General features: G+C 68.4%; 53 protein-coding genes (2 of these 53 cut by a window edge). 21 read left to right on the top strand and 32 right to left on the bottom strand.

Going from position 1 to position 55,607, the window contains the following annotated elements:
* A protein-coding gene (locus ACZ6SF_RS26450; RefSeq protein ID WP_466065442.1) for a phosphohydrolase crosses the window boundary here: on the top strand, nt 1-1,303 show its 3' portion. 179 nt of this gene lie to the left of the window's left edge; only the last 1,303 of its 1,482 coding nucleotides appear in the window; its start codon lies beyond the left edge, outside the window; its stop codon occupies nt 1,301-1,303.
* Between the two features lie 10 nt (nt 1,304-1,313).
* Here the strand turns inward: ACZ6SF_RS26450 and ACZ6SF_RS26445 are convergent, their stop codons facing one another.
* Complete coding sequence (locus ACZ6SF_RS26445) at nt 1,314-2,372, bottom strand: glycerophosphodiester phosphodiesterase family protein (RefSeq protein WP_466065440.1); 1,059 nt, start codon at nt 2,370-2,372, stop codon at nt 1,314-1,316.
* Between the two features lie 189 nt (nt 2,373-2,561).
* On the opposite strand from ACZ6SF_RS26445, the gene ACZ6SF_RS26440 reads away from it, so the two are divergent.
* On the top strand, nt 2,562-3,494 hold the full coding sequence (locus ACZ6SF_RS26440) for a LysR family transcriptional regulator (protein WP_466065438.1): 933 nt from the start codon (nt 2,562-2,564) through the stop codon (nt 3,492-3,494).
* Here the strand turns inward: ACZ6SF_RS26440 and ACZ6SF_RS26435 are convergent.
* From ACZ6SF_RS26435 to ACZ6SF_RS26410, 6 genes are all read right to left on the bottom strand, one after another.
* On the bottom strand, nt 3,487-4,323 hold the full coding sequence (locus tag ACZ6SF_RS26435; RefSeq protein ID WP_466065436.1) for a carbohydrate ABC transporter permease: 837 nt from the start codon (nt 4,321-4,323) through the stop codon (nt 3,487-3,489). The two genes, ACZ6SF_RS26440 and ACZ6SF_RS26435, sit on opposite strands and share 8 nt — an antisense overlap.
* Nucleotides 4,313-5,269 (bottom strand): carbohydrate ABC transporter permease, encoded by a 957-nt coding sequence (locus ACZ6SF_RS26430; protein ID WP_466065434.1) that lies wholly within the window; start codon nt 5,267-5,269, stop codon nt 4,313-4,315. The genes ACZ6SF_RS26435 and ACZ6SF_RS26430 overlap by 11 nt, the downstream gene beginning before the upstream one ends.
* 4 nt (nt 5,270-5,273) lie before the next feature.
* Entirely contained in the window at nt 5,274-6,101 is an 828-nt protein-coding gene (locus ACZ6SF_RS26425; protein WP_466065433.1) for a metallophosphoesterase, read from the bottom strand.
* The gene (locus ACZ6SF_RS26420) at nt 6,098-7,483 is read right to left on the bottom strand and encodes an ABC transporter substrate-binding protein (protein WP_466065431.1); all 1,386 of its coding nucleotides are present in this window, start codon (nt 7,481-7,483) and stop codon (nt 6,098-6,100) included. The genes ACZ6SF_RS26425 and ACZ6SF_RS26420 overlap by 4 nt, the downstream gene beginning before the upstream one ends.
* Complete coding sequence (locus tag ACZ6SF_RS26415) at nt 7,480-8,613, bottom strand: ABC transporter ATP-binding protein (protein WP_466065429.1); 1,134 nt, start codon at nt 8,611-8,613, stop codon at nt 7,480-7,482. The genes ACZ6SF_RS26420 and ACZ6SF_RS26415 overlap by 4 nt, the downstream gene beginning before the upstream one ends.
* A gap of 291 nt (nt 8,614-8,904) precedes the next feature.
* Nucleotides 8,905-10,545 carry a DEAD/DEAH box helicase gene (locus ACZ6SF_RS26410; protein ID WP_466065427.1) on the bottom strand — a complete coding sequence of 547 codons (1,641 nt, stop codon included), beginning with the start codon at nt 10,543-10,545 and terminating at the stop codon, nt 8,905-8,907.
* A 480-nt stretch (nt 10,546-11,025) separates the two neighbouring features.
* Here ACZ6SF_RS26410 and ACZ6SF_RS26405 point away from each other — a divergent pair, with 480 nt between their 5' ends.
* The gene (locus ACZ6SF_RS26405; RefSeq protein WP_466065425.1) at nt 11,026-11,706 is read left to right on the top strand and encodes an NPCBM/NEW2 domain-containing protein; all 681 of its coding nucleotides are present in this window, start codon (nt 11,026-11,028) and stop codon (nt 11,704-11,706) included.
* Here the strand turns inward: ACZ6SF_RS26405 and ACZ6SF_RS26400 are convergent.
* Together ACZ6SF_RS26400 and ACZ6SF_RS26395 are read right to left on the bottom strand one after the other, a co-directional pair.
* Complete coding sequence (locus ACZ6SF_RS26400) at nt 11,696-11,950, bottom strand: TfoX/Sxy family DNA transformation protein (RefSeq protein ID WP_466065574.1); 255 nt, start codon at nt 11,948-11,950, stop codon at nt 11,696-11,698. The genes ACZ6SF_RS26405 and ACZ6SF_RS26400 overlap by 11 nt on opposite strands.
* Before the next feature lie 3 nt (nt 11,951-11,953).
* On the bottom strand, nt 11,954-12,757 hold the full coding sequence (locus tag ACZ6SF_RS26395) for a hypothetical protein (RefSeq protein ID WP_466065423.1): 804 nt from the start codon (nt 12,755-12,757) through the stop codon (nt 11,954-11,956).
* Nucleotides 12,758-12,945: 188 nt separating this feature from the next.
* Between ACZ6SF_RS26395 and ACZ6SF_RS26390 the strand changes: the two genes are divergently transcribed.
* The 3 genes from ACZ6SF_RS26390 to ACZ6SF_RS26380 are packed head-to-tail and all read left to right on the top strand — an operon-like array spanning nt 12,946 to nt 17,227.
* Entirely contained in the window at nt 12,946-14,532 is a 1,587-nt protein-coding gene (locus ACZ6SF_RS26390; RefSeq protein ID WP_466065422.1) for an N-acyl-D-amino-acid deacylase family protein, read from the top strand.
* Between the two features lies 1 nt (nt 14,533).
* The gene (locus ACZ6SF_RS26385; RefSeq protein ID WP_466065420.1) at nt 14,534-15,766 is read left to right on the top strand and encodes a YgeY family selenium metabolism-linked hydrolase; all 1,233 of its coding nucleotides are present in this window, start codon (nt 14,534-14,536) and stop codon (nt 15,764-15,766) included.
* An 18-nt stretch (nt 15,767-15,784) separates the two neighbouring features.
* Nucleotides 15,785-17,227: a sodium:solute symporter family protein gene (locus tag ACZ6SF_RS26380; protein WP_466065418.1), complete on the top strand. Its 1,443-nt coding sequence runs from the start codon at nt 15,785-15,787 to the stop codon at nt 17,225-17,227.
* 58 nt (nt 17,228-17,285) lie between these two features.
* Here ACZ6SF_RS26380 and ACZ6SF_RS26375 read toward each other — a convergent pair whose 3' ends face one another.
* Nucleotides 17,286-18,059 (bottom strand): GntR family transcriptional regulator, encoded by a 774-nt coding sequence (locus tag ACZ6SF_RS26375; RefSeq protein WP_449995590.1) that lies wholly within the window; start codon nt 18,057-18,059, stop codon nt 17,286-17,288.
* Between the two features lie 145 nt (nt 18,060-18,204).
* On the opposite strand from ACZ6SF_RS26375, the gene ACZ6SF_RS26370 reads away from it, so the two are divergent.
* From ACZ6SF_RS26370 to ACZ6SF_RS26355, 4 genes are all read left to right on the top strand, one after another.
* Nucleotides 18,205-19,329, top strand: coding sequence for a diaminopropionate ammonia-lyase (locus ACZ6SF_RS26370; protein WP_466065416.1), 1,125 nt, complete (start codon nt 18,205-18,207; stop codon nt 19,327-19,329).
* Nucleotides 19,330-19,341: 12 nt separating this feature from the next.
* Entirely contained in the window at nt 19,342-20,616 is a 1,275-nt protein-coding gene (locus ACZ6SF_RS26365; protein ID WP_466065414.1) for a M20 family metallo-hydrolase, read from the top strand.
* A 268-nt stretch (nt 20,617-20,884) separates the two neighbouring features.
* Nucleotides 20,885-21,790 carry a cyclase family protein gene (locus ACZ6SF_RS26360; RefSeq protein ID WP_466065572.1) on the top strand — a complete coding sequence of 302 codons (906 nt, stop codon included), beginning with the start codon at nt 20,885-20,887 and terminating at the stop codon, nt 21,788-21,790.
* A 43-nt stretch (nt 21,791-21,833) separates the two neighbouring features.
* Nucleotides 21,834-23,354 carry a class I adenylate-forming enzyme family protein gene (locus ACZ6SF_RS26355; protein WP_466065412.1) on the top strand — a complete coding sequence of 507 codons (1,521 nt, stop codon included), beginning with the start codon at nt 21,834-21,836 and terminating at the stop codon, nt 23,352-23,354.
* A gap of 95 nt (nt 23,355-23,449) precedes the next feature.
* On the opposite strand, the gene ACZ6SF_RS26350 is transcribed toward ACZ6SF_RS26355, so the two are convergent.
* From ACZ6SF_RS26350 to ACZ6SF_RS26320, 7 genes are all read right to left on the bottom strand, one after another.
* Nucleotides 23,450-23,986: a VOC family protein gene (locus tag ACZ6SF_RS26350; RefSeq protein ID WP_466065410.1), complete on the bottom strand. Its 537-nt coding sequence runs from the start codon at nt 23,984-23,986 to the stop codon at nt 23,450-23,452.
* Between the two features lie 130 nt (nt 23,987-24,116).
* A complete protein-coding gene (locus ACZ6SF_RS26345; protein WP_466065408.1) occupies nt 24,117-25,484 on the bottom strand; it encodes a phosphotransferase family protein in 1,368 nt (455 codons plus the stop codon).
* Complete coding sequence (locus ACZ6SF_RS26340) at nt 25,475-26,662, bottom strand: acyl-CoA dehydrogenase family protein (RefSeq protein WP_466065407.1); 1,188 nt, start codon at nt 26,660-26,662, stop codon at nt 25,475-25,477. The genes ACZ6SF_RS26345 and ACZ6SF_RS26340 overlap by 10 nt, the downstream gene beginning before the upstream one ends.
* The gene (locus tag ACZ6SF_RS26335) at nt 26,662-27,066 is read right to left on the bottom strand and encodes a nuclear transport factor 2 family protein (protein WP_466065405.1); all 405 of its coding nucleotides are present in this window, start codon (nt 27,064-27,066) and stop codon (nt 26,662-26,664) included. The genes ACZ6SF_RS26340 and ACZ6SF_RS26335 overlap by 1 nt, the downstream gene beginning before the upstream one ends.
* Nucleotides 27,067-27,092: 26 nt before the next feature.
* Complete coding sequence (locus ACZ6SF_RS26330; protein ID WP_466065403.1) at nt 27,093-28,001, bottom strand: hydroxymethylglutaryl-CoA lyase; 909 nt, start codon at nt 27,999-28,001, stop codon at nt 27,093-27,095.
* Nucleotides 27,998-29,224, bottom strand: a complete 1,227-nt coding sequence (locus ACZ6SF_RS26325) for a CaiB/BaiF CoA transferase family protein (protein WP_466065401.1) — start codon at nt 29,222-29,224, stop codon at nt 27,998-28,000. The genes ACZ6SF_RS26330 and ACZ6SF_RS26325 overlap by 4 nt, the downstream gene beginning before the upstream one ends.
* On the bottom strand, nt 29,221-29,889 hold the full coding sequence (locus tag ACZ6SF_RS26320) for a TetR/AcrR family transcriptional regulator (RefSeq protein ID WP_466065399.1): 669 nt from the start codon (nt 29,887-29,889) through the stop codon (nt 29,221-29,223). The genes ACZ6SF_RS26325 and ACZ6SF_RS26320 overlap by 4 nt, the downstream gene beginning before the upstream one ends.
* A gap of 113 nt (nt 29,890-30,002) precedes the next feature.
* Here ACZ6SF_RS26320 and ACZ6SF_RS26315 point away from each other — a divergent pair, with 113 nt between their 5' ends.
* The 3 genes from ACZ6SF_RS26315 (at nt 30,003) to ACZ6SF_RS26305 (ending at nt 31,908) form a co-directional block, all read left to right on the top strand.
* The gene (locus tag ACZ6SF_RS26315; protein ID WP_466065398.1) at nt 30,003-30,569 is read left to right on the top strand and encodes a VOC family protein; all 567 of its coding nucleotides are present in this window, start codon (nt 30,003-30,005) and stop codon (nt 30,567-30,569) included.
* 58 nt (nt 30,570-30,627) lie between these two features.
* Entirely contained in the window at nt 30,628-31,266 is a 639-nt protein-coding gene (locus ACZ6SF_RS26310; protein WP_466065396.1) for a carboxymuconolactone decarboxylase family protein, read from the top strand.
* A 63-nt stretch (nt 31,267-31,329) separates the two neighbouring features.
* The gene (locus tag ACZ6SF_RS26305; protein WP_466065395.1) at nt 31,330-31,908 is read left to right on the top strand and encodes an MspA family porin; all 579 of its coding nucleotides are present in this window, start codon (nt 31,330-31,332) and stop codon (nt 31,906-31,908) included.
* A gap of 26 nt (nt 31,909-31,934) precedes the next feature.
* On the opposite strand, the gene ACZ6SF_RS26300 is transcribed toward ACZ6SF_RS26305, so the two are convergent.
* Both ACZ6SF_RS26300 and ACZ6SF_RS26295 read right to left on the bottom strand, forming a co-directional pair.
* A complete protein-coding gene (locus ACZ6SF_RS26300) occupies nt 31,935-33,365 on the bottom strand; it encodes an alpha/beta hydrolase (RefSeq protein WP_466065393.1) in 1,431 nt (476 codons plus the stop codon).
* Between the two features lie 182 nt (nt 33,366-33,547).
* The gene (locus ACZ6SF_RS26295) at nt 33,548-33,847 is read right to left on the bottom strand and encodes a DUF1540 domain-containing protein (RefSeq protein WP_466065391.1); all 300 of its coding nucleotides are present in this window, start codon (nt 33,845-33,847) and stop codon (nt 33,548-33,550) included.
* 257 nt (nt 33,848-34,104) lie between these two features.
* On the opposite strand from ACZ6SF_RS26295, the gene ACZ6SF_RS26290 reads away from it, so the two are divergent.
* The 6 genes from ACZ6SF_RS26290 to ACZ6SF_RS26265 all read left to right on the top strand — a co-directional run bounded on the left by ACZ6SF_RS26290 (nt 34,105) and on the right by ACZ6SF_RS26265 (nt 38,520).
* Nucleotides 34,105-35,331 (top strand): cytochrome P450, encoded by a 1,227-nt coding sequence (locus ACZ6SF_RS26290; protein ID WP_466065390.1) that lies wholly within the window; start codon nt 34,105-34,107, stop codon nt 35,329-35,331.
* Nucleotides 35,328-36,050, top strand: coding sequence for a TetR/AcrR family transcriptional regulator (locus ACZ6SF_RS26285; RefSeq protein WP_466065388.1), 723 nt, complete (start codon nt 35,328-35,330; stop codon nt 36,048-36,050). The genes ACZ6SF_RS26290 and ACZ6SF_RS26285 overlap by 4 nt, the downstream gene beginning before the upstream one ends.
* An 84-nt stretch (nt 36,051-36,134) precedes the next feature.
* Complete coding sequence (locus tag ACZ6SF_RS26280) at nt 36,135-36,467, top strand: WXG100 family type VII secretion target (RefSeq protein ID WP_466065386.1); 333 nt, start codon at nt 36,135-36,137, stop codon at nt 36,465-36,467.
* Nucleotides 36,464-36,760 (top strand): WXG100 family type VII secretion target, encoded by a 297-nt coding sequence (locus ACZ6SF_RS26275; protein ID WP_466065384.1) that lies wholly within the window; start codon nt 36,464-36,466, stop codon nt 36,758-36,760. Before ACZ6SF_RS26280 ends, ACZ6SF_RS26275 begins: the two co-directional genes overlap by 4 nt.
* 3 nt (nt 36,761-36,763) lie before the next feature.
* Nucleotides 36,764-38,146, top strand: a complete 1,383-nt coding sequence (locus tag ACZ6SF_RS26270) for a hypothetical protein (RefSeq protein WP_466065382.1) — start codon at nt 36,764-36,766, stop codon at nt 38,144-38,146.
* Complete coding sequence (locus ACZ6SF_RS26265; protein ID WP_466065381.1) at nt 38,113-38,520, top strand: SCO4402 family protein; 408 nt, start codon at nt 38,113-38,115, stop codon at nt 38,518-38,520. The genes ACZ6SF_RS26270 and ACZ6SF_RS26265 overlap by 34 nt, the downstream gene beginning before the upstream one ends.
* A 484-nt stretch (nt 38,521-39,004) precedes the next feature.
* Here ACZ6SF_RS26265 and ACZ6SF_RS26260 read toward each other — a convergent pair whose 3' ends face one another.
* From ACZ6SF_RS26260 to ACZ6SF_RS26225, 8 genes are all read right to left on the bottom strand, one after another.
* Nucleotides 39,005-39,844: a mycofactocin-coupled SDR family oxidoreductase gene (locus ACZ6SF_RS26260; protein ID WP_466065379.1), complete on the bottom strand. Its 840-nt coding sequence runs from the start codon at nt 39,842-39,844 to the stop codon at nt 39,005-39,007.
* Complete coding sequence (locus ACZ6SF_RS26255) at nt 39,837-41,432, bottom strand: class I adenylate-forming enzyme family protein (RefSeq protein ID WP_466065377.1); 1,596 nt, start codon at nt 41,430-41,432, stop codon at nt 39,837-39,839. The genes ACZ6SF_RS26260 and ACZ6SF_RS26255 overlap by 8 nt, the downstream gene beginning before the upstream one ends.
* Nucleotides 41,432-42,133, bottom strand: coding sequence for an ABC transporter ATP-binding protein (locus ACZ6SF_RS26250; RefSeq protein ID WP_466065375.1), 702 nt, complete (start codon nt 42,131-42,133; stop codon nt 41,432-41,434). Before ACZ6SF_RS26250 ends, ACZ6SF_RS26255 begins: the two co-directional genes overlap by 1 nt.
* The gene (locus tag ACZ6SF_RS26245) at nt 42,130-42,918 is read right to left on the bottom strand and encodes an ABC transporter ATP-binding protein (RefSeq protein WP_466065373.1); all 789 of its coding nucleotides are present in this window, start codon (nt 42,916-42,918) and stop codon (nt 42,130-42,132) included. Before ACZ6SF_RS26245 ends, ACZ6SF_RS26250 begins: the two co-directional genes overlap by 4 nt.
* A 5-nt stretch (nt 42,919-42,923) precedes the next feature.
* Nucleotides 42,924-43,904 (bottom strand): branched-chain amino acid ABC transporter permease, encoded by a 981-nt coding sequence (locus tag ACZ6SF_RS26240; protein WP_466065371.1) that lies wholly within the window; start codon nt 43,902-43,904, stop codon nt 42,924-42,926.
* Nucleotides 43,904-44,779 (bottom strand): branched-chain amino acid ABC transporter permease, encoded by an 876-nt coding sequence (locus ACZ6SF_RS26235; RefSeq protein WP_466065369.1) that lies wholly within the window; start codon nt 44,777-44,779, stop codon nt 43,904-43,906. Before ACZ6SF_RS26235 ends, ACZ6SF_RS26240 begins: the two co-directional genes overlap by 1 nt.
* Nucleotides 44,776-45,978, bottom strand: a complete 1,203-nt coding sequence (locus tag ACZ6SF_RS26230; RefSeq protein ID WP_466065367.1) for an ABC transporter substrate-binding protein — start codon at nt 45,976-45,978, stop codon at nt 44,776-44,778. The genes ACZ6SF_RS26235 and ACZ6SF_RS26230 overlap by 4 nt, the downstream gene beginning before the upstream one ends.
* A 118-nt stretch (nt 45,979-46,096) precedes the next feature.
* Entirely contained in the window at nt 46,097-46,774 is a 678-nt protein-coding gene (locus tag ACZ6SF_RS26225) for a TetR/AcrR family transcriptional regulator (protein ID WP_466065365.1), read from the bottom strand.
* Nucleotides 46,775-47,031: 257 nt separating this feature from the next.
* Between ACZ6SF_RS26225 and ACZ6SF_RS26220 the strand changes: the two genes are divergently transcribed.
* Nucleotides 47,032-48,222, top strand: a complete 1,191-nt coding sequence (locus ACZ6SF_RS26220) for a hypothetical protein (protein ID WP_466065363.1) — start codon at nt 47,032-47,034, stop codon at nt 48,220-48,222.
* Between the two features lie 220 nt (nt 48,223-48,442).
* On the opposite strand, the gene ACZ6SF_RS26215 is transcribed toward ACZ6SF_RS26220, so the two are convergent.
* The 4 genes from ACZ6SF_RS26215 to ACZ6SF_RS26200 all read right to left on the bottom strand — a co-directional run bounded on the left by ACZ6SF_RS26215 (nt 48,443) and on the right by ACZ6SF_RS26200 (nt 53,960).
* Nucleotides 48,443-50,281: a GmrSD restriction endonuclease domain-containing protein gene (locus ACZ6SF_RS26215; protein ID WP_466065361.1), complete on the bottom strand. Its 1,839-nt coding sequence runs from the start codon at nt 50,279-50,281 to the stop codon at nt 48,443-48,445.
* A 383-nt stretch (nt 50,282-50,664) separates the two neighbouring features.
* The gene (locus ACZ6SF_RS26210) at nt 50,665-51,285 is read right to left on the bottom strand and encodes an antibiotic biosynthesis monooxygenase (RefSeq protein WP_466065359.1); all 621 of its coding nucleotides are present in this window, start codon (nt 51,283-51,285) and stop codon (nt 50,665-50,667) included.
* A gap of 101 nt (nt 51,286-51,386) precedes the next feature.
* Nucleotides 51,387-52,751 carry an NtaA/DmoA family FMN-dependent monooxygenase gene (locus ACZ6SF_RS26205; RefSeq protein ID WP_466065357.1) on the bottom strand — a complete coding sequence of 455 codons (1,365 nt, stop codon included), beginning with the start codon at nt 52,749-52,751 and terminating at the stop codon, nt 51,387-51,389.
* A gap of 12 nt (nt 52,752-52,763) precedes the next feature.
* Nucleotides 52,764-53,960, bottom strand: coding sequence for an LLM class flavin-dependent oxidoreductase (locus ACZ6SF_RS26200; RefSeq protein WP_466065355.1), 1,197 nt, complete (start codon nt 53,958-53,960; stop codon nt 52,764-52,766).
* A gap of 444 nt (nt 53,961-54,404) precedes the next feature.
* Here ACZ6SF_RS26200 and ACZ6SF_RS26195 point away from each other — a divergent pair, with 444 nt between their 5' ends.
* Nucleotides 54,405-55,208 (top strand): alpha/beta hydrolase, encoded by an 804-nt coding sequence (locus tag ACZ6SF_RS26195; RefSeq protein ID WP_466065353.1) that lies wholly within the window; start codon nt 54,405-54,407, stop codon nt 55,206-55,208.
* Nucleotides 55,209-55,286: 78 nt separating this feature from the next.
* Here the strand turns inward: ACZ6SF_RS26195 and ACZ6SF_RS26190 are convergent, their stop codons facing one another.
* Nucleotides 55,287-55,607, bottom strand: partial view of a TIGR03364 family FAD-dependent oxidoreductase gene (locus tag ACZ6SF_RS26190; RefSeq protein ID WP_466065351.1) — the end only. It continues 834 nt past the right edge of the window; only the last 321 of its 1,155 coding nucleotides appear in the window; its start codon lies off the right edge, out of view; the stop codon is at nt 55,287-55,289.

Here is a 55,607-nt window from a genome sequence, read left to right as displayed (position 1 = left end):
ACCCGACGCCATCGGGCGCTGGCGTCCGGTGGCCTCGGATACCGAATTCGCCCTCGGCCCGGCGGATTCACCGAAACCGCTGCCGGTCGTGCACTACGACAACACCCCCACTCCCTTCCACTATGTGGAGATCACCGGACTCGAACCCGGCCGCCGCTATCGGCTGGAGGCGCGATCGCGCGGTGTGCGGGCCGTTTCCGGATCGCCGCTGAGCTGGTGGAACGAGGAACCGGCGCACGAGTTCCGCACCCTGATACCGCCGCCGGGGCGGTTGCTGCGCACCCTCGCCCTGGCCAACGATGTGCATTTCGGCGAGGAGGTCAGCGGGCAGATCGTGCCCGGATTACCGACCGGCGTGCGCCGGGAACCCGGGATGCCGGCCTACCCGGCGGTGATGCTGGACGCTCTGCTGCAGGATGTGCGCGCACCCGATCGCGCGGCCGAACATCTGATACTCGCGGGCGATCTCACCAACGACGGCACGCCGGGCGAATCCCGCACCCTGCGCCGGCGTCTGGACAGCTGGGGTGAGTTCGGCCGGGATCTGCTGGTGTGCCGGGGAAATCACGACCGGCCACGGGTGGGCGCCGACTGGGAGTCCGGGGCGCGGCTGGCGGGGACCGGGCACCACGACTGCTGGGGGCCGCAGTTCCTGCCGCGCCAGCGACTGGCCGACTACGACCTGGGCGGGTTGCGGGTGATCGGCCTGGACACCACCCACCTCGACCACGCCGGTGGGCATATCGACACCGAGCAGTTGTCCCGCCTGCGCGGCCTGCTCCGGGACGAACCGGACCGTCCCACACTGGTTTTCGGCCATCATCCGGTGACCCGCGAATCCGGCCGCGGCAATATGGGCGGGCCCGGGTTCGTCCTCGACCGTGACAACGCCACCACACTGCACCGGCTCTACGAACGGGCGCCGGGGGTGTTCCTGCATCACAGCGGCCACACCCACCGCAATCGCCGGACCCGCCCGGATACCGCGCTCGCGGTGGAGTTCCTGGAGGTCGCCGCGATCAAGGAATATCCCGCCGGTTACGCGCTGCTGCGCCTGTACGAGGGCGGGTACATGGTGACGTTCCAGACCACCCGCCGCGCCGCCGCCCGGCGGTGGAGCGCGCGCACGCGCACCCAGCTGTTCGGGTTGCAGTCCCGCTACAGCCTCGGTTCGATCGCCGACCGCAACCACGTCGTGCGCCGGGATCTGTCCGGGATCCAGCGGGTACCCCACCACCGCACGCAGGGCCGGCCGCCGCACCGGCGCCGATATCCCGAACCGCGAACCGTCGCCCCGCGCTGAACCGGGCCGATCACGACCCCCGGACCGGCTCCGGCAGCGCGTAGCCCCGCTCCGCCAGCAGATTCCGCAGCAGATCGGGCCGGTTGGTGATGAGTCCGTCGACCCCGAGGTCGAGCAGTGCGGCCATGGTGGCGGGGTCGTCGACCGTCCACGGCACCACCCGCATCCCGTGCCGGTGCGCGGCGTCGACCAGCGCGCGGGTCGTGAAGGGCCGGTAGCCGGGGTCGCCGGCGACGCCGTCCTGCGGATCGCCGTGTACCGGTGACACCGTCGCGACGCCCAGCGAGGCCGCCGCCGCCACATACTTCTCCGGCAGCGTTCCCGGGAAGTCGTCGATATCCACACCGCCCAGCCACGGCGACCGGCCGGGCCGGTCCGCTTCGAGGAACTGCGCGCCGTTGGTGAGGGCGGCCAGCGGCAGTTCGGGGGCGAGCGCGCGGACCGAGGCGAGCGCCGCCCAGTCGAAACTCTGGATCGTGACCCGATCGGTCAGCCGGGCCCGCCGCACCTCGTCGACCACGATGCGCGCGAAATCCTCGCGTGGCGCGGTCTCCCGCGGGGCCGCGGCCTCCACCTTGGTCTCGATATCGAAGCGCACCGAATCGGCGCGGTAGGTCCGCACGAGATCGAAGACCTCCGACAGCAGCGGCATCCGGGCTCCGGGCACGATCCGCTGTTCCGGGTGGCCGGCCAGTTGCCGGGATCCGCAGTCGATCGTGCGGACCTGGGCGAGGGTGAGATCGCGGAGGAACGTCCTGCCCGGTACATAGGGAAATTCGGGATCGCCCGGGAACGCCGGGGCGGTATCGGCGCATTTGGCCGGATTCGGATCGCGATCGTGGGTGACCACCGGATAGCCGTCCGCGGTGATCTGCACATCCAGTTCGAGCGTGCTCACCCCGAGTTCGAGCGCGTTCGCGAAGGCGGCGAGGGTGTTCTCCGAAACCAGGCCCAGCCCGCCCCGGTGTGCCTGCAGATCGAACTCCCGCGGGCCGATCGCGGCGTGGTCGCCCGCCGTGGCGCAACCGGTGACGAGGACCAGCGATATCAGCGCGACAACCCACCGCATACCCGCATCGTGCCCCGCGCCCGCCGCCGCGTCGAGCCCCTCGGGGCCCCTGTACCAACTGGTTACGACCTGGTCGGATGGGGTTCACCGGCACGCAACGGTCCCGGCGCCGCCCGGGCGGCGCCGGTTCATCCTCGGTTACCCGGCCCCGCTACCGTGGCGGAGAGGGCGGGAGAAGGAGCCGGCGGTATGGAGTTCCGACATCTGATCTCGTTCCTCGCCCTCGCCGAGGAGTTGCATTTCGGCCGCGCCGCGCAACGCCTGCATCTCACTCAGCCCAGTCTTTCCGCCCAGTTGCAGAAACTGGAGAAAGCGCTGGGTGTGCAATTGGTGGCACGGAATTCCCACGAGGTCCGGCTGACCCCGGCCGGTCGCGAATTCGAGCATCAGGCCAGGCAGGTCGTCGCCGCGCTGGACCGGGCGGCCCGGGCGGCCAAGGCGACCGCCGAGGGCCGGGCCGGGTCGCTGGCCATCGGCTACAACCTGCCCGCCAGCCGTCATGTGCTGCCGAACGCGCTCGCCCGGCTCACCGACCGGCATCCCGCCATCGAGGTCTCGCTCTGGGAGAAACGCACCGGCCCGCAGCTGGCGGCCCTGGCCGCGGGCTCGCTGGATCTCGCTCTGGTGTACGGACACCCCGGTACCGCGGAGTTCCGGTACCGGCGGCTGCTGCACCGGGTGCCGATGGTCGCGGTGGTCGGGCGCCGGCATCGCTGGGCGCACCGGTCGCGGGTGTCGTTCGCGGAACTGGCGGATCAGGACTGTGTGCTGTTCGCCCGGGAGCAGTGCCCGGCCATGTACGACTCGCTGCTGCGGGCCGCGTCCGACGCGAAGATCACCCTGTCGATCGCCCACAGCGCCGACGATCCGGGCGCCACCGCGCATATGGTGTCGGTGCGACCGCTGGTGGGGTTCGCGTCGCTGCCGCGCGCGGTGTCGATGGGGATGGGCGCCGAGGGCACCGGCACCGTCGCGGTGAAACTCGCCGACCCCGTGCCGACGCTGGACCTGTACGCGGTGTGGCGGACCGATGAGACCAATCCCGCCGTGGACCTCTTCCTGGAATGCGTGGATACCCCGGAACCGGAGCGTGACGAGGCGCACCCGGCCGCCGTCAGGTGAGTCCGGAGCGGACGAACGCGTTCACGATATGGCGCTGTAGCAGCAGATACAGAATCAGGACCGGAAGGCAGGCCAGGCCCGCGACCGCCATGATCGGCCCCCACTGATCGCCCTCGGTGCCCATGAAACTCCGCAGCCCCAGTTGCACCACGCTGTTGGACCCGCGCAGGACGACCGCCGGCCAGAAGTACTCGTTCCACGCGTTGATGAACAGCAGAATCCCGAGCGCGGCCAGCGCGGGACGCAGATTCGGGACCACCACCGTCCACAGGATCGACCACGACGAGCGCCCGTCGATCTTCGCGGCGGCCAGCAGTTCCCGGGGGAAGCCGGCCATATGCTGGCGCAGCAGCAGTACGGCGAGCGCCGAACACAGGGTGGGGACGACGACGCCGATCAGTGAATCGATCAGGCCCAGGCGGGCCAGCAGGACATAGTTCGGCAGCATGGTCACCTGGAACGGCACCAGCCAGGCGCCCGCGAAGGCCAGGTACAGCGTGCGCCGGAACGGGAAGGTGTACACGGCGAAGGCGTAGGCGGCCAGCAGCGCGATCAGCAGCTGGCCCACCGCCGACAGCGCGGCCACGCAGAACGTATTGCCGATCAGCCGGGCGATATCGAGTTCCCGGGCGGCATCCCGATAGTTGGCGACCGAGAGCGGCCACGGGATGGGCGTCAGGGCGGTCACGTCCTCGGGCCGCCGCAGGGAGGTCGCGAACAACCAGTAGATCGGGAAGAAGCACAATCCCGCGGTGAACGCGAGGAGCAGGTGGCTCGCCGCGCTGCGGAGGCGGTCGATCGTCGCGCCGCGGGAGCGGTCAATCGTCATGGAAGCTCACCTTTTCCGAGAACCACAGCAACAGCGCCGCGATCACCGCGAAACCGGCGAACAGCAGCACCCCGGCGGCGGCGCCGAGCCCGGCGTCGAAACTGTGGAACGCGTAGTCCCACAGCAGGTAGTAGATATTCGTGGTGGCCTGTGCCGGACCGCCCTGGGTCATCGAGTCGATCAGCGGGAAGGTCAGGGCGGGGCCGAGCAGGACCGTGAGCAGCAGCAGGAACGCCAGGGTGGGGGAGAGCAGCGGCAGGGTGATCCGGCGGGTGATCTGTCCGGCGCTCGCACCGTCGACCCGGGCCGCCTCCTCGTAGTCGCCGTTGATCCCGGCCAGGCCCGCCCACACCACGACCACGGCGAATCCCAGCAGCTGCCAACCGGTGACGAGGACGATCACCCCGGGCGCGGTGTCCGCGTCGTAGACCCAGTTGCGGTCCGAGCCCAGGATCCGGCCCGCGAAACCGCTGCCGGGATGCAGCAGCCAGCGCCAGACCGCCGCGGCCGCGACCGGGGCGACCAGGAAGGGCGCGAAGACCAGGGCGTGGTACACGGTGCGCGCCCGGCGCCCGACCCGGCGGCCGGCCAGCGCGATGAGCACCGGCAGCAGCAGTGTGAACGGCAGCAGTCCGAGGACGAGGATTCCGGTGCGGGCGAGGGAATCCCAGAATTCGGCGAGTCCGAGCAGCCGCCGGTAGTTGTCCGCGCCGACCCCCTGCGCCGGCGCGGTCGGCAGCAGATTCCACGAATAGGTCGACAGTTCCACCGCCCGTACCAGCGGCCGGTACACCCACACCACGAGCAGTGCCAGGGCGGGAGCCAGATACAGGTAGGGGGCCGCGCGGCGGAGGATACGGCCGCCCCGGACGGCCGGCGCGCTCTTCCCGGGTCCCGGTGATCCGCTTCCGGACGGATCGGCCGCGGGTGATTCGATCACGAGCATCGGGTCAGCCCTCCCCGGAGTGCAGTGCCGCCAGCTGGTCCAGCGCGTCCTGTTCGGCCCGGTCGTAGACCGCGGTGGCGGGGGTCACCTCCACCGCCGTGGCCACCGGATCCGGCCCGAGCAGATCGATGCGGGTGAATCCGAAGCCGGTGCGGCCGCGGTGCCGCCCGGCGGGGGCGAAGGGGTCCATCCGGTAGGACAGCGCGGGACCCACCCATACCGGCACTCCGGCGAGCGCACCCGCGCCGGTGTAGTGGTTGTGGCCGCAGACGATCAGTCGCACATCCGTTCCGGCGATCACCGCGGCGAGCCGTTCCGGCCGGTGGAGCCGCAGGGCCTGGGTGGTCGCGATCGGCGACGGGATCGGCGGATGATGCAGGACCAGCACTGTGCCGTGGCGTGCGGGTTCGCGGAGTACGGCGGCCACCCATGCCAGCTGGTCGTCCTCGAGCCTGCCGTCGTGGCGGCCGGGGGTCGTGCTGTCCAGCGTGACCACACGCAGTCCGGCGATATCGTGCACATCGTCGAGCGGCCGGCCGAGTTCGGCGGTGAACGCCCGGCGCTCGTCGTGGTTGCCCATCACGTAGATCGTCCGCGCGCGCAGTTCTTCGGCCACCGGTTCGACCGTGTCACGCAGCCGCCGGTAGGCCTCCCGCGAGCCGGTATCGGTGAGATCGCCGGAGAGCACCAGCGCGTCGATCGGCTGCCCGAACGCGCGCAACCGCTCGAGCGCGTGGACCAGGTTGGCATGGGTGTCCACCGTGCCGTGCATCAGCTCGCCCGCGGGCCGGATATGGGTATCGGTGAACTGGACGACGGTGACCGTACTCATGACGCGGGCAGCAGGTCGGTGAGCCGGTCCCGGGCCTCGGTGAGGGTGGCCTGCGGCGGCGCCCCCTGGAAGACCACCGCTTCGACCGCCGCCATCATGCCGTCCCGGATCTGCAGATAGTTGTCGCCGGGCATCGAGATCCACGGTTCCATGGCGGCGAGCTGCGTGACGTTCGGCGTGAGCAGCGGGTTGCGCCGCGACCATTCCCGCAGGCCGGCCGGATCGTCGATCAGGCCGGTGCGCAGCGGCAGGTAGCCGATGGCCTGCGAGATCCGGGTGTAGGCGTGTTCGCTGGTGAGGAATTTGATCAGCTCCCAGGAGGCGCGTTGTTTCGCCGGGTCGTCCGACAGGATGTAGAGGGAGGCGCCGGAATTCGTCGGTACCGTGGGGCGGCCGGCGAAGGCGGGCATCGGCGCCGACCGGAGATCCCAGCTGTTCGCGGCGCCCTTGACGAAATTGCCCTGGATGGAGCTGGTTTCCAGGATCATCCCGATCTCACCGCGCGCGAAGGCCTCGTATCCCTGCTTCTGGTTGAACCGGGGCATCGCCCCCGATTCGACCAGTCGCTGCCCCATGGCGGCCACTTCGACGGCGGGCGCGTCGGCGAAGGTGAGACTGGCACGGTCGTCGGCGATCACCCGGCCGCCGTTGGACCGCACCAGCGACTGGAAGCACCAGTCCTTGGCGGATTCGGTGAGGCAGTCGATATAGACACCGCCGCGCCCGGTGCGCCCGGCGATCGCGGCGGCGGCGTCGTGCACTTCCCGCCAGGTGGCCGGCGGCCTGTCCGGGTTCAGTCCGGCGGCGGTGAACAGGGAGGCGTTGTAGTAGAGGACCGGGGTGGAGAACACGAACGGCACACCGTAGGTGTGGCCGTCCCAATCGGCCAGCGTGCGGGCCCGGGGCGCGTAACCGTGCCGCTCGCCGTCGAAATTCGCCCGTACCGCGTCGCCGCCGAACAGCAGGTCCAGCGGCCGCGCGCCGAGGCGGTTCACGGTGAAGTCCAGATCGCTGAAGCCGAGCTGCGCGACGTCGGGGGCGGTGCCGGCCACCATCTGGCTCTGGACGCTGGACACCGTATCGGTGGCCGGATTCGGGCTGTTGCCCTGCGGTTTCTGCGCGGTCACCGCGATATTCGGGTATTTCCGGCGGAAGTCCGCGATCAGGGAATCGAAGGTATCGGTCCAGGGTCCGGCGAGGCCGTAGTTGTAGGACTCGAACACGATGGACACCTGCTGACCGGGTGCGAGTTCCGGGACCGGCGCCGCATCCGGGCCGGCACCGGGGGTGCTGCCCGGCGCGCCGCAGGCGCTCAGGGCGAGGACGGCGGCGAACACCGGACCCAGCACGGCCACGATGCGTTTCACGGTGAATCTCCTCATCGGATGGTTCCTGAGACGCCGGCCTCGTGGCCGGCGGGTGTGTGGTTCCGGGGACGCCAGGTCAGGCGCAGACCGGAATCGGCGTGGAAGAGATGGATATCGGCCGGTGCGATGCGCAGTCCGATCGGTTCACCGGCGGTGACGCCCGCGGGCCGGCGTACCCGGGCGCACAGGGTGTGCGCGCCGGTGGCGCAGTGGATCAGCACCTCACCGCCCAGGTTCTCCACCCGGGTCACCACGCCGCGCAGGCAATCGCCGTTCGGGTCGAGGTGGAGTTGTTCGGGCCGCAATCCGACGACGACCGGGGTCGCGGCGTCGAATTCGGCGGCCGGGAAGGGCAGCGCCATATCGAGTCCGTCGCCGACCGCGCGGACGACGCCGTCGCGCACGGTGACCGTCGCGGGCAGCAGATTCATCGGCGGCGCCCCGAGAAATCCGGCGACGAAGGCAGAGCGCGGGTGGTCGTAGAGTTCGGCCGGGGTGCCGACCTGCTGTATCCGGCCCCGGTCCAGTACCGCGATCCGATCGGCCATCGTCATGGCCTCGACCTGGTCGTGGGTGACGTACAGGAACGTCGTCGCCAGCCTCCGGTGCAGCGCGACGAGCTCGGCGCGGGTGCTGCCCCGCAGGGTGGCGTCAAGGTTGGACAGCGGTTCGTCCATGAGGAACGCGCCCGGTTCGCGGACCATGGCCCGGGCCAGCGCGACCCGCTGCCGCTGCCCGCCCGACAGTGCCGCGGGTCGCCGGCGCAGCAGATCGGACAGATCCAGCGCCGCCGCCACCTCGGCCACCCGCGCGGCGACCTGCGCCCGGGGCATCCGCCGCGACCGCAGCGGGAATCCGATATTGCCGGCCACCGTCAGATGCGGGTACAGCGCGTAACTCTGGAAAACCATGGCGAGGTTCCGCTGTTGCGGGCCGGTACCGGTGATATCGGTATCGTCCAGCAGGATCCGGCCCGCGGTCGGCTCCTCGAGCCCGGCCACCAATCGCAGTAGCGTGGACTTGCCGCAGCCGCTGGGCCCGAGCAAGACCATGAACTCGCCGTCGGCGATATCGAGACTCACCTCGCGGACGGCATCCTCGGGCCCGAATCTCTTGGACACCCCGTCGATCCGCAGTCGCGCCATCGCGGTCACGCCACCGGTTCGGGGGTGGCCGGGCAGCCGCGCGCGGCCGGTTCCGTTCCGCGGATGTGTGCGGGATCGGGTTCGGTCGGTCGGCCGGGTGTACTCCCCACGCTGGTCATGGGGTCAGTGTGGGCGCCGGCCGCCGGGAACCGTCGCGGCGATAGTCACCGCCGATCGCGCGAGTGGGGAACCCGCTCGGGCTGGATTATCGGAACATCGCCGGATAGCCGCGGCGCACCGCCGCCACGCCGGCCCCGGTCATCCCGGGGCCGGCCGTCGCGATCCGGGAGGTCAGCCGGCGGGGCGGGTCGCCCGGCGGGGCCGTCGCGACCCGCGCGCGGAGTCCGTGTGGTGGGCGCCGCCGGCCGCGTTCCGCGCATTCGCCGATTGCTGGTTGCCGGTGCTCTGCTGCCGCCTGCCGGCGGACGCGGCCTGCCGGGTCGTATGCCCGGATGTGCCCACTCGTTTCGAGGTGCCGTCGGAGCCGTTGCCGCGGCGGGCGCCGGAACCGCGCGCTCCGGCGTGCTCCACCGTGCCGGTGTGTTCGCGCGTGCTGCTCGCCGCGCCGCCCCGGCCGCGCCGCCCGCCGCGCGGGGAGGTGCGCTCGGCGGACCCGCCGGTGGTGCCGTCGTCACGCCCGCGCGCGGCCGATCCACGTCCGCGACCACCCCGGGGGCGACCCCGCCCGCCGCCGGCGGTCCGGGCGCCGTCGCGTTCGGCGGTGGCCGGCCGGTCCGGGACCACCGCCGGTCCCGCGGCCACACCGCCGGTCAGTGCGGTGACCGCCGCCGAGGTGGCGGTCACCGGTTGCGGAGCGACGTCGATACCGGCCTTGCGCAGCAGCGCCGCCACATCCTTGCGCTGCTCCGGCAACACCAGCGTCACCACCGTGCCCTCGGTGCCCGCGCGGGCGGTGCGACCGGAACGGTGCAGGTAGGCCTTGTGTTCGGCGGGCGGGTCCACGTGCACGACCAGTTCGAGATCGTCGACGTGGATACCGCGGGCGGCGATATCGGTCGCCACCATGACCTTCGCGGTGCCCGCGGCGAACGCCGCGAGGTTACGGTCGCGGGCGGGCTGGGAGAGATTGCCGTGCAGGTCCACGGCCGCGATTCCGGCCTTGGTGAGTTCCCCGGCGAGCCGCCGGGCGTGATGTTTGGTGCGCATGAAGAGGATGCGCCTGCCCTCGCCGGCCGCCAGCGCCCGCACGAGTTCCTTCTTGGCCGCGGATCCGTCGACCTCGAAGACGTGGTGCTCCATCTTCGGGGGCGGCGCGGCCTCGTCGTCCACCGAATGCGAGACCGGATCGCTCATGAAGCGGTTGACCAGTTTGGAGACCCCGTTGTCCAGGGTGGCCGAGAACAGCAACCGCTGGCCGCCGGCCGGGGTGGCCGCCAGAATCCGGGTCACACCGGGCAGGAAGCCGAGATCGGCCATATGGTCGGCCTCGTCCAGCACCGTGACCCGAACCGCGTCCAGGGTCAGCGCCCGCTGTTTCATCAGGTCTTCGAGCCGGCCGGGGCACGCGACGACGATATCCACGCCGTGGGCCAGCGCCCGGATCTGCCGGTTCACCGGGACCCCGCCGAATACGGTGGTCACGCGGAGGCCGCCGATCTCGGCCAGCGGACCGACGGTGGCCGCGATCTGCGTGGCGAGTTCCCGGGTGGGCGCGAGGATCAGGCCGGTCGGCCGTTTCGGCACCCGGGTGGTCCCGGTGAGCCGCGCCACCAGCGGGATACCGAACGCGAGGGTTTTGCCGCTGCCGGTTTTCCCGCGACCCAGGACATCGCGCCCGGTCAGCGAATCGGGCAGGGTGGCGGCCTGGATGGGGAACGGGTCGGTGATGCCACCGGAGGCCAGCGCGGCGGCGATCTCGGCGGGTACGCCGAGATCGGGGAACGAGCGCGCGGCAGCAGTGTGGGCAGGCATGGAGATATGGGGGCCTTTCGGCATCGGAGGTGATACCGCGACGTCCGTTCGGACCGTTCGTCCGCGCCTACACGAGGGGGCGGTGTCGCGGGTCCCGACGCGAAAGGCTGGAATCCGCGACGGATAGTACGTGGGTGCGCATCGGGCGCGGGTACTACGGACACCCTACCGTACCGATCGGCCCGTTCCGATCATGGCGATCGTCACCCCCCGCGGGGCCCGGCGGTCACGACACCGGTCACCGGAAGCGGATCGAAATCCGGTTCGCCGGCCGTCCGTCCGGTCCGGACCGATGAAAGCCGAAAACATGCCGTCCATTTCATTGCCGAGGCGTTGCCCGCCGGTGTACTTGCGAACATCGGCTCCCCGGCGGAACAATCGAGTGAAGCGCTCCAATTCCATAGCCCTACCCGGCGTGGTATATCTCTGCTGCGGCGCCCGACCGGGTTCCGTCGAGTTTCGTCGAAGAAGAGTGTGCGCGTGTCCAATCCAACCGAACCCACTCGCGGGCCGATCCCGCGCCCCCATTCGCTGACGACGGGCGCCGAGCCCGGTCCGTCCGGCGGCGGAGCCGAGCGCGGAGTGCTGATCGTCTCGGGTGTGGGCATCGGGTTGGCGATCGTCGGGCTCGTCGTCTCCCTGATCGCCGGGACGGGCACCGGTGACGCGGATTCCGATACCGCACAAGCGATTACGACCACCACCTCCAGTGCGGCGCCGGTCCCGCCGCCCGCACCGCCGGTCCCCGCGGTCCCGCAGCAGTACCTGGCCGATATGACGCCCACCAGTGGTCCGGCGTATATGGGATCGATGCCGCTGGCCGGCGTCTCCTACCCGCATTCGATTTATCAACAGTTCAGCGGCTGCGATACCGAGGTCTCCCACACCTACAACCTGAACCGTGAGTGGTCCCGTTTCTCGTCGACCGTCGGCATCGCCGACGGCGGCAATTCGCAATCGGTGCTGCAGTTCGAAGTGATCGCCGACAACAAATCGATCTATAACTCCGGAAATGTCCGTGCGGGTGAAGCGCCGAAGATCGACATCCCGGTGACGGGTGTGCAGAATCTCACCATCAGTTTCCTGTTCGTCGGCGGCAATTTGGAGAGTTGCAGCCAGGCCGGAAACGGTATGTGGGGAGACGCGGGTCTCAGTAAGTGACGTCGCCGGCGGGCTCCGGCGAGCGGTGTAGCGCCGCCGCCAGTTCCCGCTTCCGCGCGGCGGCGAGATACCGGTAGTTGCTGCCGGAAATCGCGCATTCCAGCGCCCACAGCATCCGGATATCGAGTTGTTCGCCGCCGGCCGCGCGCATCCGCCGATACGTCTCCACCGCGCCGACCCGCCGCAACTCCTCGAAGCTGTCGATTTCCGCCTTCGTGAGCCAGGCCGCGGCGTGCCGGCCGATCTGCTACCGGTAGTTTCGCCACTCCAGGATTTTCAGGTGGGCCCGGCCGCGCACGAGATCGGCTTCCTCCCAGATCGCCGGGTCGAGTACTTCGGGATCGGTGGGGACGTCCGCGTGCCGTAACACCGACTCCCGGGCCCGGATGGCGGTGCTCACCAGGTGATGGAACCGCCGGAAGATCTGGATCTCCCCGCTGGTCCACCGGCCGGGTGAGTCCAGGTACGTGTAGTCGGTGCCGTACGCCCCGGTGTCGAGCCGGGCGGCGTCCATCGCCCATTCGCGGCATTCCGCCGGGGAAGCGGGTTTCACCAGGACGGCGCCTGCCACCCGCTCGGTATACCCGCGCCGCGGTTCCCAGTGCGGAGGGTTCGGCGCCCCGGCCAGGCCGCTCGTCCGCCAGCGCACCGTGCCCTCCGGCGTGTTCCGTAACGGCAGCGTACGCAGGAGATCGCGGGTGGCCCGGGTGGTGAGCCGGGTGCACCACCCCGGGACCAGCACGATCGGGTAGGCGGGGGCGGCCTCGAACGGTGTGGGATCGATGAACGGCCGGTCGATCACCAGTACGGTGCCGGGCCGGGCCTGATAGGCCAGGCCCCAGAACAGGGTGGCGAGCAGGCGGGCACCGTGATCGTCGGAGAGTACATGCCAGGTGTGGTGGAAATAGTTCGTGCTGAACCGGGCGGTGGTTCCCGGGCGCAACGAGATGACGGTGTGACGACGTCCGTCCAACCGCAGCGACCGGCGATGCAGCTTCAGCCCGTCACCCGCCGCGCGGGCGGTCCGGGGGCGCTGCCTGAGTGTGCTCATCGCTTTCCATGAAGCCGGACGCGCGTGGGTGATCTCAACCGGTTTTCCCGGCGCGGCCGATGCGTGTCGCGGGTGTGTCCCTGCCTGCCCGGACGTAACCATCATGTTTCCGTCTTTTCCCGATCTCTTCCGCAGTTCTGTCCCCTGTGTTAGAACTCATGTCAGTTGTCATACAAATTGGAGGAACTGTGGAGGCAGCCCTTCTGATCACCGGTGTCGATGTGGTCGACGAAACCGGTGTCCGGACCGCTGACGTCGCCGTGGAGGGCGGCCGTATCGCCGCGGTCGGCCCGCGGCTGCCGATCGAATCGGCCGGCGAGCGAATCGACGGCACCGGCCGGTTGCTGTTCCCGGGCTTCGTGGACCTGCACGCGCATTCCGCGCTGCGCCCGTTCGACGATCCGCTGCTCACGGCCAAGGTCGCGCAGGGGTTCACCACCGAACTGATCTGCCCGGACGGGCTGGGTCCCGCCCCGGTCACCGACGCGACCCGGGCGAGCCGGCGGCGCTATCTGCGGGGGCTGGAGCCCAGCGCGGCCGCACCCTGGAACTGGCGCGGGATGGGGGAGTATCTGGCGGCGCTGGCGGGTGCCCGGCCGGCCGCGAACATGGTCGCCTGTGTTCCGCACAGCGCGGTCCGGGAAGTGGTGATGGGCAACGCCGACCGCCGGCCCGATGCCCGGGAGATGGCGGCCATGCGCGATCTCATCGAGGAATCGCTGGCCGCGGGCTGCCGGGCGGTGTCGTTCGGCATGATCTACGCGCCCGGCCTCTACGCCGATACCGAGGAGCTGATCGGTATCGCGGAATGCGCGGCGAAGTTCGATGTCCCGCTGGTGCCGCATGTGCGCAACGAGGCGGCCGGGGTCATCGATTCGATCGGGGAATTCGTCCGGGTCGCCGAACTCACCGGAGCGGCGCTGCATATCTCGCATGTGAAGCTGGTGGGTGTCCCGGAGTTGCTGGCCGATCTCATCGACCTGCTGACCTCGGCGCAGGACCGGATCCGGCTCACCTTCGACCAGTATCCCTACGGCGCCGGCAGCACCCTGCTCAGCGCTCTGCTGCCCCCGTACGCCTTCGACGGCGGTCCCACCGCCACCCTCGAACGCCTCCGCGACCCCGCCGAACGCGAGCGGATGGGTCGCGATATGCATCGTGGTCTCCCGGGCTGGGAGAACCTGTTCGACGCCTGCGGGGCCGACAATATCGTCATCACCCAGGCCGGCGGCGCGCGTGCCGGTGAGATGAGCAAAACCGTCGCGCAGATCGCGGGGGAGACCGGCGCGGATCCGGCGTTCGCGGTGCTGGACCTGCTCTCCGATACCGAACTCGACGCCGCCATGATCGACCACTACTCGGCCGAATCGGTGGTCGAGGAGATCTTCGTCCGTTCCGGCGCGATGGTCGGTTCCGACGGGGTGTTCAACCCGCATCCGCATCCGCGGCTGTACGGGACGGCGCCGAAGGTGCTCGGCCGGTTCGCGTTGCGCGAAAACCTGATCACGCTGCCGGACGCGGTGGCCCGCCTGTCGGCCGGGCCGGCGCGACTGCTCGGTCTCGGCGACCGGGGCGCGGTCGCCGACGGGTTGCGCGCGGATCTCGTGCTGATCGATCCGGAACGGTATGTGGACACCGCCACCTACGCCGACCCGCACCGCACCCCCGACGGGGTGGACCTGGTGACGGTCGGCGGGACGCCGGTGTGGCGGAGTGGCGCGCACACCGGGGCCCGGCCGGGTGTCGTGACCGGTGCGGCCGGAGGTGAGCGCTGAGATGCGCGATTCCGATATCGTCCGCGAATCGCCCGGGCCCGCAGCGCCGTGCCTCGCGGACCTCGATCCGGATGCCGTGCGGGATTTCCTGCTGCGCCTGCTCGCCGCCCGCAGTCCGGCCACAGCCGAACAACCCGCGGCCGAGGTGCTGCTGGAAGAGCTGACCGCGCTCGGCTTCGGCGTCATCGTCGACGACTGGGGCAATGTGATCGGGACCCGGCGGTTCGGTGAGGGGCCGACGGTGCTGGTGGACTGCCACCTGGACACCGTGGATGTCACCGATCCGGGGGCGTGGTCCCACGATCCGTGGGGCGAAGTGGCCGACGGCGTGGTCTACGGGCGCGGCGCGGTGGATATGAAGGGCGCGCTGGCCGCCTGCGTCCACGGCGCGGCCATGCTCACCGGCAACCGGGGGACCGTGGTCGTCTCGGGAACCGTCTGCGAGGAACTGGTCGAGGGACCCGCGCTGAGCCGGGTACTCGACCGGGTCCGCCCCGATGTGGTGGTGATCGGGGAACCTTCGGCGAACCGGTTGATGCTGGGGCAGCGCGGCCGGGCGGAGGTCCGGGTCGAGGTGCTCGGCCGCTCGGGCCATTCGGCCTACCCCGAGGCGGGGGTGAATGCCGCCGAGGCCATGGCCGATGTGATGACCGCGCTGCGTGGGCTCGAGTTCCCCGCCCATCCGGAGCTCGGACCGGCGATGATGGCCCTGACCAACCTGAAATCCGAGCCGTATCCGAACGTCTCGGTGCTGCCGGACCGCTGCACCGCGACCTACGACCGCCGCACGGTGACCGGGGAAACGGCCCACGACGTGCTGGCACCGGTGCGCGCGGTCGCCGAGCGCGCGGCCGGCGCGTCGGGCGCCCGCGTTCGCGTCGGCCTCGCGCACAGCGAATTCACCACCTGGACCGGTACCGCCGTCCGCACCGAATCCTTCGCACCGGCCTGGTCCGTGCCCGCGGACCGGTGGCCCGCGGCGGACGTCCTGCGCGCCTTCACCGCGGCCGGCCTGGACCCGGATCCGGGCTACTACCGGTTCTGCACCAACGGTTCGGCCTCCGCGGGCCGGCACGGGATACCCACCCTCGGGTTCGGACCGGGCGATCCCGGCCGCGCCCACACCACCGACGAGTGCCTGCCACTCGACGACCTGTACCGGGGCGCATACGGCTTCGCCGTCCTGCTACAGGCACTGCTCACCGCTGAAGAGTCTGCGTCCGAGCAGATCTGAAATATCGAAGGATCGACAATGAACGCGACCGTTATCACCATCATGGTGGTCTATCTGGCCGTCATGATCGGGATCGGGCTGTACGCACGGACCCGCATCAAGGACAGCACCGACTATCACCTCGCCGGTCGCCGGCTGGGCGTCATGATGATGGCCGGAACCCTGGCCGCCACCGAGATCGGCGGCGGCAGTTCGGTCGGCGTGGCCAGTAAGGCCTACGGCGAGTGGGGTCTGTCGGCGGGCTGGTACGTGGTGGCCGCCGGAATCGGCATTCTGCTGGTGTCCTTCGTGGCGCCCGCGATGCGCCGGACCATGGCCGTCACGGTGCCCGAGGTCATCGGGCGGCGTTACGGCCCGGCCGCGCAGACGATGTCGGCGGTACTCGGCAGTGTCGCGCTGGTGGCGCTGACCGCCGTGCAGATCACCGCCACGGCCACCATCGTGTCCACCCTGGGAGGTGTGAGTCTGGTCTGGTCGATCCTGTTCACCGGGATCGCGGTCATCTTCTACACCTGGATCGGCGGGATGTGGAGCGTCACCCTCACCGATTTCGTGCAGTTCTTCCTGATCGTCGGCGGTTTCGCGATCGCGGTCCCGTTCGCGCTGCACAACGCGGGCGGCTGGGAGTCGGTGGTGGACAACCTGCCGGAGGGGCAGCTCGGCTTCACCAAGATCGGCTGGCCGACCATCATCGGCCTGGTGGTGCTGTACTTCATGACCTTCTCCACCGGACAGGAGGCCGTGCAGCGCTACTATTCCGCGAAATCCCCGCGCACCGCGGTACTGGGCTCGCTGCTGTGCGGTTCGCTGATGTCGATCTACGCGTTCATCCCCGCCGTGCTCGGCCTGATCGCGCTGGCGGTGTATCCCGATATCGATCCCAACAACGCGCTGGCCACGGTGTCGGTGGGTTTGCTGCCGTCGCTGATCGCGGGTCTGCTGCTGAGCGCGGTCGTCTCGGCGACCCTGTCCAGCGCCAGCGGGAACATGCTCGGTTCGTCCACCATCTTCATCAAGGATCTGCTGCCCAAACTGGGCAGGAAGGTCTCCGAGGACAACGAACTCCGCTACAGCCGCATCGCCGTACTGGTGGTCGGGGTGCTGGCCACCCTGATCTCGCTGTGGAGCCAGGAGATCATCCCGCTGCTGGTGTTCGCCTTCACCATGCGGTCGGCCGGACCCTTCTCGGCCTTCCTTTTCGCGCTGGTACTGAAGAAGACCAGCCGGCTGGCCGGTCCGGTGTCCATCGTGGTGGGCACGGTATGCGGATTCGTGTGGGAACTGCAGGACGAACCGTTCCAGATCGCGTCCATCATCTTCGGCAGTGTCTGCGGCCTGGCGGCGTTCCTGCTGATCCATGTGGTCGACGCGAAACGGGGGCGGCTGGTCGGTGACGCGTACGGTCCCGATGCCGAGGACGAGCAACCGGTTCCGGCGGCCGGTTCCGGCGCGGCACGCTGAAACCGCCCGGGCCCCGCCACTCGGTGACGGGGCCCTGGCTTCGGTGACGGCGTCGTGTTCAGCTCTCGCGGCGGCGGCGCAGCTGGAACCGGAAGGCCTCCGGCGACAACCACGCCTCGCTGCGATTCACCACACCCCCCACCGAATCGCGGGTGAGCTCACTGAGCTGCAGCAGCGGACTGCCCTCCTCGCAGCCGAGCCGCTCGCGGAGCTCGCCGGTCGCGACCACCGGTGTCAGGGTGCAGTCGGAATATTCGGCCAATCCTTCGGCGAGCAGCAGGTCCAGGATCGAACCGTCGAACCGGCGGCGGATCACCTCGGCCGGCAGCACCGATTCCGGTACGTAGTCGACGATCAGGGCGACCTTGCGGTCCCCGACCGATTTCGTCCGGGTCACCACCGTTACCGGGCCGGGTTCGAACACCTCGGTGAGCGGGTCGTCGTCGCGGTCGATATGGGCGAATTCGAGGTCCCCGGTGCGGAACTCCCGGCCCGACTGCGCGGCGAAGGTATCGAAGGAGGACAGCCGGTCGATACCCGAGCTGATCGATTCGGGCAGCGGCAGCACGATCGAGCCGGACCCGCGCACGATGCGGATGTAGCCCTGGTCCTTGAGGCTCTGCAGGGCGGCGCGGATGGTCACCCGGGAGGCGCCGAACAGCCGCGACAGCTCGCTCTCCGAGGGCAACCGCTCACCGGCGCCGAGGCGCCGGGACAGGATGAACTCGTTGAGGATCGCGTCGCGGATCTCCGCGTGCAGCTGACGCCGCGACCGGATCCGGGAGATGTCGTCGCCGATACCCGCGGAATCGCCGGGGGCGCTGCTGACCATCACGGAACCCTTTCGCAAGCGGTGGACGGAATTACGCGCCGAAACGCTCCGGCAGCTTATCAGGGCGATTTGACTTAAGTCACTTGACAGTTGTCATACAAATTTCTAGGCTGAGGCCGTTATCCGCAGGCCCGGGAGGAATGCCATGTCAGAACCGCGACTCGTACGGAATCCGTTGGTGGCCAAGGCGGCCGTGGGTTCGCTCGTCGACGAGAGCCGCAGCTTCCACCGGTCCATGCCGGACTACCGGCCCAGCCCGATCACGGCTCTACCGGCGGCCGCCGCGCGCCTCGGCGTGGGATCGGTGCACGCCAAGGATGAATCCCGGCGCATGGGGATGCCGTCGTTCAAGATCCTCGGCGCCTCCTGGGCCACCTACCGGAGCCTGCTCGCCCACCTCGGCCGTCCGGCCGGCAGCGGCATGGGGCTCGCGGAGCTGCGCGCCGAACTGGCCGCCGGACCGGCGCTGCGGCTGGTCTCGGCCACCGACGGCAACCACGGGCGGGCCGTGGCCCGGATGGCGTCGCTGCTCGGTCTCGCCGCCCATATCCTCGTGCCCGAAGATATGGTGCGCGAGCGTATCGATGCCATCGCCGCGGAGGGCGCCGAGGTCGAAATCGTGCCCGGCGGTTACGACGACGCCATTCGCCGCAGCGCCGAACTCGCCGATACCCACTCGCTCGTCGTCTCCGATACCTCGTGGGAGGGCTATACCGAACCGCCGTCCTGGGTGATCGACGGATACTCCACGATGATCGGCGAAATCCTCGACGAGATCGACGCCGGAAACCTGCCCCGGCCCACGGTCGTGGCCGCCCAGATCGGTGTCGGCGCCTTCGCGGCGGCGGTCGCGCGCGGTTTCGCCGGGCGTTCCGGCACCCGGTTGATCGGGGTCGAGCCCACCGACGCCGACTGTATGACCGCGAGTGTGGAAGCGGGCGGTATCACCACCATTCCCGGACCGCAGCGGTCGAATATGGCCGGGCTCAACTGCGGGACACCGTCGGTGATCGCCTGGCCGGACGTGTCCTCGGGTTACGACGCCTTCGTCACGGTCCCCGATTCCGCCGCCGAGGAGGCGATGCGGCTGATGTTCGGCGACGGACTGGTATCCGGGGAGAGCGGCGCGGCCGGGCTGGCCGGTCTGCTGACCCACGCCGGGGCGCTGGAACTCGGGCCGGACGACCACCTGCTGGTGATCTCCACCGAGGGCGCCACGGATATCGCGAACTTCAACCGGGTCACCGGCGCCGGTCTCACCGCGCAGTAGGAGGCAAATCAGATGACCACCCACGATTCCTCGCTCCGCGTCGATTCCGCGCGGCTGTGGCGCTCGCTGGACGATCTGGGTTCGGTAGGAGCGTATTTCGACGAGGACGCGGAATTGACCGGGGTGCGCCGGCTGGCGCTGACCGATGCCGATATCGCGGGCCGCGACCTGGTCACCGGCTGGATGCGCGAGGCCGGCCTCACCGTGACCACCGACCGGATCGGCAATATCTATGCCCGGCGCGACGGTTCGGACAACACCCTCCCGCCCGTGATGGTCGGCTCGCATATCGATTCCGTCGCGACCGCGGGCCGGTTCGACGGTTGTCTCGGTGTGCTGGGCGGGCTCGAGGTGGTCCGCACCCTGAACGATCACGGCATCACCACCACCCACCCCGTCGAGGTCGCGATCTTCACCGAAGAGGAGGGCGCCCGGTTCGGCACCGATATGCTCGGCAGCGCCGTGGCCGCGGGCCGGATCGGCCTGGACGACGCGCGAGCCCGTACCGATTCCGACGGTGTGACCGTGGGCGCCGAACTCGACCGGCACGGCCTGCCCGGTGCGGTCGCTGTTCCCATGCGGGCGCCCCACGCCTATCTCGAATGCCATATCGAGCAGGGGCCGATCCTGTCCGCCGGTGACACCCGCATCGGCGTGGTCCAGGGCGTGCAGGCCATCACCTGGCTGGAACTGCAGATCACCGGCCGCGCCGCGCATGCCGGCGCCACACCGCAGCGGCTGCGCCGCAATGCCGGCCTGGCCGCCGCGCTGATCACCGTGCGGCTCGACGAGATGGTGGAGTCGGGGGAGTACGGGCAACTGCTGGCCACGGTCGGGCGGCAGGTCAACTACCCCAACCTGATCAATATCGTTCCCGAGAAGTCGCTGCTCACCGTGGATCTGCGCAATCCCGACGGCGCAGCCATGCGGCGCGCGGAAGCCGATCTGGCCGCCTGCCTCGCCGAGGTCGAACGGGCCACCGGGGTCACGATCACCTCCCGGGTCACCGCCAAGACTCCTCCGGTGGCGTTTCCCGGGGCCATGCGTGATCTGGTCGAGAAGCATGCATTCAACCTCGGAATGAGCTGTGAGCGGCTGACTTCCGGCGCCGGGCACGATGCCGGGGAGATCGCCGCGCTGTGCCCGGCGGGGATGATCTTCGTACCCGGACTGTACGACGGCATCAGTCACAATCCGCGTGAATACTCGACGCCCGAGGCCTGCGCGGACGGCATCGACGTCCTCCTGCATGCCGTACTCGAACTGGCGATCGCTACCGCCGGGTGATCCCGGCCCCGGCCGATACCCGCCCGCTGTTCAGGTAGCGGGCGATCCGCCGCGTCACGGCCGTCCGCGACATCGCGGACGGCCGTTTCTCGTGCCGGGGCGACCCGGCTTCGTCGGGCGGGGTTCGGGCGTCGCATCCACTCTCACCTCCTGCGAAACCCGCTATTGACACCTCATAGTGCGGTCGGTCACACTGGCGAGGAAAGTTGACATGACTGTCACGTCATGAGATGCCCGCGAGGAGGCAACGGTGCCCGAACTACCCGATATGCGCACCCTGGGTCAGAAGGTCAGCAACTGGGGCCGGTGGGGGACCGAGGACGAACGGGGAACCACGAACCTCATCACGGCCGACCGGGTGGTGGCCGCCGCCGGGCTCATCCGCACCGGTGAGACCTTCAAACTGGGCATCCCGCTCGACGGTGACGGCCCGCAGCCCGGCGGCAACCGGATCAACCCCATCCGGCTGATGTCGGAAACGGGTCAGGAACAGGTGCTGCCCGGTGGTTTCAAATGGGCCGACGACTACGTCTTCATGCCGCTGCAGACCGGCTCGCAGTACGACTCACTGGCGCATGTGCACTACGACGAGCAGCTCTACAACGGCCACCCCGGCGCGGGCGTGACGGTCAAGGGCGCCGATAAATGCGGTATCCACACCCAGTCCGGTGGTATCGCCGGGCGCGGAGTCCTGCTGGATGTGGCGCGGGCCCGCGGGGTCGACTGGCTGGAGGCGGGTACCGCGATCGGGCCGGACGAACTCGACGAGATCGCCGCCGCCCAGGGCGTGACGGTCGGCGCGGGCGATATCCTGCTCATCCGCACCGGATGGCGTAGGAAGTTCCTCGCCGAGGGTGACCCCGCGGGTTTCATGGCCGGAGAACCCGGGCTGAGCCTGGCGTGCGCGACCTGGTTGCGGGAGCGGGACGTGGCGGTCGTCGGTTCCGACAACTGGGGTGTCGAGGTGATGCCCGGGGAACATCCGGGAACCGCGTTCGAACTGCATATGGTGCTCATCCGCGATATGGGGATGACGCTCGCGGAAATGCTCGATTTCGAGGAACTGGCGCAGGCCTGCGCCGCCGACGGGCGCTGGGACTTCTTCTACGCCGGTCCGCCGCTGCATTTCACGCGCGGCGTGGGTTCGCCGATCAATCCGCTGGCGATCCGGTGAACCCCCGGTTCACGGTCGCGGTGTTCGTTCGAGGAGTTCGCGGATGCTGATCGGGGATATCGTCGAATACGGCGCGCGCAAACACCCGGACCGGATCGCGCTGCGATTCGAGGACGAAGTGATCGGGTACGCGCAACTGCGCGACCGCGGCCGCCGCCTGGCCAACGCGCTGCTGGAGGTCGCCGAACCGGGCGACCGGGTGGCGATTCTGGCCGGGAACTGCACCGAGTACTTCGACTGCTACTACGGCGTCCCGATGGCCGGTATGGCGCTGACGATCCTGAACTTCCGGCTGCACCCGGAGCAGATCGTCGCGCTGATCGAACACTCCGGTGCGCGGGTGCTGGTCGTGGCGCAGGAGTACGCCGCGGTGATCGCGGATATCCGCGACCGGATTCCCACGGTGACCACGGTGGTGACGCTCGGTTCGGCGCCGGGAACCGTCGGGTGGGACGAATTCACCGCCGCGGCGCCGGCCACCGCCCCGGCCGTGCGCCCGGAGCCCGACGATATGGCGTGGCTCGTCTACACCAGCGGCACCACCGGAACACCGAAGGGTGTGATGCTCTCGCACCGCAACCTGCTCACCGGGATCACCTCCTCGGCGCTGCAGTGGGAGCTGCCCGAGGACACGGTGTTCCTGTTCTGTTTCCCGCTGTGCCATGTGGGCGGTTACGTCACCCTGCTCAACCATCTGGTCGGCGCCACGGTCGGTTTCCTGCGCGCCTACGACAACGCGACCTTCCTGCGCCTGGTGGACGAATGGCAGGTGACACAGTCGGGACTGGCTCCGACGATGATCAACTTCCTGCTCCAGGACCCCGAACTGGACCGCCATTCGCTCGACACCCTGCGGGCGGTGGGCTACGGGTCGTCGGCGATTCCCGCCGCGGTGCTGCGCGAAGGGCTGAAACGGTTCGGCTGCGACTTCTACCAGGGCATGGGGATGACCGAACTCGCCGGCAATGTGCTGCATCTGGATTCGGCCGCGCACCGGCGGGCCGCCGATGGCGAGACCGGGCTGCTCGCCTCGGCGGGTAAACCGATGCGGCTCAGCGATATCCGGGTGGTCGACGACGATTTCACCGATGTGGCCGTCGGCGAGATCGGGGAGATGGTGGTGCGCGGCGATCAGGTCACCGTGGGCTACTGGAACGATCCGGAGGCGACCGCCGCCGCGTTCCACGACGGCTGGTTCCGGACCGGCGATCTGGTCCGCCAGGACGCCGAGGGATTCGTCTACATCGTCGACCGGAAGAAGGATCTCATCATCAGCGGTGGGGAGAACATCGCCTCCTTCACCGTCGAACAGGCCCTCTACCGGCACCCCGGTGTCGCCGAGGCGGCCGCCATCGGGGTCGCCGATCCGACCTGGGGCGAGGTGGTGTGCGCGGTCGTGGTGCCCCGGGAGGAGTCGGTGCTCACCGCCGCCGACATCGTCGCCACCTGCCGCGAACATCTCGGTGGTTTCCAGGTGCCCCGGCGGGTCGAATTCGTCGACGCGCTACCGAAGAACGTGACGGGCAAGATTCTCAAGCGCGAACTCCGCGATCGTTTCGCCTGAGGGGCGACACACGGGGCCCGCTCGACTTCCTCGGGCGGGCCCCGTTGTGCTGGAGGGCGAACCCCGGCACACCTCCCCCGGGGCGTCCCCGTGGGTCATCCGGCAGCGGGCCGCACCGGTGCGCTACCGGATCCGGATTCCCGGCCGCTCAATTCGGCGTCGAGAGTTTCCTGTGCCACCCGCATGGTCTCGGCATAGACCGGATCCTGCAACCGTCGCCACATCTCGTCCTCGGTGACGTCCTCGACATGGGTCATGACCCACCAGATATTCCCGAACGGATCCTCGATACGTCCGCCCCGGTTCCCGAAAGCGTCGTCGGCGGCGGGAGTGACGATCCGGCTCCCCGCCGCCGTGGCCCTCGCGATGGCCGCGTCGGCGTCATCGACGAAGAGCCGCAGCAGGCTCGGCAGGGCCGGCCAATCGTCGTGCCGATCGAAGGCCAGGACGACGGTATCGCCGATGCGGATCTCGCCGTGTCCGATCTTCCCGTCTTCGGTCGCCACCCGGCCGAGCTCCTCGCCGCCGAAGACCTGGGCGGCGAAGTCGAGAAAAGCGCCGGTGTCGTCGGTGACGACCCAGGGGGCGACAGTGGTGTAGCCCTGCGGTGCGGTGGGTGCAGAATCCGTCATTCGCTGCCTTCCGATCGATCGATACGAATGACGATAGCGGCGATTCCGGTCAGTTTCCGGCCGGAATTCTCGGCTCGGGTGAACCGTGGCGCCGGAGCCTTTCGGGTCTCGAGCAGGTCGGCCGGCGATCTCAGACGAGGTGACGGGGGTTGGCCACCCGGAGGCGAGCCACCACGGCCGCGGAGACCGCGCGGCGGACCGCGGGATCGGTCGCGGACCGCTCGCCGGCGCGTAGTGCCGCCGCGAGACCGGCTTCGTCGGCACACCCCGTGGCCGCGAGCAACTCCCGCACCAGATCGGTGTCACCGGGACCGGAGCGGATCTCGCGGGCCGCGGTGCCGAGGAGATTGGCACAGATCCGGGCGAGATAGCGCTGTCGATCCTGTTCCGGCGTGAGTGCGCCCGCGATATCGCCGGTCAGCGTTTCCGCGACCAGTTCGAGGATCTCGGTGAGATGCGGGCGGTCGTGCACGGTGGCGTGCCGCGGCGGATGCGCCGGGGCCGGAACCGGGTCGTCCAGCAGTTCCAGTTCCAGCACGGTGAGCAGGTCGTATTCGGATTCGCAGACCCGCCGCCCGATCGCGGCGAGTTCCAGCGACCGTTCCGCGCCGCCGAGATGGCGTTGTGCCTGGAACCGGCTCAGTACCAGCCATTTCAGGGTGCCGAAAACTTCCCACCAGTGCAGTTCGGCGGGTTCGGGCCGGATCCCGGTGGCCCGCGCGTAGCCGTCGAGCAGCTGTTCACGGGTGCCGAGCCCACCGACGGGCGCCGCCGCGCCGAACCGCCAGGCCCGGACACACAGCCAGCCCAGATCCTCGATCGGATTGCCGATATGGGCGAGTTCCCAATCGAGTACGGCCTGTACACCGCCGGGGCCCATCAGGAAATTGCCGACCCGGTAGTCCCCGTGGACGAGGGCTCGCGGGCGCGGGCGCGGCGGATTCTCGCGCAGCCACCGCAGACCCATTTCGACCGCCGGACGCGGGTCGTCGAGATCCAGGTAGATCCGCTCGATCGCCATCAGCGGATCGTCGTCGCCGAGCATGCCCAGGGTGTCGAGCGGGGTGCCGTGGATGCGGCCGAGGACGGCACCGAGTTCTCCGGCGCCGTGGGCGCGTAACGACTCGAATTCCGGATCCCGGTGCAGTTTCCGGGGGATGGACTCCCCGCCGACCCGGCTCATGAGCAGATAGGGCGCGTCGATACCGGGGGCGGAGTCACCGGCGGCCAGCACCGCGGGCACCGGGACGCCCGCGCCGGCGGCGGCCCGCAGACAGGCCGCCTCGGCACGCATCCGCGCCGGATCGCCGTGCCCGGGCGGGTCGCGGCGCAGTACCGCGCGCAACCGCTCACCCGATCCGTCGTACGCGTCGACCGCGTACACCTCGCGGCTCGCGCCGCCGGTGAAGCGGCCGATCTCGATATCGGCGAAGGTCGTGCCGGTGACCTCGGTGAGCAGCGCGCGGACGCCGTCGGCCGGATCCGCCGTCACCGCCACGGCGCCGCCTCCGGTGAGCGGAGCAGCCGGCGGGCGGCCGACATCCGGTGGACCTCGTCGGGCCCGTCGTAGATCCGGGCGTAGCGGGCCTGCCGGTACATCCGCTCCAGCGGAGTATCGGCGGTGAGGCCCAGCGCGCCGTGTACCTGGATGGCCCGGTCGATCACGTTGTGCAGCATCCGCGCACCCCAGAATTTCACCAGCCCGACGTGCACCCGGTAATCCGCGCCGGAATCCATGACGCGGGCGGCGTCGAGGGTCATCAGGCGGGCCGCGTGGATCTCGGCGGCCGATTCGGCGATATAGCGGTGGATCTCGCCCTTGTCCGCCAGCAGAGAACCGTGCGCGTACCGGGTGTTCGCCCGCTCGCACATCAGCTCGAACGCGCGCTGGGCCTGGCCGAGCCAGCGCATCCCGTGGAAGATCCGGCCGGCCCCGAGCCGGTCCTGTGCCACCGCGAATCCTTTGCCGCGCGTACCGAGCAGGTTCGCCGCGGGCACGCGGACCCCGGTGAGCCGCACCTCGTAGTGGTCGCTGGGGTCGTGCCCCATCGTGGGGATGGACCGGACGATCTCGAACCCGGGAGTGCCGGTGGGCACGATGATCGCGCTGATCGCCGAATGCCGCGGGGTGGAATCCGGTTCGGTGCGGGCGAACACCGTGCAGTAGGCGGCCTGGCGGGCTCCGGTGGTGAACCATTTGTGCCCGTCGATGAGCCAGTGGTCGTCCACCAGCTCGGCGCGGGTCGCGATGAGCGTGGGATCGGACCCGGCGACCTCGGGTTCGGTCAGGCCGACCGAGGGCAGGATCTCACCTGCGACCATCGGCGGGATCCAGCGCCGCCGCTGTTCCTCGGTGCCGTGCCGGTGCAGCATCAGGGTATCCTGCATGGATACCGATCCCACTGCCAGCTGGCCGAATTCGGAACGGCCGATGACCTCGTTGAGGTAGACGAAATCCAGGAACGGCACCCCGCCCCCGCCCACCTCGGCCGGATGCCCCAGCGCCCACAGCCCGAGTTCCTTCGCGCGGTCCCGCAGACCGGACAGCGCCGCCCCGGCGGCCTCGTCCGCACCCGCCAGGACCGGTTCCCGGGGTATCACCTCGTCGTCGATGAAGGCGCGCATCCGCGCCACGGTGTCCGCGATATCGCCCTGCGGGCGCTGTACCGGGGTCATCACCGCTCCCGTGCCGGAGCGGAGATCTCACGCAGCGGCCGGGTCGCGGCCGAGTCGACGTACTCGTCGATACGGACGATCCGGCCGTCGGCCACCCGTACGAACAGGCTCGCCGGGACCTCGAGATCGCCGTGGCCGGGTAGATGACCGCGCAGCACATGCTGCTGCGCGAACCCGTCGGGCAGCGGATAGCGCCGGATATCCTCGTAGCGCATATTCTCCAGCGTCCGCGACAGCCAGCGCAGCACCCGCAGATTCTCCGGGACGGTCTCCTCGGCGTTCTTGTCGTTGTGCCAGATTCGCGCGTCCGGTGCGTACAGCTCGGTCAGGGTGGCCGTATCTCCGGCGCCGACAGCGGCGAAGAAACGGTCGGCCAATTCGTTCATCAGGGAGTTCTCTTCCACGACGGTGGGGATGGGACAGGGGGCGATCAGGAGCCGGCGCCCGGAACCAAGCGACCTCCGGCGGCGAGCAGGTTGCTGCCGGTGGCGGGTTTGCCGAGCAGATCGGAGACGAGCCGGGCGGCGACGAGTACGCGGTCGATATCGATTCCGGTCGGGATACCGCCGTCCTCGAACAGGTAGACCAGTTCCTCGGTCGCGATATTGCCGCTCGCGCCCGGCGCGAACGGGCATCCGCCGAGTCCGCCGGCGGCGGCGTCGAACTGCCGCACGCCGTGCTCGTAGGCGGTCCAGGCGTTGGCCAGACCTTGGCCGCGGGTGTTGTGCAGATGGATGCCCACCGCGATACCGGGTGCGGCATCCCGGACCCGGGTGAGTACATCGGCCACCCGGACCGGTGAGGCGGTGCCGACCGTATCCGCGATCGCCAGGCCGTCCGCGCCCGCAGCCACGGCGCGACGCGCGATATCGGCGACCCGGTCCGGTGGGGTCGGGCCGTCGAACGGACAGTCGAACGCGATCGCGATGATCACCTCGAGATGTCCACCCGCGGCGTGGACGGATTCGGCGATGGGGGCGAGCAGCGCCACCGACGCCTCGCTGCCGCGCCCGACGTTGGCGTGGCTGTGGCCGTCGGAGGCCGAGACGACGAATTCGAGCCGGGTGACACCGGCCGCCAATGCCCGCCGCACCCCGCCCGGCCCCGCGACCAGCGCGGAGAACTCGACCCCGGGCCAGCGGTGCAGGTGCGCGGCAACCTGTTCGGCGTCGGCGAGCGCCGGGATCGCGCGCGGTGAGACGAACGAGGTCGCCTCGATCCGGCGGACTCCCGTCGCCACCAGGGCGTCGATGAACTCCAGTTTCGCCGTGGTGGGCAACGGCGCCTCGATCTGCAGACCGTCGCGCGGGCCCACCTCGCGGATATTCACCGCCGTCATGCGATGGTGCCCTCGGCGCGCAGCCGTGCCAGCCGGTCGCTGTCGTATCCGAGCAGTGCGGTCAGCACCTCGTCGGTGTGGGCGCCGGGACGCCCCGCGCCACCCCAGCGGACCCCGCCCGCGGTGTCACTGAGCCGGGGCACGACGCCGACCCCCTTGGCCGGGACCGGATCCGCCTCGCCGGCCGCCGGATCCGGGTGGTCGACGAAGATACCGCGCGCGAGGAACTGCGGATCGGTCATCACCTCGGCGACGGTGTTCACCGGCCCCGCCACCACATCGTGGGCGCTGAGCAGTTCGATCAGCTCGGCCGCGGTGAAATCGGCGGCCCAGGCGCCGATCAGCTCGTCGAGTTCGTCCTGGCGTTCGCCGCGGGCGCTGTGGTTCGCGTAGCGGGGGTCGGTGGCCAGTTCCGGCCGGCCCATGGCGGTGACCAGCCGCCGGAACACGGTGTCCTGATTCGCGGCGATGATCACCCACAACCCGTCCTCGGCACGGTAGAGGTTCGACGGGGCCACCCGGTCGAGCCGGGTGCCGGAGGGCTGCCGGATATGGCCGGTCTTGTGATAGTCGGGAATCGTCGACTCCTGGATGGCCAGCGCCGCCTCGGTGAGCGCGGCGTCGACGATCTGGCCCCGCCCGGACCGTTCCCGCGCCAGCAGCGCGGCCAGGACGCCCTGGAAGGCGAACAGCCCCGCGAGACTGTCGCCGAGCGAGAGCGCGATCCGCGGCGGCGCCTGCCCGGGGAATCCGTTCAGATGGCGCAGACCGCTGATACCTTCGGCGACCGAGGCGTATCCCGGCCGGGCGGCGTAGGGCCCGGTCTGCCCGTAACCCGAGACGCGTGCGAGCACGAGCCGCGGATTCCGCTCGCGGAGAACGTCGTAGCCGATTCCCCACCGCTCCAGCGTGCCCGGCCGGAAACTCTCCACCACGACATCGGCGTCGCGGGCGAGTTCGAGGAAGACCTCCCGGCCGGCGTCAGTGCGCAGATCCAGGCTCACACACCGCTTGTTGCGCGCGTGCACGGTCCAGAAGTACTGATGCCCACCCTCGGCCTGACCCCATTCACGCAGCGGATCGGGGCGGTCCGGCGCCTCGATCTTGATGACATCGGCGCCCATATCCCCGAGGAGCCGGCCGCAGTACGGTCCGGCGATCAGGGTGCCGAGTTCGAGAACCCGGTAGCCGTCCAGCGCTCCGGGGGCGACGGGCGCGGTCATGACTCGTCCCGCGCGGGGGCGACGCTGGAACCGGCCTCGTCGGGATCGAGACCCAGTGCGCCCAGCGACATCCGGTCCAGGGTTTCCAGCAGTGCGGCCTCGTCGGCGTCCTCGCCCTGGATCAGCCACAGGTAGAGGGTGTGCTCGATCATGGCCGACATGGCGCGCGCGGCCAGTTCGGGATCGAGCGCGGTATGGACCAGGCCCTCCTCCTGCCAGCGGGCGATGGCCCGTGCGGTGCGTTCGATGAGCAGGCCGCGGTGTTCGTGGCGCAGCCGGCGGAAGTCCTCGTTGAAGGTCGCCACCTGTTCGACGATCGCCATCAACTTCGCGTTGCGCCGGTAGGCCGCGTAGTAGGACCGGTTGGCGGCGATGAGCCGCCCGGCGGGGGAGAGGTTCGCCGTGGCCGGCTCCCGGCGGTGCATATCCTCGAACAGCCGGGTACTCAGTTCGCCGAAGACATCGTCCTTCGATTCGAAGTACCGGTAGAAGGTGCCGTAGGAGACGCCCGCCTCCTGGGCGATCTGCTCGACCCGGGTATCGGGGAAGCCGACCGTTTCGAATACCCGCTGCGCGGCGTCGAGCAGCGCGTCACGCGTCTTGCGGCCGCGGGGGGTGAGTGTTTCGACGGCCGCGGGCGGACTGTTGACAGATGACTTCGCCACGGATCAGACTATTCCCGAACATGACATGACTGTCAAGTCACTTCACGGGCCCGGAGCGGTGCGATCACCGCCCCGCGAACGGCCCGGTCGTACCCCAGCGGAAGGGATTCGCGATGAACGCCTCCAACCCGAAATACGAACTACGCGGGATCAACCATCTCGCGCTGGTGTGCTCCGATATGCGCCGGACCATCGACTTCTACTCCGGCGTGCTCGGTATGCCGCTGATCAAGACTATCGAGCTGCCCGGTGATCTGGGCCAGCATTTCTTCTTCGACTGCGGCAACGGCAACACCATCGCCTTCTTCTGGCTCGCCGACGCACCCGAGGCCAGTCCCGGGCTCGCCGCGCCCAAAGGCCTTCCGGACGAGGGCGAACTCGTCAGCGGGGTGGGGTCGATGAACCATGTGGCCTTCGCCGTGCCGCCGGAGAAGTTCGACGAGTACTACGACCGCGTGCGGGCCGAGGGAATCAAGGTCAGCCGGGTGCTCAACCACGACGACAGCCCCGCCGGCGTCTCCCGTGACGTCCACCCGGGCACGTTCGTGCGGTCGTTCTATTTCCAGGACCCCGACGGTGTCCTGCTCGAATTCGCCTGCTGGACCCGGATTTTCACCGAGGCCGACGTCTCCCACGAGCCCAGGACCGCCGCCGACCGGCGGATCCTCACCGGTCTCTGACCCTCCGAACCCCGCGGCGGCGCCCGCCGCGCCGCCCCAGCCGAGAAGGAACCCCACCATGCCGCGTTTACGTGAAGTGCCCCGGTCCGAGGTCACCGACGAGAAGATCCTCTTCTACTACGACCGGCTCTTCGGGCCCGATAAGGACCCCGCCGTCGATCACGGCACCATTCACGCCACACCGGGCGATTGGTGGACCGTTTTCGCGCAGTCACCCGAGGTCTTCCGGCACGCGGTCCGCGGGTTCGGGGTCTACCGCAACGCCACCCTGGACCCGCTGCTGCGCGAACTCGGCCAGTGCCGGGCCGGGTACGCGCGCGGCAGTCAGTTCGTGTTCTCCCAGCACTGCAAGCAGATGCGTTCGCTGGGCGCCCCCGAGGAGAAGATCGCGGCGATCCCGCACTGGCAGCTCAGCGATTGCTTCTCCGAACTCGAGCGCGCCGTCCTGGCCTACACCGACGGACTGGTCTACGACGGCGGCCGGGTACCCGACGCGGTTTTCGACGTACTGCGCGCCCACCTCGGCGACCGCGAAATCATGGAACTCACCTACATCACCACGCTCTACGATATGCACGCGACGATATGCCGGGCGCTGCGACTGGAATTCGACGATCGGCCCGAACCGATCGAGGAAGTCCGTATTCCGGAGGGAATGGAGGTGGCGGATCTGTCCGCCGATCTCTCCGGCGAATAGAGGTTCGCCGACACGCTGGAATATGGCTCTGTCCAGCACATTCGCTCTGTTACTGTTCGCCGCATGAAATTCACCTCGAGCAGGCTTTTTTCGTATGCGGTGGGTGTGGTTTCCGTGGTCGCGGTATCTCTCGCGACCGCACCGGCGGGAAATGCCGAAGTGGTATCGCTTCCGCCGCACGAGAAAACATTCCAGTCCGCCGACGGGCCGGTATTCGTCGTCGGTCATCGCGACGAACTGGTGAACAAAGTTCCTCCGCTGAACCTGGCGGGAACGGTGCGCGAGGTGTTTCTGTCCGGTGTCGCCTACAGCGCGGTGGATTCGGGCGAGGGCGGTGAACTCCACGTCGGCTATCACGTCGGCTGCTGGGCCGAGTTCACCGGCGCCAATGCCGGCACGGGGACCACTCAGGAATCCCTCGGTCTCGATGTGTCGGTGCTGCCCGGGCAGGTCGTCGATGTCCCGCTGGTCGAGAAGACGATCGTTCCGGGCGTACCGGGCCGGGTCTCCTATCACGACGTACATCTGGTGATCAACGGATGCATCGGGCCCGCGGTGGTCCGGCAGTACGCCGAGATCCAGATGAAATCGGATGCCGTGGACGAGCGGGGCGTCGTCTACGGCGATCCGCTGTGGATCTGAACGCCCGCATCCGCGGGTAGCGGGGGTCAGGTGGCCGGGCAGGTGTTCACGACCGGTGCCGCCGGATCGAGGAAATAGCGGTCCGCGGCGTCGGTGGTGCACCGGCTGCGGGGGTATATCCCGTGACCCCACCCCTCGTAGGTGAGCAGCATCGCCCGGGGCGTCGACGCGGCCACACCGGTGGCCCACTCGTGCGGAGTGGCCGGGTCGTGGCGGGAATTGAGGATCAGCACGGGCGGGCCGCCGATATCGCGCGGCTCGTGCGGCGGATTCGCGAGTTCGGCGGGCCACGCCGAGCACAGGCCGCTCGCCGCCCAGGCGAAATGGGCGCGCAACGTCGGAGCGTTCCTGATCTGGTCGCGCCACCGGGCCCGCCATTCGGCGTCGTCGCGCACCGCGAACTCCCAGTCGGTGCACGCCGCGACGGTCGCGAATTCGACCGGACGGCCCGACCGCGACGGCCGGGTGGGCGTCACCGCCGGGCCGGGCGGCGCGGCGAGAAGAGTCCGCAGTTCGCCGGCCAGCTCCGGCCATTGCGGACCGGCGAGTCGAGCCGTGACCCGCTGACTCAGGTCCAGCGGCCCCAGCGGCCGGTCCGGCGCGGCCGGATCCCGCAGCCGGCCCTCGGTGGCCGCCGCGAACAGGCCGCCGTACGCGGCGGCGATATCCACACCGTGCAGCTCGCACAGTCGATCGCGGTCGCACCACCGGATGAACTCGGTGAAGGCGTCCTCGCCCGCCCGTGCCGAACTGGCCAGGAACTGCGTTCCGTCCAGGCTGTGTTCGTCCACGCTGTCCAGCACCGCGGCCCGCAACCGGTCCGGGAACAACTCCCGGTACGCCTGCGCGGCCATGGTCCCGTAGGACCGGCTGTACACACTGATCCGGTCGGCTCCCAGCGCCGCGCGCACCGCGTCGATATCGCGTGCCACGCTCAGCGCGTCGATATGGTCGAGCAGCGGGCCGGTGTGTTCCCGGCAGCTGTCCCGTAGATCCCGCGAGTAGGCACGGACCTCGTCGAGGTTGCCGCCGGCGTCCGGAACCAGGCCCGGGCGGCCCTCGACCAGCCCGGAATCGCACCGGACCGGATGGCTGCGTCTCACGCCCCGCGGATCCAGGCTCACGATGTCGAACCGCGCGCGCAGCCGTGGGGAGAACTTGTCACCGCGCAGGATCTCGTCGACCCCGGAATTGCCGGGACCGCCCGGCAGCGAGACGAGCGTGCCCACCCGGTGCGCTTCGTCGTCGGCGCGGTCGCGGATCAGCGCGAGATCGAGGGACGCGCCCTCCGGGTCGGACCAGTCGATCGGCACCGTGACGGTGGCGCAATCGTAAGCGGGGTCTTCCGCGCAGGGCCGCCAGTCCGGAGCCGAGCGCGGCGGTGGAGTGCACGCGGCGAGCGTCCCGGCGAGTACGGCAGCGGTGGTGGCGACGACGCAACGGCGAAACAGGCGCATGGCGCCGATTCTCGGAAGTCCGGGCCCGGCCGCGCATCGACCCGTGGTGGTGGTCGCGGCTCGTACCCGGGTACCGGGTATCCGGCGCGCGTCCCTTCCGCGTGGGTCTCGGGTGATCCCGTGGGCGGCCGGTCACCGGCGGATGCGGGCTGTGCCGGTGGCGCCGGTGACCGGCCGGCCCGTCAGCGCGGGGTGTAGGTCATGCAGCGGGCCGAATGGTCGGCGTCGCCCGGGCCCACCCGGATCTCGCCGGCCGTGCATTCCAGGTCCGCGTTGTGCGCGCAGTCGGCGCGCTGGCACGCCCCGACCATGCTGGTGACGGTGTCCAGCCCGCCGCGCACCGCGAGCGGGATGAACGTCGCGCAGTCCGCGCTGCCGTTCTGGCCGGATACGTTGATCGCGTAGGCGTGGCAGCCGTCGTGGTTGTAGGAACAGCTGTTCACTGTGCATTCGCTGACGTGCGGCATTTCCATCGTGGTCATGTGCTTCGTCCTCCGGGGCTGTGGGGAGTCCTGCTCATGCCGCTACCACGATAGACGGGTGTGACGGTGCCCGGAACCCCGTGATGTGCGGTGTTTCGGCCGGAGTTCGGGAGTCGATATCCATTGTTTGCCGGATATTGTCCGAACTCGATCCGGGTGCGGTCGCACCGATTAAGTGAACGATATTTAGTAAAGGGTGTTCACAAATGATGTGTGGTGTGGTTCACTCCTGTTACTGCGTATCCAGAGGAGGAACCGTGACCGCACCGTCCCTGTCCCACGATTTCGATTTCACCGATCCGGACCTCCTCGGCGTCCGGTTGCCGATCGAGGAGTGGGCCGAACTGCGCCGCACCGCGCCGGTGTGGTGGGTCGACCAGCCCGACGGTGTCAGCGGCTTCGACGACGGCGGCTACTGGGTGGTCAGCAAGCTCGACCACATCAAGGAGATCTCCAAGAACTCCGAGGTCTACTCCACCCACGAGAACACCGCGGTGATCCGCTTCAACGGCGAGATCACCCGCGAGGAGATCGAGATCCAGCGCGCCATGCTGGTCAACACCGACCCGCCGGAGCACGACAAACTCCGCCGCATCATCTCCCGCGGCTTCACCCCGCGCGCCATCCAGAGCCTGCGCGACGCTCTGCGCGAGCGCGCCGAGCGGATCGTGCACGACGCCAAGAAGACCGGCGGCGGCGATTTCGTCGAACAGGTCGCCTGCGAACTGCCGCTGCAGGCCATCGCCGAACTCCTCGGTGTGCCGCAGGAGGATCGCGGCAAACTCTTCGAGTGGTCGAACCAGATGATGGGCTACGACGACCCCGAGTACGCCGATAGCTACAAGATGGCCAACGCGCAGGTCATGGGCTACGCCTGGAACCTCGCCGAAGAGCGTCGCGGCTGCCCCGCCGACGACATCATCAGCCAGCTCCTGAGCGCCGATATCGACGGCGAGGCCCTGAGCTCGGAAGAATTCGCCTGGTTCGTCATCCTGCTCGCCGTCGCCGGTAACGAGACCACCCGCAACGCCACCACCCACGGGATGAAGGCCTTCGTCGACAACCCCGAACAGTGGGAGCTGTACCGCGCCGAACGCCCCCGCACCGCCCCCGACGAGATCGTCCGCTGGGCCACCCCGGTGATCGCCTTCCAGCGAACCACCCTGCAGGACACCGAACTCGGCGGTCAGGAGATCAAGAAGGGCCAGCGCGTCGGCCTGTTCTACGCCTCCGCCAACTTCGACGAGGACCACTTCACCAACCCCTTCGAGTTCGACTGCACCCGCAACCCGAACCCGCACGTCGGTTTCGGCGGCACCGGCACCCACTACTGCGTCGGCGCGAACCTCGCCCGCCTGCAACTGGACCTGATCTTCAACGCCATCGCCGACGCGATGCCGAACCTGCGTCAGGTCGCCGAACCCGTTCGGCTACGGTCGGGTTGGCTCAACGGAATCAAGAACTGGCAGGTCGCCTACGAATGACACCCCCCGCGCGGCGGGGCCGGATGCCCGCGGTCAGTGACGCGGACATCCGGCGCGTGGCCGCGGAACTCCTGGTCGCCGACGGCGCGGAGGCATTGACCCTCCGCGCCATCGCGCGTGCGCTGGGTATCACCGCACCCGCCCTCTACCGCTACTACCCGTCCCGGGAAGACCTGCTCGCCGCGCTGCGCCGCGATATCTGCGTCCGGCTGGCCGAAGACCTCGCCGCGCAGGTCGCCGAACTGCCCGATGACGGTGTGGTGCGATTGTTCGCCATCTGCCGCGCGTTCCGGCGCTGGGCGCTGGTGCACCGCAACGAGTTCACGCTGGTGTTCGCGTCGCCGGCGGAGGACGGGGAGGGAACGGTCCGTCGCTTCGACGAATCGTTCGGCCTGGTGTTCCTGGAGGCGGCCGGAAAACTGCTCGCGGCCTACGATCTGGCCACTCCGCCGGTCGAGTCGATCCCGGAAGCGTTGCGTACCGACCTGCTGGCGTTCCAGGGGGAACTGCTGGGATTGCTGGCGGGGTCGGATCAGAAGTTCCCTGCCGAGAAGTTCGATCTCGGGGTGGCGTATCTGATGATGACGGTGTGGGTGCGGCTGTACGGTCACGTGACGCTCGAGGTCTTCGGGAACTACCCGATGCCGGTCAGCGACCCGGACGTCCTGTTCGACGCGGTCCTCACCGACCTCGCGGCGGGCATGGGTCTCACCACCTGACCAGGTGATTCGATCCGGCTCATAGGCGGCCAGGGGGTTTGCCGGACGGTGTTCTCCGCCGGTGGGTCCTGATAATCTCGCAGGATGGTTGATTCAGGGGGGAATCCGAATCCTGCCGGCGATGTCACGGTGGTGCCGGAAGAGGTTCGGGCAGTAGGACAGTTCGTCGCCGATATCGCCCGGAATCTGCGATCCGGCCTGGATTCGGCGAGCACCGAAGTCGATGCCCTGCTCGCCGACGGATGGCGGGGTGACGCCTCCGACGAATTCAGTGGTGGGTGGATCGAACTCCGCGACGGCGGCATCAAGATCCTACAGGCGCTCGACGGAATGGCCGCCGAATTGGGAGTCCAGGCCGGCACCTACGAGACCACCGACGACGGTATCGCCCAGCAGTTCCCGAGCCTGAACCTGTGAACCCGGAATTCACGGTCGATCTCGAACGGCTCGACCAGCTGATCACCCGTCTGTCGAACCTGGCCGGGTACCTGACCGAACAACTCGACCTCATCGACGACAAGGTCGCCGGCCTCGACGGAGCCTGGGAAACCGTCGCCGCCGACGCCTACCGCGACGCGCACCGTCTGTGGTCCACCGGCGCCCGCGAATTCGCCACCGGCCTGGCCGATATCAGCGACGCCGCGCGCACCTCACATACCCGCTACACCAACGCCGCCGCCGTCAACAAGAAGATGCTGCAGGGCGGGTGAATCATGGCGTGGGTCATCGACTCGGGCATGTACTACGCCGCCGCCGATAGATGCCACCTGCTGGCGGGCGACATCACTCTGGCGCTCGGTCCGCTGCTCAGCACACTCGTGCACGAGTCCGGCGGCATGGCAGGTGACCACGAATCATCCTTGCAGTGGACCACCGACTACAACCGACACGCCACCGATATCGTCACCCTCGCCGCCACCCTGGCCAACGCCCTCCAACGCTTCGGCGACGTTCTCGCTGCGAACGGCTACAACTGGTGGCACTCCAACCGCGCCAGAGCAAGTGGACCGGAACCGGACCGGCCCACCGCCTCGGAACCACTCTACGACTCGGGGATGGCACTTCCGACCAGCGCCAAAAATGACAATGGCCCGGGTCTCGACGAAGGCGCGGTCGTCGGGCTGCTCACACAGGTCGGAAGAATTCCCAACGGAGACGTCACCAAGCTCGGCAAAGCCAAGGACGCGTGGGAAGCCTTCGCGAAGCACGCCACCATTACGGGCGCGGCCGATCGGATCAAAGGGATCAACGCCGCCTTCACCGGCAGTACCGACCCGAATATCACCGAGATCGAGTCCAAGCTCACCACCTTGACCCGGGCCGCCGAAATGCTGGCCCAAGCCTCCGCAGCGCTGGTCACACCGGTCGGCGAACACCGCGACGCGCTCCAGGAAATGCGCGACAAAATCGAGGCCGACGTCGCCGCTGCTACCAAGGAGATGGCCGCCGCCGTCCTCATTACTGTCGGCATCGTCGCCGTCGCCGCCGTCTTCAGCGCCGGTCTCGCCGCCCCGGCGGCCGCGGGTGGCGGGGCCGTAGCCACCGTCGAGATCGTCACCGCCACCGCGAACGTCATCAAGAACACCGTCACCATCAGCCGTCTACTGGCCATCTTCGGCTCTGTCGTCGTCGCAGGCACGGCGTCCGGCGCTTTCACCGCCATCCCCGACATCACCACCAACGGCATCAACGCCGCCATTGCCTCCATCGCCGCAATGGCTGTCCACATAGCCGACGACGGCGACGACAGCGCTGTGAATGACTCGTCCCAGGAAACGACGGCTGCCTTTCCTCCACAGGAAGCAGTCGATAAGGTCCCGGATGAGTGGGGCCCCGGGCAACCCAACAGGAAGAAGGAAGGAGAGCGGTGGCTCGATCCGGAGAATCCTCAGGGCAATGGCGTGCGGATAGACAAGGGTGATCCTTCGAGTCCGAATCCGTCGCAGCGCGTCGATCATGTCGTCGTCCGCACGGACGGAAAGGTTCTGGGTCCAGACGGGCAACCGATTCCCCCGGGTGAGCCGATCAAAGACCATCCGGAAGCTCATATTCCCCTCAGTGAATGGCTCAAGTGGAGGAGCTGGAATCAGCCATGAGTGTGCGTTATCCGGAAATGCGGGTCCAGGTACTCAGTGCGGTTGGCGCGTTGGCGGATCGTGAGTACCAGCAGCGCGTTTGGATCGATCGGATCTATCCGCACGATAAGTACTATGATGATCTCGATCTCAACATAAATATTCTCTACGATGATGCAGCTGTGCTTCCTGATCCCGAAACGGCACTGGGTACGATTCTAGTGGATTCTGTAGAGGTGGATGCTCTTCGATTGCTTGCCGAACAGTTGGATCCGATAATCGATGAACTGGGCGACATGTCTGATTCTCGATATCTTGCGCACCCTCAATGGCCCGGTGTGGTCTCTGCTGCCCGGTCCGCTCTCGAGGTGATGAGATCCGCGAGAGGCTCGTGATGGATTACCGGCACTATGCAGATCATGATGCCCTGAGGTGTATTTTCCTGGAGGACAGCTATGTACTGGATATCGGTGAGGGTTCGGGGTGTCTATGGTTCATGCTCGAGGCGGTTGCAACTCCGGAAAACCCCAGGTACTCCCCACCGAGACGTGGTGAACAGTACTGCTATATCGACAGTGTTCTGATCTTCGAAGGTATTACCAGGTCGAAATGGGAAAGAAGGTCGTTCCGGAAATATGCAGACGCCTCTGGATGCGAAGACTACGGCAATATAGATTCCCTCGTAGCTCTCGATTGGGGCTACCGAGTTGAAGGGGATTGGGGATCCGTGCGCATCTGGAGCAGCGAACCTCCCGATCTGCGCCCCCTTCGATTCATGACCTGAGTGTCCGATGCGGCTGATTCTGCTTGTGTGGTCACCAAGCCGATGGAGCGTGTGACGAGTCGTTGCGCTCGACAATCGGGTCGAGGATGTCCCGCTCAGGGCATTCGGGCGGAGGCACCGAGGCCGATCTCGAGGACCGAACCGGTGACGTATCGGCCGGAATCGCCGACTAGGTGATCGACGGCGTCGGCGATCGCCTCGGGCGGGCACCACGGGATGCGCATGGGGCTCATGCGGGCGTAGCGGTCGACGACCTGGTCGCGGGTGGGATCGTCGAGGTCGGGGGCGAACAGTGAGTACATGGCCGGGTTGTGGAGCATGGGGGTGTCGACGTTCGTGGGGCATACCACGTTCGCGGTGATGCCTGTTTCCGCGTATTCGAGGGCAACGGATTTGACGAGGCCGATCACACCCCATTTCGACGCCGAATAGTGGGCGAGGTTGGGGGTTCCCTGCCGCCCGCTCATGGAGGAGATGGCGACGATCCGGCCCGCGCCGGCGGCGGTCATATGGGGGAGTGCGGCTCGGACGCAGTGGAAGGTTCCGGTCAGATTCGTGGCGAGCATATCGGCCCACATCGCGTCGGATATATCGGCGGCCGGGGCGAATCCGACGATGCCCGCGCAGGTGACGAGAATATCCGGCCCGCCCGACTTCGCGGCGATCTCCTCGATGAGTGCGGTGACGGCGCCGGAATCCCGGACGTCGAGGACGGCCGACCGGCAGGTGCCGCCGTCGTCGCCGATCAACCGTGCCGTCTCGGCGAGGTCGTCGCCGGTGGCCAGCGGATAGGGGGCGGTGTCGCCGGGGGAGCACAGGTCCGTGATCCAGACGGTGGCGCCGCGGCGGGCCAGTGCCCGGGCGATCGCGCGACCCTGTCCGCGGGCGGCTCCGGTGACGAGGGCGGTGCGTCCGTCGAGATCCCGGTCAGTCATCGGCATAACTCCTCTCGGCTTCCTGCTTGACCTGTGCTTTCGCTATCTTTCCGCCGGGAGCGAGGGGCATCTCGCCGACCACCAGCAGTCGTTCCGGTAGGTATTCCCGGGTGATTCCCCGGTCGCGTAGCCAGGTGTTCAGCTCATCGAGCGTCAGGGCGGCGGCGTCCGGAGACAGTGTGACCACAGCGCACAGGCGTTCGCCGAAGATCGGATCCGGAATCCCGACCGCGGCCACCATTTCCACCGCCGGATGTTCGCGGACGAAATCCTCCACCTCGAGTGCGGAGATATTCTTGCCGCCGCGAATGATCAGATCCGCGAGGCGGCCGACCACGCGCAGCCGGTCGGATTCGTCCACTTCGACGATATCCCCGAGCAACACCCAGCCGTCCTCGGTGAACAGTTCGGCGTTCGCGGCGGCGTCGTTCCAGTAGCCGGGGGAGACCAGCGGTCCGCGTACCGCGGGTTGCCCGCGCCGGATGCCCGGTCCGGGGTTCGTGCCGTCGTCGAGGATCCGGACATTCATCTCCTCGATGAGGTGCCCGCCGGTGCCCAAGCGGGTTTCGTCGTCGTCGGCGATGGTGGTGGCACTGGCCGCGCCGGTCTCGTTGGAGCCGTAGAACTGGAGGACCAGTGCCCCGGTGGCCTGTTCGAAACGTTCGGCCTCCGCGTAGGGGACGGCCTCACCACCGGTGAACATGACCCGCAGCGTCGCGGCGCGGGACAGTTCCCCGCCCGGTGTCTGCAACATCATGCGGAACTGGGTGCTCACACACATGAGAATCGTCGCGTGGTGCTCGGCCATCAGGTCGATCGCGGCGACCGGATCGAACCGGTTCATCACCAGCGCCGGCCGGCCGAGGAGTGCGGGCAGGAAATGCGAGGTCCACAGTCCGAACCCGAAGGGCGCGGGCACGAACGCGGCGACGACCTCCCCGGGCCGCATACCGGCATTGCGGCAGGCGATCGCCGCGAAGGCGTTCCAGCGGCGCTGGGTCTGCATCACCAGTTTCGGGCGGCCGGTGGTGCCGGAGGTGCTGTTGAGCAGGCAGACATCGTCCACGGAGAATTCCGCCGCGGGGCGGGGAACGGCCGGGGGCCGGCCGTCGGCGCGGCGGGTAGTGATCTCCGTGCCGTCGATCAGGACGAGATCGGCCGGTGTCGCGTTTCTGGCCGCCAGGTCCCGCATGAGGTCCGAAACCGGCCGGCCGCGGTTATCGCTGGTGGTGACGAGCACGGTGGACCCGGACGCCGACATCAGATGCGCCACCTCCGCGACGCCGGAGCGTGCCCCGACGGCGACCGCGAGTATCCCGGCCCGATAGAGGCCGACCAGCGCGGCGTGGAATTCGGCGGTATCGGGCAGATACACCGTGGCAGCGGGGATATCACCGAGCGCGCGAAGTGATTCGCAGACCTGGTCGGCGAGCGCGTCGTACTCGGCCCAGGTGGTGACACCGTCCGGGCTGATGTAGGCGGGTTCGCCGCCCGAGGTCCGGGCCCGGTGCCGGACCAGCTCGCTCACCGAGTAGCCGGTGAAGGTCTCCGGAGCGGAGGTGAATTCGGCGAGAGGCGCGGTGTCCATCACAGAGCTTCCTCCAGGACACCCATGGCGGCCCGGTACGCGGTGGCGAGATCACCGGAGTTCGTCTCCGGACCGGATAGGGCGCCGCGGATCATCACGTAGCCACGGTCCACGATCCGCTCGACCCGATGCAGGGCGGGTTCCGCCACGATCACCGTGATCCCGGAATCCGCCAGCTCGCGGACCCGGTCGAGTAGTTCGCCGGCGATCTTCGGTGACAGACCGGTGGTCATCTCGTCGAGCAGCAGCGCCTTGGGCGGGACGAGCAGGGCGCGGGCGAGCAACAGCATCTGCTGTTCGCCGCCGGAGAGTACGCCCGCGAGTTGCTTCGAGCGGGTGCGCAGAATCGGGAACCGGTCGAACGCGCTGTCCAGCACGGTGTTACGAACACCGAGCACCCGTGCGCCGATCTCCAGGTTCTCGCGCACCGTGAGCCGCGGGAACAACTGCCGTCCCTGCGGGACGAACGCGACCCCCGCGCGCAGCCGGTGCCGGGCCGCGGTGCCGCCCAGGTCGTTGTCGCCGAGCGTGACGGCGCCGCGTGCGGGTGTGCTCCCGAACAGCGCCGAGAGCAGGCTCGACTTCCCGGCTCCGTTCGGCCCCACCACCGCCGTGACAGCGCCGGAGGGCGCGTCGAGTGATACGTCCTGGACCGCGACGGCGTTTCCGTAGCGGACGGTCAGTCCCCGGGCGGTGATCATCGAGCCTCCTCGGTGGGCGCAGTCCCGAAATACACGGACCGCATCTGCTGGCTGCGCATACAGTCCCGCGGGGTGCCGGTGAACGCGACGGCGCCGTCGGCGAGCAGGACGACGGAGTCCGCGAGTTCGGCGATCAGATCGATATTGTGATCGATCAGGACCACCGAGCGCCCGGCGTCGCGGACCCGGCGGACCGCACGGGAGATCGCGGCGATGCCGTCGGTATCGGAACCCGCGAACGGTTCGTCCAGCAGGAGTACCCGGGGTTCGGCGGCCATGGCGCGCGCGATCTCGACGAGTCGCTGGGATCCGAGTCCCAGGCTGCCGGTGGGGACCCGCTCGGTGGTGACCCCGTATTCGTCGGCCAGCGCCGCCGCGCGTGCCAGCGCCGAACGGGGTGTGCCGGCGACCCCGCGAACCAGGGCACGAAGCGAGGCGGCGTAGGACCCGATCGATCGGCCGACGACACCGGGCACGATGTTCTCGACCGGAGTGAGTTCCATGGCCAGCTGCGGATGCTGGAACGTCCGGGCCAGCCCCGCGCGTGCCCGTGCCGCGGGCCCGGAACGCAGGGCGCGGCCGTCCACTTCCACGGTGCCGGCGCTCGGGGTCTGGGTGCCGACGATGCAGTCGACCAGCGTGGTCTTCCCCGCGCCGTTGGGTCCGATCAGTCCGAGGACCCGGCCGGCGGGCAGCGCGAAACCGACGTCGTCGACGGCCGTCACCCCGCCGTAGTGTTTGGTCAGCCCGGTTACCGACAGCAGGACCGGAGACGCTGTAGCCATCGTTGTCACTTCCTGTCCAGTACGCGGGACGGCAGGAGCCGCGGCAGGATCCGGCCCGCCCAGCCGATAACCCCGCCGGGCGCGAGCAGCAGGATCACCAGCACCACCACCGCCAGCAGTAACTCACCCGAGCCCTGATATCCGGGCATGTTCAGCGTGACGACCACGACGATCAACGCGCCGAGCGGAGCACCCCAGGCCGAACCACGGCCCCCGATGATCGGCATGAAGATGGCGAGGAACACCAGGTCCAGCCCGAACGTCTCCGGGGTCACCGCCTGCACGGACGCGGTGAACAGCGCGCCCCCGGTCGCGGCGATCGCCGCGCCGACGGCCAGCGCCACCACCGTCAGATGGGTGGGGGAGATGCCCGTGGACTGCACCGCGGGCGCGTTCTCCCGCGCGGCGGCCAGGGCGATCCCCCAGGCCGACCGGCGCAACCGGTCGATGAGAACCGCGACCGCGCAGACGAAGACGATCGCGGCGACCACCTGCGCGTAGCGCGGCGGATCCCAGCCGAACAGGGAGGGGACCGGGATTCCGGAGATACCCGAGGCTCCGCCGGTGATCGTGGTCGTGTCACCGAGCCAGTGCTCGAAGGCGATGGCGAACAGCAGGGTCACCGCGGCGAGATAGAAACCCGACAGCTTCCGGGTCGCGACCGCCAGAACGAGGGCGACCACGGCGGCGATCAGCATCCCGGCCAGCCAGCCCCACCACGGTGAGACTCCCTGTTTCACCGAGAGGTAGGCCACCGCGTAGGCGCCGATCGCGGCGTACGCGCTGTAGGCCATGGACAGCGTCCCGGCCACCACGAACGGCAGGTACATCCCGAGCGCCACCAGCGCATAGGTGGCGGCCAGGAAAACCAGGTCCTGCCGGTACAGGCTCGGCCCCATCCAGAGCAGTACGACGGCGAGGACGGCGAGGCTGATGCCCAGTTCGCCGAACGCGGTCCGCGCGGCGGGTTTGACGGCGACGCTCATCACACGCGCACCTTTCGCTGGAACAGGCCTTCGGGACGGAAGGCGAAGAACACCAGGGCGATCAGGAAGATCGCGATCGAACTTCCGGTCGCGCCGAAATAGAAGCTGCCGAACACCTGCACCCACCCGAGTACCAGCCCGCCGATCAACGGCGCCCACGGTTTGCCGGTACCGCCGACCACCAGCGCCAGGAACCCGGTGAGCGTCCAGGACAAACCGCTGGTGAACTGGGCGCCGGATTTGGCGGCGAACACGATTCCGGCGATCGCGGCCACGGCCCCGGAGATACCGAACGCCCACAACCGGACCCGATTGACATCGACGCCGATCATCCGCGCTGCCTCGTGGTTGTCGCCGACCGCACGCAGTAGCTGTCCGGTGGCGGTGCCACGCAACCACCAGACCGTGGCGAGCAGGACGATCAGGGTCGTCACGATAATCGTCGCCGTCGTGCCCTGCACCGATACCGGACCCACCTGGAAATCCGGCACCGGGAACAGATTGGCCACCGCCACCGGGGTCCGGCCGAACACCGTGCCCGCGAGCTGCTGGATGGCGAAGAGTGTCGCGGTGACGGCGACCAGTGCGGGCAGTTCGGCCCCGCCGCCGCGTCGCTGGACGGGCCGCACCACCACGACCTCGGTGAGCAGTGAGATACCCACGGCAACCGCGATTCCGAGTACCGCACCCACCGGGATCGGCACGCCCCACCGAGCGGCCGCGTATCCGGTGAGCATCGCGGCGGCCATCGCGTACGGGCCGGCCGCGAAGTTGAAGAACGACGCGCCCACCACGACCAGGTAGATCGATAGTGCGACGAGGGCGAAGAAGCAGCCGATCTCGGCTGCGGCGAGCCACAACTGGAGGTCGCTCATCGTCGGGCTCCCTGCGGAGTGCACTCCGGCTGGTACCGCTCCCACGGCCCGGCCGGGACGTTGTCCGCGCCGAACTCGACGAGCACCAGCCCACAGGCCGAATCGGGGGCGATGTGGTCATCGGGGGAGAAGGACAGGGTCAGCGGGGTCTGGCCGAAGCTCGCCGGAACATCGCGAACCCGTTGCATCGCGTCGTTGAGGCGGTGCGGGTCGGTATGGGTTCCCGCGAGTTCGATCGCACGGGCCAGCAGCATCACCGAGTCATAGGCCTGTGCGTCGTAGGCCGTCAGAGAGTAGTCGGGCCCTTTGACGGTGCGCAGCCAGGATTCCAGCTCGGCGGTCCGGGGATTGTCGTCGCTGAGGCTGCCCATGTAGACGAGACCGTCGAGGGAGCCGGGTGCGGCGAGTTTCCACGATTCGGGCTGGTTACCGATCGAGGCCAGCGAGAACCGCTGGAGTTTCGGGGCCAGCCGGTGAATCGTGTTCTGGGCCAGTAACTCGAAATGCCCACCGACGCTGGCGACCAGCACCACATCCGGATCGCTGTCCAGCAGCCGGCTGGTCGCGGCGGTGAGGTCGGCGGTGTCGACGGCAGCCTTCTGCGTACTCACGACATCGATGCACTCGGTGAGCTTCGGGGACAGTGTCGCGAGGATGCCCGCGATCGCCGGACTGGAATCGGCGATGATGCCGAGCCGCTTCTTGCCCTGCGCCGCGAACGCCCCGCAGTAGACCTCCGCGTACTGGGCCAGCGGATTCGGCACCATATAGGCGAACTCGTTGCCCGGCGCCCCCGCGACCGCGTCGGTCAGCGAGGTCGGCGCGATGGTCACGATCTCCGTCGACTGTGACACCTGCTTGGCCTGCAGTGCCGAGCCGCTGCCGGTGGCGAGAATGATCGCGGACGCGCCCTGATCGACGAGTTTGCGGATGATCGAGGGCGTATTCGTCGGACTGCTCTCGTCGTTCTCCACCACCAGGCGGACCTCTTTGCCGCCGATTCCGCCTTCCGCGTTGAGTTTTCCGACCGCGGCGCGCACGGTGTCACCGGCGATCGTCGAATACGACGCACCCGGCCCGGTCGAATCCTCGTCCATCCCGAGGACGATGTACTCGTCCACCGGCTCCCGTACCTGGGCACATCCCGCCGATATCAGAACCGCGGCCAGCACTCCGGAAAGAATCCGGGTCCGTCTCATGAGCTACCACCGATCGAACACACTGAATCAAGCAACCGCTTGGTTCTAGCCAAGCGATTGCTCGATAGTGTGTCCTGCGCCACTCCCGCTGTCAATGCCTTCGCGGCGGCGGATCCGCCTACGAGTCGGTGAGCAGGGCGTTCGAGAGTTGTTCGAGACGGCGCTCGATGCGGTCGAGCCGGTCGGCCACCGAGTCGCCGGACGTTCCGCTGTCCGCCCGGGCCTCCGTCGCCGCACCCCCGTCGACGAACGCGGCGACGACGGTATCGGTCACCTCGTCCTGCCGCTCGGACAGATGCTCCCGGTGATAGCGGATCGACCACCACACGCCCTCGCGCAGCATCCGCGCGAACTCCACCGGGTCCAGCCCCGCCCGCAATTCACCGTCGGCACTCGCCCTGGTCGCCGCATCGATCCAGAAGGTATGCGCGGTGCGGACCGCCTCCGCGATCTCCGCCGGAGCGTCCGGGCCGTGGTAGGCCCTCTCGTTCTGGTAGATCTCCGTGGCGTACGGGTGCGCGTCGGCGATCTCGATCGACGAGTGGACCAGGGCTCGCAGTTCCTCGCGCATCCCGTTGACGTGCGGAAGCACCGAGCGGTAGCGGGCGTTCAGGTCGATCAGGAAATCGTTGAGGATCGCGAAGGCGATGGCGTCCTTGGACGGGAAATGGTGGTACAGGCTGCCGGACAGCATGCCGACACCCTCGGCGATATCCCGGACGCTGGTGCCCGCCACCCCGTTCTCGACGAACAGGCCGGCGGCCACGCGTTTGATCTGATCTCGGCGGTTACCCACGCGGTCATGCATACCGGGGGCGGGGGGTGGTGTCGAGAACCGGCTCTGCTCGGTGAAGTGTGGGGTACTGCCGGTGGCTGCGGTCGCGGGCGTGGATTGGGACGGCTTGCGGTTGCAGCCGGGCCCTGGCACCGCCGGACGCCATCGGACTCTGCAGCCGAACCATCGAACTCAGTCGCACCAGTGCGGCACAATCATCGTCGGGAAGAGGAGCGGGCTCCCGCCTGTCGACTGCGGGTTTCAGGGAAGGGCTGCACATGGATGATCAGGTCTCGGGTCGGTCGGCAGAGGCCACCGGAGAGCGTACGGCCGACTTGGTGGTTGTCGAGGACGACTTCGGCGTCGCGCTCGTAGGGCCCGAAGAGGCGATCGCCGCGTTCACCAGAGACTGGGATGTCTCGCCGGTGCCGGTCACGTCGGGAATGGCTCTGGCGCAGGCGGCGGTGAAGATATTCGGTTCCCGTCCCGTTGGTTCGGCGTATCTGATCGGGCGAGCTGTGCAGTCGCCGCGTGAGAAACCCGTTGTGACGTACCACCGTATGGTTCGAGACCCTAAGAATAGCTACAAGATCGTGTCGCACTCCCGCATCCCGAATCCGGCTGCTTTCGGGTCCCATACGGCTGCCCTTGTCGCATTGGAAGCTGCGATGGGTGCGCAGTTCGACAAGATCCACGAGCATCTCGATGTGATCGAAGACAAGCTCGACGAGGTGCTCCGACTGGCCTCGGCCGAACGGATCGGCGATATCTACGGGCACCACCGGCTGCTGGCCCGGAAGGTTCAGGCGTTGGCGAGTGGTGATGCGCTGTCGGCCACCGATTGGTCGTCGGTGGCAGGCCTGGGCCCTGACCTCGAAACCGGGGTCGAGCGACTGCGGGTGCACGCGGTGAAGCAGTTGGAAACGCTGACGGCTGGGAGCAGTCCGTCGAAGCGTGCCGATCAACTCGAATCGGTGCTGCGAAAGAATCGACTCGATGAGACGCTGCAACTCCTGGTAGTAGCGCAGAAATCGCTGTTCCTGTGGCAAAAATTGAGGCTCGAACAGGTACGAACGATCGAACCCGACCACCTGGACCAGACTCTCGTCAGCGCTCGCGCCATTCTGCGTGAGCAGTACACCGCAGACACCGATCTGGTGGGCCGGCTGCGCGAAGTGATCGGTACCCAGGCGGTTCTGAAACCCAGCGAGGCTCACCACAAACTCGTCGCACGGAAGTTGACCAGGCAGCGCACGGACCTCGAGGAACTGCTCGATCGGTTCGTCGCATCACGCAATCTGCAAGTGGGTCTGTGGGATCCCGCCGAGCACGCCACTATCGCCGAGGCGCTTAACGCCGCGAAGACCAGGACAGCCGCCCTGGTGACCTCCGGTCGTCGCAGGCTTGCCCGTGGCGCCGTAGGGGTCGCGGCGTGGATCGAGCCGACTGAGAACGAAACGAATACGTAGCTTCACACGATCCGGGTGCACGGTTGTTCGACACGGCGCACCGCGACCGCGCGCAGCGAAAGAGTCTCTGTGAGCTTCACATCCCTCCATTTTCGGTCGCGATCATGAAGATTAGAGCTCACCCCTGGGCACCCGAGTCGGCCGGATCAGCTACACGTACACGTTGCACGAGACTCAACTGTCGCCGGTCATGGTCGATGCCGCAGTGGTGCCGGTGAAGTCATTCGACTTCATCGCGCAACTCCTCGATTTCCGAGATCTCGAATCGGGCGGAGTCTTCCTCCGCCCCGTGACCCACGTCTCGCGGGACTGCCTTGCCCATCGCTTTCTCGACGAGTTCACATAGGTGTGTGCGCCTGCGTGCGAAGTAGGCGTCGAAATCGTCATTGCGCAGGTGCTCGGCAGGCACCAGATGGGCCTCGACCAGGTCATTCAGTCGACCGGAGGTGATCTGCGCCTTCTTTTCGATCTGCGTGAGATAGACCGAAGGAGCCGACCCGCCGATAGTACGGTTCGTGACCGCCGAGATGGCGGTCTTGTTCACGATGCTTTCCCGCCGCTCGTCGTCGATTTTCTGACTGTCACACCATTTCTTCGGGAAGATGTGATGGATGTCGACGGCCAGGCTCGTGTATTGCACCTTGTCGAGCGCCTTGTCTTCCATCCAGTCACGGGCCTCGTTGCCGAGCAACAGCGCGTAGATGCCCTTGTATGCAGCCGCCTGGCGTGTGCGGAGGGAATGAAGGCGGGATTCGACGAATGTCGCATCGTTGACGGTATTGGGGATCTGCGCGGCCGCATCGCCCCTTGCCCACCCCGGAACTTGTTCCAGATCGCGAACGAAGCGAGTCTCTATCGCGCCGCCGTACAGTTCACCGAGGATTCCGCACCAGAACCAGCGCACGAGTTTCTCCCGGGGGCCCAGTAGGTCGGCCTCTCGGCCCATGACGACCCGTATCGCGGCCAGCGGCACCAGCTGCTTCGGATAGGGAAGGAAGCGGGTGCCGAAGATGTGCCGGTCGGCAAGGAAGTCCGACACCCAGATGAATGCCTCCCGCAACGGTGGAGCCCATTCGAGGTAGTCGTCCAGCGTCAGCTTCAACACATCTTCGCGCTTGGCGGAAATCGCCGGGGGACGCTTGCCCGAGTATTCGAGGTTGCGCCTTCGGGTGGCGAGAAGCGTAACAGCCTGTAGGAAGTCGGTGTTCTCCAGCCCGGAAAGCGCCGGGTGAGAGGCGAACTTCGACTGTGTTTCCTTCCAGTCGTCGTTGAGCCGGAAGTCTGTCCCGTGGTCTCGGAAATAATCCGCATCACCAGCGAACGCGGCGGTGAGAAGTTCGAACACATTCAGCGACAATCCGCCGACATTCACCTTCTCGAAGACCGTCGCGACTGCCGACTTGCTGGTGCTCTTGTCCAGTTCTATCGCTGGGATGTTGTATGAAGCAGCCGGTTTCAGAATCGCGCTGTTGAATTCTCGCACCAGATCGCGATCCTCGTACTCGAAGAGCCAGGACATGGCGTCGCCGAAGATCAGGGATACCGGAAAAAGCCCCGCGGCCCGCTCCTTGTCCGGTGTGGAAACATCTCGAAGGATGTCCTTGCCGAAATTGGTGCGCTCGATCCCGTCGCCGGGAAGGGATAAGACCGCTTCGTCCAAGCGATCTTCCCCCTGTACTGCCAGGGACATGTCGATGTAATAGCGACGGTCCATCCGCTTGCCGCGACTGTCCATCGTATGAACGACACCCTCGCCGGTGAGTGCTTGGGTGAGGGAGGTCAGCCGCTGCTGGCCATCGAGCAGCAGAGACTCGGCGGGCGTACCGGGATCGACGTTCGTGCCTTCGATCGGCCGCGGTTTGAACCGGATCTGGTCGTTTCCCGTCTCGAGGAGCATCACCACGCCGAGCGGGTGACCGCGCAGGATGGTGACGAGCAGCTGGCGGATCCGCTCGTCCTCCCATTTGTATCCGCGCTGGAAGTCGGGGAGCTGGATTTTCCCGCATATTGTTCGTTCGAGGTAGTCGCTCAGTTCGTACAGCGGTGTTTGAAAACCCACTCGCGGCCTCCGGTCTTGCGGGAAGGCACGAATTCGATTCGTGCAGGGGTCGATTCGGTACAGCAGGGTCAGCGTAGTGGATGACCGAGTATCGCGCGGCCGGTCGCCGCTCGGTAACCCATGTGTCCGCTTGGCTCGTCCCAAGCCGGGATGACACCGGGTGCGGTGGATGGGGTTCGCCGATATCAATGATTTGACGGTTCAAGTCACCGTGCTCATGGATCCCGTCTTGATGCGTCCTCACCGGCCGAGCACGGGTCTCCTCGTCGAACTTCCGCGGTGCCGCATAGCTGACGGTCGCTGCCATTGCTCGCCGGTGGGCACGGTTGGTGGGGCCGGATTCGGAGGGAACTCCGGCCCCGGTCAGCTGTGTTTTATCGAGGTCAGGCCATTTCCGGGACGCGGAGGTGGGCAAGGGCCAGTTCGAATTCGCGGACGTCGAGGGCTTCGACTCCGGTGCGGCGGGCGGCGTCGACGCGCAGGGCTGCCGACTGCTCGCGGCCCGCTCGCATGGCTTCGGCGGTGTCGTAGGTGGTGCAGGAGACGGCGCGGCCGGATTTGCGGTTGATCATGAGACTCGCGCTGCAGAACCCTTCCAGGTCCTCCATGGCGGGCAGGGTGGCGGCGCGGTAGATCTCGACGGCGGACTCGAGGCGGCTGGGATCGGTTTTGACCCAGGTCGCGCGGACGCAGGCGCCTTCGCCGGTGTGGTGGGCGCGGTGCAGGCCGGCGATCTCCCATTCCTCGACCTGCGCGCCGCCGCCGAAGATGGCGAGCATGCGGTCGCGGATCGGGCCGACCTGGTCCATGCTGTCGTGCATGGCGTCGGCGGACTCCCAGGCGCTGGTGGCGATGCAGTGGCCGTTGTCCCGGTCGACCAGCAGGGACAGGCCGACGCAGCCGGGGATTTCCCGGAGTGCGGGCAGGACGCTCTCTCGCATATGCGCAATCCCGGCGTCGATGGCCGAGGGCTGCGCCTGAATGGTGGTAGATCGGGCGAACACGATCCACCCCCTCTCTGCTCGGGGCAACGCCCCGGTGGCGCCACCGGTCTCTTCACCCTGCTCTCCTGCGGTCGTGGTGGCAAGGGGCTGCCGGGTTCCGCCTAACCGGCCGTAACCGTGGGCGCGGCGGACGGCAGGGGGAGGCCGAGGTTGTCGCGGAGGGTGGTGCCGGTGTACTCGGCGCGCAGGACGCCGCGGTCCTGGAGCAGGGGGACCACTTGGTCGACGAACTCGTCCAGTCCCCAGGGGACCAGGTGGGAGCCGAGGATGAAACCGTCCGAGCCGTCGTCGCGGACGAAGGTGTCGATATGCTCCGCGACCTGGGCGGGTGTGCCCACGAGCGGTCCCCGTTCGAACTGGTCGATCACGACTTCACGGAGGGTGAGTTTCTTCGCCTCGGCGATCTCGCGCAGGCGCCGGACCGTGGCGAAGCGGTCCTGGTGCAGGAACGCGCGTCCCTGGATGATCGGCGGGGCGTCGGGGTCGGGATCGATTTCGGGTACCGGGCCCTCCGGGTCGTAGCCGGACAGATCGCGGTTCCAGATCTGTTCGAGCAGGATCAGCGCCGTCTGTCCGGTGACCTGCTCGTCCCGGATCGCGTGGTATTTCTCCACGGCGTCGGCCTCGGTGTCGCCGAGGACGAAACTTGCCGAGGGCAGGATCTTGATCTCGTCGGGCGCGCGGCCCGCGGCGGCGGCGCGGGTTTTGATATCGCGGTAGAAGTCGGCGGCCTCCGGGAGCTTGCCGTAGGGGGAGAAGATCGCATCGGCATTGGCGGCGGCGAAATCGCGGCCCTGCGGCGAGACGCCGGCCTGCAGGATCACCGGGCGGCCCTGCGGGCTGCGCGGGACGGTGAAACGGCCGGAGATATCGAACTGCTCGCCGTGGAAGGCGAACGTTCCGGCTTCCGGACGGTTCAGGAAACGGCCGGATTCCTTGTCCGCGACGATATCCCCGTCCGCCCAGGAGTCCCACAACCGCCGGACCGCGGTCACGGTCTCCCCGGCCCGCACGTACCGGTCGGCGGGGTCCAGGAAACCGCCGCGGCGGAAGTTCGCGCCGGTGAACGCGTCGAAGGAGGTCACCACGTTCCAGGCGGCGCGGCCGCCGGACAGATGGTCGAGACTGGCGAACCGGCGGGCCAGTTCGTAGGGCTCGTTGAAGGTCGCGTTGATCGTGCCGGCCAGGCCGAGATGGTCGGTGACCGCGGCGAGCGAGGCGAGGACGGTGAAGGTGTCCGGGCGGCCGATGATGTCCTGGTCGAAGATCCGGCCCGCGCGTTCGCGCAGGACGAGACCCTCGGCGAGGAAGAAGAAGTCGAATTTGCCGCGCTCGGCGGTGCGGGCGGTGTGCTCGAAGCTGCCGAATTCGATCTGGCTGCCGGCTTCGGGGTGCCACCAGGCGGTGTGGTGGTTGACGCCGCCGAGATAGGCGCCGAGGATGACCTGCTTGCGGGGAGTGCTCATGGTGACCTCGTTTCAGGCGGTCGCGTAACGGTTGGGGACGGTGGTGGGCAGGCCGAGTAGCGCGCGCAGGGACTCGTCCGGGTATTCCGTGCGGAATACACCGCGGCGCTGCAGCAGAGGAATCAGTTCGTCGGTGAGGGCGCCGAGATCGTCGACGGCGACACCTGGTCGCAGCCGGAATCCGTCGACTCCCCGATCGCTCCAGTCGGCGAGCAGATCGGCGAGCGATTCGGCGCTGCCCGCGAAGATCGCCGCGTCCGAGGCGAAGTCGAGGCCGGCGGTCTCGTTCAACCTGGCCAGGCGGCTCGGCCCCGGCTCCGCGGCGGTATCGAGGAACACCACGAGATCGGCGTAGGCGCGCAGCGGTTCACCGCCGCGGCCGATCCGGGCGGCGGCCGTGGCGACCTGTTCGAGTATCGGCCGGGGTCCGGTGTCGAGGGTCGGTGTGACGAAGACGAGATCGGCGCCGCGCGCGGCGAATTCGTAGATCAACGGCGCATGGGCGAGTGCGGCCACCACCGGCTGCCCCTGCGGCGGCCGCGGGGTGATCGACGGCCCCCGGACGCTGAAATAGCGGCCTTCGAAATCGATGTAGTGCAGTTTGTCGCGATCGATGAACCGCCGGGTCGCGATATCGCGGATCTCGGCGTCGTCCTCCCAGCTGTCCCACAGCCGCCGGACCACGTCCACGGCGTCGGCGGCCTCCGCGAACAATTCGTGTACGGGCTCGGGAAAGGTGCCCTCGGTATGGGCCCGGGCGATCTCGGTACCCGTGAGTTCGGGGACGGTGCGGCGTCCGAAATGAGCCGCTTCCGCGGCTGTCGCCGATATGCGGGCCTGCCAGCCCGCCCGGCCGTTCGAGGTGTAGTCGAGCGTCGCGACCGCCGTGGAGATATGGAACGGTTCGGTGTGGGTGGTGGTCACGGTCGGGATGAGACCGATACCCCGGGTGACGGGGGCGAGGCGGGCGGCGATCAGATGGGCGTCGATTCTGGCTCCGACGCGGTCCGCCGTGGCGCCGGAACCGGGAACCGCCAGGCTGTCCTCGATGCTGATGAAGTCGAACAGCCCGCGCTGTGCGGTCGCGGCGAGGTCGGCCCAGTATCCGGGGGTGAAGAGTTCGGCCGGTCTGGAATTCGGCTCCCGCCATGCGGCCGGATGCGAGCCGGCCCCGTCCAGCGCGACGCCGAGATGTAGTTGCTGTGCCATGGTCTCCCGTTCCCTGTGCGTACGCGAGTGGTGTGGAGTGAACGCCGGACCTCCGGTGCACGGGGTGGTTCCGGCTGCGGTCCGGCATGCCGTGGGGTTCGGGCGGGATCGCCGTCACGATCTCGCGGTTACCGGTCCCGGCTGGCCAGGGCCCCTGCGGTGACCCGCGTGCGGCTCCGGCCGTGCCCGGGCGCCGGTGGTGTCAACGATTCGGATCAGAGCGAGCCGGGCGGGAATGTGGTCGGTGGCGAAGGGTTCGTCGAGCGTCCCGTTCCCGGCGCCGGCGACCGCCGATCACGACCTGGTCGCGGGCTCGCAACGAACCCTGTGCCGGTGGACCCGCCGCGTTACACTGGCTAGCCGTATCGCTTCTGCGGCGCCCGGAGTCATGGCGCCGGCCTGCTCGAATTCGTGAGAAACCGATCGAGACCGGACAGGGAAACCATGACCATCATCCGCATGCTGCGTACCGCTCTGTTCGCCCTGATCCTCGCGCTGGTCGCGGCGACCGCCGCCGCCGTTCCCGCGGCGGCCGCGCCGAAGCCGACGGTGGTGCTGGTGCACGGCGCCTTCGCCGACCCGACCAGCTGGGACGGGGTCGCCGCGCAACTGCGCGGTCAGGGGTATCAGGTCCTCACTCCGGAGAACCCCTTGCGCGGGCCCGGGTACGACGCGGCCGCCATCCAGCGCACCCTCGATACCGTGGAGGGTCCGATTGTGCTGGTGGGGCACTCCTACGGCGGGTTCGTGATCACGAATGTGCACGACCCCGATATCCGGTCCATGGTGTATGTGGCGGCCTTCGCGCCGGCTCAGGGGGAGGTCGCGCAGTTGCTGCTCGACCCGATCCGCTTCCCGGGCAGCGAACTGCTGCCGCCGACATTGCAGGTGGAACTGGTGGACGATCCGCAGGGGGTCGCGGGACGCAATCTGGACGGCTATGTGGCGCCGGATCGCTTCCACGATGTGTTCGCCCAGGACGTCGACGACGCGACCGCGGCGCAGATGCTCGCGCATCAGAAGTCGATCGCGGTGGTGGCCAATGTCCAGCCGTCCGGTCCGCCGTCCTGGGCGGAGAAGCCGAGCTGGTATGTGGTGTCGGGGCAGGACCGGGTGATCCCGCCGGCCTCGCAGCGTTTCATGGCGGGGCGGATGGGCGCGCAGACCAGCGAACTCGACTCCTCGCACGCCTCGCTGGTATCGCATCCGGGTGAGATCACCGCGACCATCGTCACCGCGGCCGGATAGCGGCGCGGGTCCGGATTCCGGGCGGTCCGGTGCCGTACGGCACCGGACCGTTCGCGTTCGCCGCCGGGCGTTCCCGGCTCAGACCAGATCGTCGAGCACGGTGGGGGCCAGACCCAGGGCCGTGGTCATCCCGATCCCCGAGGTCACCGAGACGACCCGGACGCCGGGCGCCGGGGTGGCGATCAGGAAATCGGTGGCGGGGGAGTCGGCGTAGACGCCGCGCCAGCGGCGCCGCACCGTGAGCCGCTCGGTGGCGAACAGCCGGGCGCCCTCGCGCAGCACCAGCTCGCTCACCCATTCCTCGTCGAACGGGAGATGGGTGCGGGCGTAGTGGTGGGTATCGCCCAGGACGATCGACCCGTCGGGGCGCTGGGTGAGCATCAGGTTCATCACGACCTC

The sequence above is a fragment of the Nocardia sp. NPDC049935 genome (assembly GCF_055586645.1).
Note: the sequence above shows the minus strand (reverse complement) of the source record. Positions and strands in the feature narration are given on the sequence as shown.

Excerpts from the sequence above, each read along its gene's own strand:
- ACZ6SF_RS26365 (WP_466065414.1), top strand. The coding sequence starts at position 19,342 with ATGACCACCCACGATTCCTCGCTCCGCGTCGATTCCGCGCGGCTGTGG.
- ACZ6SF_RS26265 (WP_466065381.1), top strand. The coding sequence starts at position 38,113 with ATGGCTCAAGTGGAGGAGCTGGAATCAGCCATGAGTGTGCGTTATCCG.
- ACZ6SF_RS26255 (WP_466065377.1), bottom strand. The coding sequence starts at position 41,432 with ATGGACACCGCGCCTCTCGCCGAATTCACCTCCGCTCCGGAGACCTTC.
- ACZ6SF_RS26370 (WP_466065416.1), top strand. The coding sequence starts at position 18,205 with ATGTCAGAACCGCGACTCGTACGGAATCCGTTGGTGGCCAAGGCGGCC.
- ACZ6SF_RS26420 (WP_466065431.1), bottom strand. The coding sequence starts at position 7,483 with ATGAGGAGATTCACCGTGAAACGCATCGTGGCCGTGCTGGGTCCGGTG.
- ACZ6SF_RS26220 (WP_466065363.1), top strand. The coding sequence starts at position 47,032 with ATGGATGATCAGGTCTCGGGTCGGTCGGCAGAGGCCACCGGAGAGCGT.
- ACZ6SF_RS26315 (WP_466065398.1), top strand. The coding sequence starts at position 30,003 with ATGAACGCCTCCAACCCGAAATACGAACTACGCGGGATCAACCATCTC.
- ACZ6SF_RS26375 (WP_449995590.1), bottom strand. The coding sequence starts at position 18,059 with ATGGTCAGCAGCGCCCCCGGCGATTCCGCGGGTATCGGCGACGACATC.
- ACZ6SF_RS26360 (WP_466065572.1), top strand. The coding sequence starts at position 20,885 with ATGCGCACCCTGGGTCAGAAGGTCAGCAACTGGGGCCGGTGGGGGACC.
- ACZ6SF_RS26230 (WP_466065367.1), bottom strand. The coding sequence starts at position 45,978 with ATGAGACGGACCCGGATTCTTTCCGGAGTGCTGGCCGCGGTTCTGATA.
- ACZ6SF_RS26440 (WP_466065438.1), top strand. The coding sequence starts at position 2,562 with ATGGAGTTCCGACATCTGATCTCGTTCCTCGCCCTCGCCGAGGAGTTG.
- ACZ6SF_RS26235 (WP_466065369.1), bottom strand. The coding sequence starts at position 44,779 with ATGAGCGACCTCCAGTTGTGGCTCGCCGCAGCCGAGATCGGCTGCTTC.
- ACZ6SF_RS26330 (WP_466065403.1), bottom strand. The coding sequence starts at position 28,001 with ATGACGGCGGTGAATATCCGCGAGGTGGGCCCGCGCGACGGTCTGCAG.
- ACZ6SF_RS26340 (WP_466065407.1), bottom strand. The coding sequence starts at position 26,662 with ATGACCCCGGTACAGCGCCCGCAGGGCGATATCGCGGACACCGTGGCG.
- ACZ6SF_RS26310 (WP_466065396.1), top strand. The coding sequence starts at position 30,628 with ATGCCGCGTTTACGTGAAGTGCCCCGGTCCGAGGTCACCGACGAGAAG.
- ACZ6SF_RS26435 (WP_466065436.1), bottom strand. The coding sequence starts at position 4,323 with ATGACGATTGACCGCTCCCGCGGCGCGACGATCGACCGCCTCCGCAGC.
- ACZ6SF_RS26445 (WP_466065440.1), bottom strand. The coding sequence starts at position 2,372 with ATGCGGTGGGTTGTCGCGCTGATATCGCTGGTCCTCGTCACCGGTTGC.
- ACZ6SF_RS26300 (WP_466065393.1), bottom strand. The coding sequence starts at position 33,365 with ATGCGCCTGTTTCGCCGTTGCGTCGTCGCCACCACCGCTGCCGTACTC.
- ACZ6SF_RS26415 (WP_466065429.1), bottom strand. The coding sequence starts at position 8,613 with ATGGCGCGACTGCGGATCGACGGGGTGTCCAAGAGATTCGGGCCCGAG.
- ACZ6SF_RS26270 (WP_466065382.1), top strand. The coding sequence starts at position 36,764 with ATGGCGTGGGTCATCGACTCGGGCATGTACTACGCCGCCGCCGATAGA.
- ACZ6SF_RS26305 (WP_466065395.1), top strand. The coding sequence starts at position 31,330 with ATGAAATTCACCTCGAGCAGGCTTTTTTCGTATGCGGTGGGTGTGGTT.
- ACZ6SF_RS26195 (WP_466065353.1), top strand. The coding sequence starts at position 54,405 with ATGACCATCATCCGCATGCTGCGTACCGCTCTGTTCGCCCTGATCCTC.
- ACZ6SF_RS26395 (WP_466065423.1), bottom strand. The coding sequence starts at position 12,757 with ATGAGCACACTCAGGCAGCGCCCCCGGACCGCCCGCGCGGCGGGTGAC.
- ACZ6SF_RS26250 (WP_466065375.1), bottom strand. The coding sequence starts at position 42,133 with ATGATCACCGCCCGGGGACTGACCGTCCGCTACGGAAACGCCGTCGCG.
- ACZ6SF_RS26385 (WP_466065420.1), top strand. The coding sequence starts at position 14,534 with ATGCGCGATTCCGATATCGTCCGCGAATCGCCCGGGCCCGCAGCGCCG.
- ACZ6SF_RS26205 (WP_466065357.1), bottom strand. The coding sequence starts at position 52,751 with ATGAGCACTCCCCGCAAGCAGGTCATCCTCGGCGCCTATCTCGGCGGC.
- ACZ6SF_RS26380 (WP_466065418.1), top strand. The coding sequence starts at position 15,785 with ATGAACGCGACCGTTATCACCATCATGGTGGTCTATCTGGCCGTCATG.
- ACZ6SF_RS26425 (WP_466065433.1), bottom strand. The coding sequence starts at position 6,101 with ATGAGTACGGTCACCGTCGTCCAGTTCACCGATACCCATATCCGGCCC.
- ACZ6SF_RS26240 (WP_466065371.1), bottom strand. The coding sequence starts at position 43,904 with ATGAGCGTCGCCGTCAAACCCGCCGCGCGGACCGCGTTCGGCGAACTG.
- ACZ6SF_RS26410 (WP_466065427.1), bottom strand. The coding sequence starts at position 10,545 with ATGCCTGCCCACACTGCTGCCGCGCGCTCGTTCCCCGATCTCGGCGTA.
- ACZ6SF_RS26285 (WP_466065388.1), top strand. The coding sequence starts at position 35,328 with ATGACACCCCCCGCGCGGCGGGGCCGGATGCCCGCGGTCAGTGACGCG.
- ACZ6SF_RS26200 (WP_466065355.1), bottom strand. The coding sequence starts at position 53,960 with ATGGCACAGCAACTACATCTCGGCGTCGCGCTGGACGGGGCCGGCTCG.
- ACZ6SF_RS26245 (WP_466065373.1), bottom strand. The coding sequence starts at position 42,918 with ATGGCTACAGCGTCTCCGGTCCTGCTGTCGGTAACCGGGCTGACCAAA.
- ACZ6SF_RS26325 (WP_466065401.1), bottom strand. The coding sequence starts at position 29,224 with ATGACCGCGCCCGTCGCCCCCGGAGCGCTGGACGGCTACCGGGTTCTC.
- ACZ6SF_RS26260 (WP_466065379.1), bottom strand. The coding sequence starts at position 39,844 with ATGACTGACCGGGATCTCGACGGACGCACCGCCCTCGTCACCGGAGCC.
- ACZ6SF_RS26430 (WP_466065434.1), bottom strand. The coding sequence starts at position 5,269 with ATGCTCGTGATCGAATCACCCGCGGCCGATCCGTCCGGAAGCGGATCA.
- ACZ6SF_RS26350 (WP_466065410.1), bottom strand. The coding sequence starts at position 23,986 with ATGACGGATTCTGCACCCACCGCACCGCAGGGCTACACCACTGTCGCC.
- ACZ6SF_RS26280 (WP_466065386.1), top strand. The coding sequence starts at position 36,135 with ATGGTTGATTCAGGGGGGAATCCGAATCCTGCCGGCGATGTCACGGTG.
- ACZ6SF_RS26355 (WP_466065412.1), top strand. The coding sequence starts at position 21,834 with ATGCTGATCGGGGATATCGTCGAATACGGCGCGCGCAAACACCCGGAC.
- ACZ6SF_RS26295 (WP_466065391.1), bottom strand. The coding sequence starts at position 33,847 with ATGACCACGATGGAAATGCCGCACGTCAGCGAATGCACAGTGAACAGC.